The organism is Iodidimonas sp. MBR-22, from assembly GCF_029946565.1.
Classification (GTDB): domain Bacteria; phylum Pseudomonadota; class Alphaproteobacteria; order Sphingomonadales; family Rhodothalassiaceae; genus Iodidimonas; species Iodidimonas nitroreducens.
This window is the reverse complement of sequence record NZ_JARKVQ010000002.1, coordinates 229,360-281,363: the sequence shown is the minus strand read 5'-3', so window position 1 is coordinate 281,363 and position 52,004 is coordinate 229,360. Positions and strand designations below refer to the sequence as shown.

At 55.5% G+C, this 52,004-nt stretch carries 38 protein-coding genes (1 of these 38 running past the window's edge); 16 read left to right on the top strand and 22 right to left on the bottom strand.

Going from position 1 to position 52,004, the window contains the following annotated elements:
- Positions 1-254 precede the first annotated feature (254 nt).
- Both QK300_RS03045 and QK300_RS03040 read right to left on the bottom strand, forming a co-directional pair.
- Positions 255-2,567 (bottom strand): xanthine dehydrogenase family protein molybdopterin-binding subunit, encoded by a 2,313-nt coding sequence (locus QK300_RS03045; protein WP_281300029.1) that lies wholly within the window; start codon positions 2,565-2,567, stop codon positions 255-257.
- 46 nt (positions 2,568-2,613) lie between these two features.
- Entirely contained in the window at positions 2,614-3,405 is a 792-nt protein-coding gene (locus tag QK300_RS03040) for a class II aldolase/adducin family protein (RefSeq protein ID WP_281300030.1), read from the bottom strand.
- A gap of 193 nt (positions 3,406-3,598) precedes the next feature.
- Between QK300_RS03040 and moaA the strand changes: the two genes are divergently transcribed.
- Positions 3,599-4,675, top strand: coding sequence for a GTP 3',8-cyclase MoaA (gene moaA / locus QK300_RS03035; RefSeq protein WP_281300031.1), 1,077 nt, complete (start codon positions 3,599-3,601; stop codon positions 4,673-4,675).
- Positions 4,676-4,807: 132 nt separating this feature from the next.
- Positions 4,808-5,578, top strand: a complete 771-nt coding sequence (locus tag QK300_RS03030) for an NAD kinase (RefSeq protein ID WP_281300032.1) — start codon at positions 4,808-4,810, stop codon at positions 5,576-5,578.
- A 12-nt stretch (positions 5,579-5,590) separates the two neighbouring features.
- Here the strand turns inward: QK300_RS03030 and QK300_RS03025 are convergent, their stop codons facing one another.
- The 8 genes from QK300_RS03025 to QK300_RS02990 form a co-directional block, all read right to left on the bottom strand.
- Entirely contained in the window at positions 5,591-7,405 is a 1,815-nt protein-coding gene (locus tag QK300_RS03025) for a PAS domain-containing sensor histidine kinase (RefSeq protein WP_281300033.1), read from the bottom strand.
- Complete coding sequence (locus tag QK300_RS03020) at positions 7,398-8,510, bottom strand: DUF2336 domain-containing protein (protein WP_281300034.1); 1,113 nt, start codon at positions 8,508-8,510, stop codon at positions 7,398-7,400. The genes QK300_RS03025 and QK300_RS03020 overlap by 8 nt, the downstream gene beginning before the upstream one ends.
- Before the next feature lie 152 nt (positions 8,511-8,662).
- Positions 8,663-9,610 carry a flagellin gene (locus QK300_RS03015; RefSeq protein WP_281300035.1) on the bottom strand — a complete coding sequence of 316 codons (948 nt, stop codon included), beginning with the start codon at positions 9,608-9,610 and terminating at the stop codon, positions 8,663-8,665.
- A gap of 29 nt (positions 9,611-9,639) precedes the next feature.
- Positions 9,640-11,775: a flagellar hook-associated protein FlgK gene (gene flgK, locus QK300_RS03010; protein ID WP_281300036.1), complete on the bottom strand. Its 2,136-nt coding sequence runs from the start codon at positions 11,773-11,775 to the stop codon at positions 9,640-9,642.
- 238 nt (positions 11,776-12,013) lie between these two features.
- Entirely contained in the window at positions 12,014-13,144 is a 1,131-nt protein-coding gene (locus QK300_RS03005; RefSeq protein WP_281300037.1) for a hypothetical protein, read from the bottom strand.
- Between the two features lie 163 nt (positions 13,145-13,307).
- A complete protein-coding gene (locus QK300_RS03000; RefSeq protein WP_281300038.1) occupies positions 13,308-13,928 on the bottom strand; it encodes a methyltransferase domain-containing protein in 621 nt (206 codons plus the stop codon).
- Positions 13,929-14,013: 85 nt separating this feature from the next.
- Positions 14,014-16,755, bottom strand: a complete 2,742-nt coding sequence (locus QK300_RS02995) for a pitrilysin family protein (protein WP_281300039.1) — start codon at positions 16,753-16,755, stop codon at positions 14,014-14,016.
- Positions 16,756-16,881: 126 nt separating this feature from the next.
- Entirely contained in the window at positions 16,882-17,847 is a 966-nt protein-coding gene (locus tag QK300_RS02990; protein ID WP_281320809.1) for an agmatinase family protein, read from the bottom strand.
- Between the two features lie 67 nt (positions 17,848-17,914).
- Here QK300_RS02990 and hutI point away from each other — a divergent pair, with 67 nt between their 5' ends.
- The 10 genes from hutI (at position 17,915) to QK300_RS02940 (ending at position 31,123) form a co-directional block, all read left to right on the top strand.
- Positions 17,915-19,159 (top strand): imidazolonepropionase, encoded by a 1,245-nt coding sequence (gene hutI, locus QK300_RS02985; protein ID WP_281302262.1) that lies wholly within the window; start codon positions 17,915-17,917, stop codon positions 19,157-19,159.
- Positions 19,160-19,296: 137 nt separating this feature from the next.
- The gene (hutC, locus tag QK300_RS02980; protein ID WP_281300042.1) at positions 19,297-20,022 is read left to right on the top strand and encodes a histidine utilization repressor; all 726 of its coding nucleotides are present in this window, start codon (positions 19,297-19,299) and stop codon (positions 20,020-20,022) included.
- 127 nt (positions 20,023-20,149) lie between these two features.
- Positions 20,150-21,838 carry a urocanate hydratase gene (gene hutU, locus QK300_RS02975; protein ID WP_281300043.1) on the top strand — a complete coding sequence of 563 codons (1,689 nt, stop codon included), beginning with the start codon at positions 20,150-20,152 and terminating at the stop codon, positions 21,836-21,838.
- 4 nt (positions 21,839-21,842) lie between these two features.
- The gene (gene hutH / locus QK300_RS02970; protein WP_281300044.1) at positions 21,843-23,390 is read left to right on the top strand and encodes a histidine ammonia-lyase; all 1,548 of its coding nucleotides are present in this window, start codon (positions 21,843-21,845) and stop codon (positions 23,388-23,390) included.
- An 89-nt stretch (positions 23,391-23,479) separates the two neighbouring features.
- On the top strand, positions 23,480-23,950 hold the full coding sequence (locus QK300_RS02965) for a hypothetical protein (RefSeq protein ID WP_281300045.1): 471 nt from the start codon (positions 23,480-23,482) through the stop codon (positions 23,948-23,950).
- Entirely contained in the window at positions 23,940-24,890 is a 951-nt protein-coding gene (locus tag QK300_RS02960; protein WP_281300046.1) for a sterol desaturase family protein, read from the top strand. Before QK300_RS02965 ends, QK300_RS02960 begins: the two co-directional genes overlap by 11 nt.
- A 31-nt stretch (positions 24,891-24,921) precedes the next feature.
- The gene (gene uvrA, locus QK300_RS02955; protein ID WP_281300047.1) at positions 24,922-27,789 is read left to right on the top strand and encodes an excinuclease ABC subunit UvrA; all 2,868 of its coding nucleotides are present in this window, start codon (positions 24,922-24,924) and stop codon (positions 27,787-27,789) included.
- 120 nt (positions 27,790-27,909) lie between these two features.
- Positions 27,910-29,748: an alkaline phosphatase D family protein gene (locus tag QK300_RS02950; protein ID WP_281300048.1), complete on the top strand. Its 1,839-nt coding sequence runs from the start codon at positions 27,910-27,912 to the stop codon at positions 29,746-29,748.
- Positions 29,749-29,940: 192 nt separating this feature from the next.
- The gene (locus QK300_RS02945; RefSeq protein WP_281300049.1) at positions 29,941-30,210 is read left to right on the top strand and encodes a hypothetical protein; all 270 of its coding nucleotides are present in this window, start codon (positions 29,941-29,943) and stop codon (positions 30,208-30,210) included.
- A complete protein-coding gene (locus QK300_RS02940; RefSeq protein ID WP_281300050.1) occupies positions 30,203-31,123 on the top strand; it encodes a hypothetical protein in 921 nt (306 codons plus the stop codon). Before QK300_RS02945 ends, QK300_RS02940 begins: the two co-directional genes overlap by 8 nt.
- Before the next feature lie 304 nt (positions 31,124-31,427).
- On the opposite strand, the gene QK300_RS02935 is transcribed toward QK300_RS02940, so the two are convergent.
- The 8 genes from QK300_RS02935 to QK300_RS02900 all read right to left on the bottom strand — a co-directional run bounded on the left by QK300_RS02935 (position 31,428) and on the right by QK300_RS02900 (position 44,217).
- Positions 31,428-32,183 carry an RNA methyltransferase gene (locus QK300_RS02935; RefSeq protein WP_281300051.1) on the bottom strand — a complete coding sequence of 252 codons (756 nt, stop codon included), beginning with the start codon at positions 32,181-32,183 and terminating at the stop codon, positions 31,428-31,430.
- Positions 32,176-33,519: a cysteine--tRNA ligase gene (gene cysS / locus QK300_RS02930; protein WP_281300052.1), complete on the bottom strand. Its 1,344-nt coding sequence runs from the start codon at positions 33,517-33,519 to the stop codon at positions 32,176-32,178. The genes QK300_RS02935 and cysS overlap by 8 nt, the downstream gene beginning before the upstream one ends.
- Positions 33,516-34,856, bottom strand: a complete 1,341-nt coding sequence (gltX, locus tag QK300_RS02925) for a glutamate--tRNA ligase (RefSeq protein ID WP_281300053.1) — start codon at positions 34,854-34,856, stop codon at positions 33,516-33,518. Before gltX ends, cysS begins: the two co-directional genes overlap by 4 nt.
- On the bottom strand, positions 34,853-36,538 hold the full coding sequence (locus QK300_RS02920; protein WP_281300054.1) for an NAD+ synthase: 1,686 nt from the start codon (positions 36,536-36,538) through the stop codon (positions 34,853-34,855). Before QK300_RS02920 ends, gltX begins: the two co-directional genes overlap by 4 nt.
- Before the next feature lie 74 nt (positions 36,539-36,612).
- The gene (locus QK300_RS02915) at positions 36,613-38,001 is read right to left on the bottom strand and encodes a 3-deoxy-7-phosphoheptulonate synthase class II (RefSeq protein ID WP_281300055.1); all 1,389 of its coding nucleotides are present in this window, start codon (positions 37,999-38,001) and stop codon (positions 36,613-36,615) included.
- A gap of 131 nt (positions 38,002-38,132) precedes the next feature.
- Positions 38,133-39,506 (bottom strand): glutathione-disulfide reductase, encoded by a 1,374-nt coding sequence (gor, locus tag QK300_RS02910; RefSeq protein ID WP_281300056.1) that lies wholly within the window; start codon positions 39,504-39,506, stop codon positions 38,133-38,135.
- A gap of 59 nt (positions 39,507-39,565) precedes the next feature.
- The gene (betT, locus tag QK300_RS02905) at positions 39,566-41,539 is read right to left on the bottom strand and encodes a choline BCCT transporter BetT (protein WP_281300057.1); all 1,974 of its coding nucleotides are present in this window, start codon (positions 41,537-41,539) and stop codon (positions 39,566-39,568) included.
- Positions 41,540-41,718: 179 nt separating this feature from the next.
- Entirely contained in the window at positions 41,719-44,217 is a 2,499-nt protein-coding gene (locus QK300_RS02900) for an ATP-binding protein (protein WP_281300253.1), read from the bottom strand.
- Between the two features lie 226 nt (positions 44,218-44,443).
- Here QK300_RS02900 and QK300_RS02895 point away from each other — a divergent pair, with 226 nt between their 5' ends.
- Together QK300_RS02895 and QK300_RS02890 are read left to right on the top strand one after the other, a co-directional pair.
- Positions 44,444-45,142: an HAD-IA family hydrolase gene (locus QK300_RS02895; RefSeq protein WP_281300058.1), complete on the top strand. Its 699-nt coding sequence runs from the start codon at positions 44,444-44,446 to the stop codon at positions 45,140-45,142.
- Positions 45,139-46,536, top strand: a complete 1,398-nt coding sequence (locus tag QK300_RS02890) for an ATP-binding protein (protein WP_281300059.1) — start codon at positions 45,139-45,141, stop codon at positions 46,534-46,536. Before QK300_RS02895 ends, QK300_RS02890 begins: the two co-directional genes overlap by 4 nt.
- Here QK300_RS02890 and phoB read toward each other — a convergent pair.
- On the bottom strand, positions 46,488-47,201 hold the full coding sequence (phoB, locus tag QK300_RS02885; RefSeq protein WP_281300060.1) for a phosphate regulon transcriptional regulator PhoB: 714 nt from the start codon (positions 47,199-47,201) through the stop codon (positions 46,488-46,490). The genes QK300_RS02890 and phoB overlap by 49 nt on opposite strands.
- Positions 47,198-47,929, bottom strand: a complete 732-nt coding sequence (gene phoU, locus QK300_RS02880) for a phosphate signaling complex protein PhoU (RefSeq protein ID WP_281300061.1) — start codon at positions 47,927-47,929, stop codon at positions 47,198-47,200. Before phoU ends, phoB begins: the two co-directional genes overlap by 4 nt.
- A gap of 581 nt (positions 47,930-48,510) precedes the next feature.
- Between phoU and QK300_RS02875 the strand changes: the two genes are divergently transcribed.
- The gene (locus QK300_RS02875; protein WP_281300062.1) at positions 48,511-48,882 is read left to right on the top strand and encodes a hypothetical protein; all 372 of its coding nucleotides are present in this window, start codon (positions 48,511-48,513) and stop codon (positions 48,880-48,882) included.
- Between the two features lie 88 nt (positions 48,883-48,970).
- Here QK300_RS02875 and QK300_RS02870 read toward each other — a convergent pair whose 3' ends face one another.
- A complete protein-coding gene (locus tag QK300_RS02870; RefSeq protein ID WP_281300063.1) occupies positions 48,971-49,813 on the bottom strand; it encodes a class I SAM-dependent methyltransferase in 843 nt (280 codons plus the stop codon).
- A gap of 101 nt (positions 49,814-49,914) precedes the next feature.
- Positions 49,915-50,910, bottom strand: a complete 996-nt coding sequence (locus tag QK300_RS02865; RefSeq protein ID WP_281300064.1) for a polysaccharide deacetylase family protein — start codon at positions 50,908-50,910, stop codon at positions 49,915-49,917.
- A 169-nt stretch (positions 50,911-51,079) separates the two neighbouring features.
- Here QK300_RS02865 and QK300_RS02860 point away from each other — a divergent pair, with 169 nt between their 5' ends.
- Positions 51,080-52,004 carry the 5' portion of a TIGR03087 family PEP-CTERM/XrtA system glycosyltransferase gene (locus QK300_RS02860; RefSeq protein ID WP_281300065.1) on the top strand. Its footprint extends 275 nt past the window's final position, so the window shows 925 of its 1,200 coding nt (coding positions 1-925); it begins with the start codon at positions 51,080-51,082; its stop codon lies off the right edge, out of view.

The following is a 52,004-nucleotide window of genomic DNA, read 5'->3' as shown; positions in this document are numbered from 1 at the left end:
AAACTGCGCATAGCCCACCGGAAAACACGAACCAAATGGTGCTGCAATGGCAGTGAATTTAAACCGGACAGCAGTGGGCTTGACCCGGGGTGGCGAAAGAGGAGACGAGATGACGAAAATAAGGGGCCGGGGAGACGAATAAAAGGCGGGCCGGGGTGATGGAAATCGCGGGTCGAGGTGGCGAATAAAAGAGGAGTCGGGATGACACAAATCGCGAGCCGGGCTGACAATAAGAGCCCCGATGATCCAGAATATCAGGCGGCTTTGGCCTCGGCCTTATTGATTGCTGACCAAATGGCAAAAGGCGTGGCCGGCATATCCAAAGCCGTGACCCCTTTTGGAGCCAGCGCATCAAGGATGGCAATCATCACCGAGGGACAGGCCCCGATGGTTCCCGCCTCGCCACAGCCCTTCAGGCCCAAAGGATTGGTTTGGCATGGGATTTCATTATAGCTGAAATCGATCACCGGCATATCGCCTGCTTTGGGCATGGGATAATCCATGAAACTACCGCTCAAAAGCTGGGCATTTTCATCATAGATCACATCTTCACCCAAAGCCTGCCCGATCCCCTGCACAACCCCGCCATGGACCTGCCCGGCAACCAGCATAGGGTTTATAACGGTTCCGAAATCATCCACCACCGTATAGCGCTTGACCGCCACAACACCGGTTTGGGGATCGATTTCCACCTCGGCGATATGGCAGCCATTGGGAAATGTGGATGCGGATTTGGTATAGCGTGCCGACAGATCGAGCCCCCGCGCCAGGGCTTGGGGGAGATCGGCCTTGGCGGCTTCATCGGCCAGTTCAAAAACCCCCAAACGGCGATTGGTGCCTGAAAGCTCGAAAAATCCATCTTCAAAGCGGATGTCTTCGGGGCTTGCCTCATAAAGATGCGCCATCACCTGCCTGCCCCGCTCGATCACGCTATCACCCGCGGCGATGCAGGCATTGCCGATCATCTGCAACGAGCGCGAGCCCCCGGTGCCGCCCCCGGTGTTTTTGATCGCGCTATCCCCTTGCAGAATATCCACCTGATAGGGATCAATCCCCAAACGATCGGCAAAAACCTGGGCATAGGCGGTTTCATGGCCCTGCCCATTGGATTGGGTGCCCACGCTCACCGATACCCGGCCCGCCTTGGGATCAAAGCTGATATCGATCTCTTCCATCGGGTCGCCAAGGGTGCATTCCACATAATAGGCCATCCCCAGGCCCCGCAAAAGCCCACGTTCAGTGGCCTGCTGACGCCGTGTGGCAAAGCCCGCCCAATCGGCGCGCGCCATGGCATCGTGCATATTGCCGGTAAAATCGCCGCTATCGTAAATCGCCCCGGTCACATTTTTATAGGGCATCTGATCGGCGCGAACAAAATTGCGGCGGCGGATTTCATCTTGCGATAAGCCCAGATCCATCGCGCCCTGATGGATCAAGCGTTCCAACAGATAAGCCGCTTCCGGCCGACCGGCGCCCCGATAGGCATCCACCGGCGCGCTATTGGTATAAACCCCGGTCACCTGCTGATGAAAAGCCGGAATCCGATAAGGGCCGGGAGCCACCTGCAAAGGGGCAAGAGTGGCAATGGCCGGGCCGAAATTCGATAAACATGCCCCCATATTGGCAATCGTGCGGATGCGATAGCCCAAAATCCGGCCCTCTGGATCAAAAGCCATATCGGCGGTGCTTTTAAGATCGCGGCCATGGGTATCGGATAAAAAGGCTTCCGAGCGATCACAGGTCCATTTCACCGGCTTTCGCAGCAGGCGCGCCGCCTGCATCACCGGCAGATATTCCGAAAACATGAAGGCTTTCATGCCAAAGCCGCCGCCCACATCGGGGGTACACACCCGGATCCGATCGGCATCAATCCCCAAAAGATTGCAAAATCCATTGAGAATGCCCGCCACCCCTTGAGTGCCCAGATGCACCTCGAACCCTGATGCCTCATCATAGCGGGCATTGATCGCCCGAGGCTCCATGGAATTGGGGGCCACGCGATTATTGATGATCTTGACACTTGAAATATGGGCCGCCTGCTCAAAAGCCTGCTCCACAAGCGCCGGATCGCCGGTTTCCCATGTAAAACTGCGATTGCCGGGCGCATCTTCATAAAGCTGCGGGGCGGTTTCCAATAATGCCTGCTCACAATCGGCCACGGCATCGCGATCATCATAATCGGCAATGATCAGATCCACCGCTTCGCGCGCGGCGGCAAAGCTTGTGGCCACCACCATCGCCACCGGTTCACCGGCATAGCGCACCCGCCGGGAAACGAAAATCGGGCGATCTTTTTTCACCATGCCCGGCAGCTTGACATGACAGGGCACCGGTCCGATCCCGGCGGCGGTCATATCCTCATGGGTCAGCACCAGTTCCACACCGGGAAAGCTGCGCGCCGCCGCCACATCCAAAGTCACGAGATCGCCATGCGCCAAGGGCGCGCGCAAAAAGGCGGCATAAAGCTGGCCATCAAAGCTGAGATCATCGGTATAGCGCCCCGCGCCTTTGATAAAGCGCTGGTCTTCCACCCGCCGCATGGATTGACCGATCCCGAACTGCCGCATATCGCTTCCTTTCCGCCGTCTGAACTTTATAGATAGCTGTATTTCATCAATTTCGATAGCCGGGATCAAGGCGATCCGCTTTGCGCCGCAAAGCCGCCCAACTTAGGGCCGCCGGTTGGTCAAAGCCGGTCGCTGCCTGATGGAAAACACGCTGGCCCATGGCTTCGTCAAGCACGATGAGGGGCACCCCGCCCGATTGTGCGGCAATCTGCATCTCGCATGCCCTTTGCAGGAAAAACAGGCGCAGAAAGGCGGCCCCCACAGTTTCGCCGATGGTCAAAAGACCATGATTGCGCAGGATCATCAGATGGCGCGTGCCCATATCCGCAACCAGTCGCTCTTTTTCCCCGGCTTCCAGCGCCAAGCCCTCATAATCATGATAGCTGATATCCCCCCATTGGGTGAGGGCATCCTGGGTGAGGGGCAAAAGCCCGTCTCGCTGGCTTGCCACCGCCGTTCCCGCCACCGTATGCACATGCAAAACGCAGCGCGCATCATCACGGCTTTCATGAAGCGCAGAATGAATGACAAAGCCTGCGGGATTGATGGCATAGGGGCTATCGATCACCTTCTTACCCGCCAGATCGATCTTGACCAGTGATGAGGCCGTCACCTCCTCGAAAAACAGGCCAAGCGGATTGATCAGAAAATGATGCTCCGGCCCCGGCACCCGCATGGTCAGATGGGTGAAAATCAATTCATCCCACCCAAAATGAGCCACCAGCCGATAAGCGGCCGCCAGATCCTCACGCGCGGCCCATTCTTCCTTGCTCACCTGATCCCGCAGGCCTTCCGGCGATTTTGGGCCTTGATCCACCGCTTGCAATCGATCCGACATCTCATATCCTCTCATGCATTTCAGCCTTGTTTATAACATCGGCGCATTTCATCAAAAAATAAACCCCGCCAAAATAGCGATTTCATATCTGGCCGCCGATCTGGTAAAGAAGGCGATGATGGCTATATAGTCAGCCATAGCGTTCGCCTCGATCAATGTCTCAAACCAGCCTGCCATGGCGATAAGGCCGATCATGTCTGCATGTCATCCCATCCGCCCGCAAAGCCCCAGCAAAAGCCCCAACCAAAGCCAGAGCCAGTTGGTCGATCCTTTCGGGCGGCATGTCGATTATCTGCGGGTTTCCGTCACTGACCGATGCGATTTTCGCTGCGTGTATTGCATGGCGGAAACCATGACCTTTCTGCCCAAGCGTGAGGTGCTGTCGCTGGAAGAACTGGATCGCCTGTGCAGCGCCTTCATTGCCCGGGGGGTGCGAAAACTGCGCATCACCGGCGGCGAGCCGCTGGTGCGCAAGAATATCCTGTGGCTGTTTCAGCGCCTCGGCAGGCATCTGGAAGCCGGGGCCCTTGATGATCTGACGCTGACCACCAATGGCAGCCAGCTTGCGCATTATGCACCGCAGCTTTATGCCGCCGGGGTGCGGCGGGTGAATGTGTCCCTTGATACCCTTGATCGGGCAAAATTTGCGGCCATCACCCGGCGCGGGCGGCTCGAACAGGTTCTGGATGGGCTGGAGGCCGCCAAAAAAGCCGGGTTGCAGATCAAAATCAATGCCGTGGCCCTACGCGGCATCAATGATCAGGAATTTGATGAGATGATCCGCTTTTGCGGCATCCATGGTTTTGATCTCACCCTGATTGAAACCATGCCATTGGGGGAAATCGAAGAAGACCGCACGGATCGTTATCTGCCCCTCAGTGTGGTGCGCGCCGATCTGGAAAGCCGCTGGACTCTGACCGAAAGTGCCTATCGCACCGGTGGCCCGGCCCGCTACACGATCATCAAGGAAACCGGGCGCAAGCTTGGCTTCATCACCCCCCTCACCCATAATTTCTGCGAGGGCTGCAACCGCGTGCGGCTGACCTGTACCGGGCTTTTATATCTGTGTTTGGGTCAGGACGATAAAGCCGATCTGCGCCGCGTGCTGCGCGATAAAACCTATGCCAATGACCCTCGCGCCCTTGATGCCGCCCTTGATCTGGCCCTTGATGAAGCCATCAGCCGCAAACCCAAAGGCCATGATTTCGTGATCGAACGCAAGGGCGAAGGCCCTGCCCTATCTCGCCATATGAGTGTGACCGGGGGCTGAAGATGGGGCCAGAGCGCGCCCCGGTTCAACCGTGAATGCTTCGCCTTTAACCCCCTGCCAAAGCAGAAAGCTTGCCAGACCCTATCCGGCTCTGATTAGATGCCCTCCCGTCAGCAAGAGCACACAGGATTTATGGTCATTTCCCCCCGCATTGCCTTTATTGCCAGCAGCAGCCCCGAAGCGCAAAGCTCTGCTCAGGCTTTGGAAGCGCGCTATGGCAATTGTGGTCCCCAGGATGCCGATGTTATCGTGGCTTTGGGGGGCGATGGTTTCATGCTGCAAACCCTGCATAAAATGATCCACCATAATGTCCCGATCTTTGGGATGAACCGTGGCACGGTGGGCTTTTTGATGAATGAATTTTTCCTTGAAGACCTGCCTGATCGTTTATCCCAAGCCGATAGCGCCCATCTGCATCCCCTGCGGATGCGGGCTTTTGGGCCGGATGGGGATGTGCGGGAATATCTTGCCTTCAATGAAGTGGCGCTGTTGCGGGAAACCCGGCAGGCCGCCAAAATTCGCATCACCATTGATGGCAAAGTGCGGATGGAAGAATTGGTGTGCGATGGTATTCTTGTGGCAACGCCGGCTGGCAGCACCGCTTATAATTTATCGGCACATGGCCCTATTCTACCCATTGGCTCGGATATTCTGGCGCTCACCCCGATCAGTGCCTTTCGCCCCCGGCGCTGGCGAGGCGCGCTTTTAGAAGCGGATGCCCGCATTCTGTTTACCGTTCTCGAAAGCCGCAAAAGGCCGGTTTCGGCCACGGCTGATTTCCACGAAGTGCGCGATATCAAGGCGGTTGAGGTGGAAAAAGATCCCGCCATCAGCATCAAATTACTGTTTGACCCGGAACATAATCTGGCCGAACGCATGCTTTTGGAGCAATTCACCCCTTAAAAGCTTGCCTTTTCAGGGCTGTTCAGCATCGGCTAAGGGCAGGATAATCGTAAAGCGCGAGCCACTGCCTTCTTTGGATTGCAAGGTGATATCGCCCCCCATCAGGCGTGCCAGTTCACGGCTGATATGCAGGCCCAGCCCCGCGCCATCGCTTTTCCGGCTATAGATGGTTTCCGCAACCTGCTGGAATTTATCAAAAACCTTATCCTGCATCGAAGGCGCAATACCAATCCCGGTATCCCAGATGATGAGCATCGCCTTGCCATCCCGGCATTCCAGTTCAGCCCCGATCCGCCCCCCTTCGGGCGTGAATTTCAAAGCATTGGTCAAAAGATTGAGCAGGATCTGCGTGGTCCGCCGATCATCACAGGCAATGATCGCATCGTTTTCAAGGACGAGTTCGCTCAAATCGAGATGACGATCCTTCGCCCTGATCGCCACAAGGCTTGCGGCCTGTTCTAAAAGTTGTTTCAGGGACAGCGGTTCGATGTGAAGGCTCACCCCATCGCTATCGAGCACGGCCACATCAAGCACATCATTGATCAGGCTCAGCAAATGGCGGCCCGCGCCAACGATATCCTTGCTATAGGTGCGATATTTTGCATCCAAAGGTCCAAAAACTGCCATTTCCATACTTTCGGCAAAGCCGATGATGGCATTCAGAGGTGTGCGCAATTCATGGCTCATGGCCGCCAGAAATTCATTTTTCGCCCGCAAGGCGCTTTCGGCCTGCACCGATGCGATATCAAGCTCCAGATTTTTCCGGGTCAATTCTTCAAGGGTGGCCTCAAGATCGCGCTGCATCTCAAGGCTTTGCATAGATTTTTGATAAAGATCGGTAACATCCATCCCGGCGCCGCGATAACCCATGAAGGCCCCATCAAGGGAATCGAAAATCGGCACGGCAGAGAGACTGAAGCGCAATTTTCGGCCATCTGCGGCTTGAGCCTCCAATTCCAATCCGCGAAAAGGCGCCCGGCTTTCCAAGGCCCTTTCCAGATTTTCGACCAGATCATAGGCTGAAGCATCCTCATCATCCAATGATGCCAGTGCCGCCAATGGGCGGCCATAAAAGGCCGCAGAAGGATAGCCGATGGATGCTACAAAACGATCCGACAGCAAGGTCAGATGCCCATCGCGATCCGTTTCCCAAAACCAATCGGATGTGGCACGGGCGAAATCATTAAACCGCTGACGCGATAAAACCGCATCCCGCCGCAAGCTCAGATCCGCCGTTACATCGGTATAAACACCGCCAACTGCCTGCACATGGCCTGCATCATCGCAGAGCGGGAAATGACGCCCGCGCCAGCAGCGGCTTTTGCCATCAAGGCTCAGCCAATCCTCGGTCATCAGGGTTTCCCGGGCTGAAAGCACCCGATCCACCAAATCCAGATGGTCGGATGGCACGAAAGCGCCGCTTTTGATCATCCCCGGGCCGGGCTTCCGGCCATCACAGGCCGCCAGCAATTTCTGATAAGCCTCATTGACCAGCAAAACCAATCCTTCCGGGCTGAGAAGGTAAAAGGGCTGGCTTTCATCAATGATCAAACGTCCCTGCAAAGCCTTTAAGCTATCGTTTGCAGCGGCTGTGGGGGGGGCTTTTTCCCTTCGTTTTCCAGGCGTCTCATGCTCTTTTGAAGCGATTGTTGGGATATCGGTTTTAACGAGGCGAGCGGTCTGGGCTTTCCCCCGTGTTTTTGCTTGGGGCTTCGTCCGGGGCTGATGTGGGGATGGTGGCGCGGGCTCCTTGCGCATTTTCTGGGCCCAATGGGTCAGATCCTCATGATCATCATTGATCATCTGCTGTCTAACATCATCAGACATTTTGCAATTCCTCCAGCGCCATCTGATAGGCGCTGTCTCTTTGCCAATATTGCAATGCACCCCGGGCATTGGCCGCGCTCACCTGATCAAACAGCTCTAAAATGCGTTTCAAAACCCCCGGCCCACGGGCCCGCCCACCATCGCGCGCCTGACTGATCAAAAGATAGACAGAGGTAAACTGGCTGCGCTCCATGCCAATTGCCTTGGCCAGTACTGCAAGGCTTTCACCGCCCCGATCACTGAAAATCCGCCAGGCGGTTCTGAAATCGATGCCGCCCAATTCCGCAAGCCCGGCCACAAAAACCGCAATCCGGCGCTGGCGCAGGCTGCCCATCAGAAATTCAATCGTCAGATCCCCGGTTTCCGACAATCTGCGCACCAGCCTTTGGGCTTTGAGATAAGTGCCCTCCACCGATTGCTGCTGTGCCATCAGCCCGCGAGATGCCTGCCGCATGGCCTCATCGATCACGAGGGGATCAACGTCAAATTCGCTCAAAATCCGTTTGCGCAGGGAGGCGGCCACCCACCAATACATGCGATAGGCCAGTTCCGATGGCAGATCATCGCGATTGACCAAAGGTTCCTGAAAACGATCATTGCGCCGCGATTCGGCAACGAGATATTCCATCGCCCGCTGCGACAGGCTGGCATCCGCATTGCGCAACAAGGTTTCGATCACATCGCTATTGCCATATTCCACCAAAGCATTGGCAACGTCCTCGCTCAGCTCATCCCGCAGGGCAATGGCCAAACGATGCTCATCGGTGCGCATCCTGATGATCTCGACCAGATCTTCATCACGCAAAAGCCGGCTTTTTTCCAGAAGCGGGCGCGCCACCTCGATTTCATCATTGGATAAAAGGCGAACAATATCAGGAAGATCGATATCGGTGCGGGCAAAAAATTCCGCCAATTCCTGCCGCAGGCTTTTTTCAACGGTCCGGATCAGCTTTGCCAGAATATCTGACATCAGGGCGCGTTCATGCTCAGAGAGCCGTCCCTCTTCCGAGAGGAACAGATCTGTCATGTTTTCAAATAATTTGCGTCGCCCTTCGGCCGTTTTTTCACGTGCCAAAGTGACGAGATCATGAATACGATCGCCCATCAATCAAGCATCGTGTCAAAGCCCAAGCAAAGCCCTGCCACCAAAAGCCCCCTTCATATCAGCCCACATCAACCAATCTAGACTGATCGCAGGGGATTAAGGAAGACTTAATTACCAATTTAAATATGGATACACACTAAATTTTAGAAAAATTACAAGAAATTCAACAAGCTCAACCGGGACAGGCTGCCCAGCACCTGAAAAGAAGCGGCAAGAGCAGTTTGATCCTGATTGAGCCGGGTGATGGCTTCGGCCAGATCGACATCTTCGATATCCGAAACCAGTCCTTCGAGAAAAATCTGCGCCGTGGCATGCTGCTCATCAATGCTATCAAGGCGATTGCCCACAAGGGCATTGTTGATCTGAGCCGATTGCGCCTTTTGCACGGCACTTTCGATCTTTTCAAGTTCCGCGATGAGAAATTCGCGCTGATCGGGGATCGGCGGCAAAGCAAGTGGATCGCCATCTTTCAAGGTGCCATCAAGGGAACTGACCGCATTCAACTCAGCCAATCGCTTCATCGAGGCCATGATTTCATCGGCCACTTCGTCTGCCAGAATGCCGAATTCAACCTGCACACCCTCGGCGACGATGGCCTGTTTTTTCATCTGATCATTGCCAAAGGCATCGGCGGAGGTAGGCAGCATTTCCAGTTCGGCCAGATTGTTCACCGTGATCGGCGGTTGATCCGTGCGCGCCCCGGCAAACAGATATTGCCCATTCACCTGACTATTGAGCGCTGCGGTGATCAGCCCAAAGCTTTGTTCGAGAAAGGGCATGAAGCCGCTGGCATCATCCTGGCTGATGGCATCAAGCACAGTATCCTTGAGCCCGCGTGCCGAATCCACAATGGATGTAAGCTGAATATCAAAAACATCCACCGAAAGCTTGACGCTGCTGATGGTATCGCGAAAGCTGTTCACCCCATCGCGGGCTTGCCGGGCGCTGAGCGCCTCCTGAATTTGCGGCCCCAGACTTTGAAAATCATTGGCCTTTTTCCCGCTGGAAATCTGCTGCTGGGCAATGAACTGACGCTGCTGATTGCGCATCGTATTCTGCAGCAAAACCGTGGATTGGCCAAAACTCGAAATCCGTTCCATTGCTCTCTCCTAATCCGCCCTAAACCGCTTTAAACAGCATTGAGCAGCGCGTCATAAAGTTCCTGTACCGAAGACAAAATGCGTGCAGCGGCATTATATGAATTCTGGTAGATGATCAGATTTGAAAGCTCTTCATCGATATTCACGCCCGAAACCGATTGACGGCGCTGGTTCAATTCTGTTTCCAGATTGGCCGTATCTTCGGCGGCGGTGGCGGCGCGATCCGCCATCAGGCCAAAGGTGCCAAGCACCGCGCCATTAAAGCTTGTTAAGGTGCGTTTCTGGGCTGAAATCTCGCCGGCCTTGTCGGTTGAGATAATCGATGTTTCCAGCTTTTGAAAATCCAGAACCCCGCTTTGATCCCCCACCGCCAGCGCGACTTGACCGACTGCGGCCGACAAATCAAGGCGCGCGGTGGCCAGATTGCCCGCGTTGCCATCCAGCCCCCCCACAAGCTGCATATCTGTTGCGGCTTCGGCCCGAAAGCGGCTGCCAATGCCAAACATTTCAGCAATCGAAATCCCATTGCCCGATGCATCGGTTCCATCATTGCGCACCGATAGCACCAGCCCGCTTTGCCCCGGTGCCGGCTGGGTAACAAGGCGGCCATTGCCATCGAGGCTGAAGCTCATCACCCCACTGAGGCCGGTATTTAATTCATTGACCAGATCGCCATAGCTTGTGGTGCCAGTGGTATCGAGTTCAAAACTGCGGATTTCCTTGCCAAAGCGATCGGTGATCACAAATTCAGCGGTTTCCCCAGTCGGAAGTGGCGTGAAGGGATGGGCGTCCAAAGCATCCACACCGGTTTCAAACAGGCCGGGCGAGCGTGCTTCGATCAGATCGTTCATACCAAAAAAATGTGAAAAGGATCGCCCGCCCCGGTCGCTGTTAGGCGTCGTTGGATCTTCGGCGATGACAACGCCATTGCCGGGTGCCGTGGCTTCAAGGCTCATCACCCCATTGGTGAAGCTCAATGTGCCCGCCGTACCAAGGCCAGTTATCGGATCATTCACCGCTGCCGCCACATCACCGATGGTGGCAGCAGGATTGGCGCTAAAATCATAGGTCGTGGTCGCAACGACACGGTTTTGCGCATCCACAATGGCAAAGGTGGTCTCGCCCGTAAAATTATGGGGGTCCGTGCCACTGAAGGGCGTGGTTTTGCCGGTCAGGCTGTTGGGCGCGGGAATAGTGCTGTTTTGATTGTGGATGGCATTCATCTCGTCGGCAACACGCGCCCCCAATTCACCCAAAGAGACGGATAAATCCACAAGCTGCCCATCACGCATATCCATCAGCCCGCGCAAAGCGCCTGAGCGAATATCGCCATTGATCGGCCGCGTGGGGCCGGACAATTCCCCCAAACGCTGATCATAAAATTGCAAGGTGATCGGCGGAAAGGTGCTGGCCGCGCTCACCCCGCCGGGATTGGTATAATCAAGCTGGAAAAAACTGGCCCTGTTGACCAGTTGAGCCCCGGTGGTGGTGCTCACATCCACCGATCCATCACTGTTTTCAATGGTTCGGATATCGATATTTTCCGCGATCACATCCAAAGCAGATTGACGGACATTCTCCAGCCCGCCGGTTTGGCCGCCAAACGTCTTTTGCTGGGCAATCTGCTGATTAAGCTCATGCACCTGACGAATGGCATCATTGATGGCGCCCATCCGCGATTCAATCTCGATGCTGGCATCCTCGCGCAGGCTTTGGATCGTATCTGCAATTCGTGAAATTTCGCCGCTATAGCCTTGTAATTCTGACAGGAATTGCTGGCGCACCACGGTATCGGCAGGGGCCTGTGCCAGATCGCCCAAGGCCGCAAATACCGCGTTCATCCGCCCGGTGAGCGTATTCGCTGAATCCGGCCGCCCCAAAGAAGATTGCAGGCGATCATGAATGGTATTGATGGCTTCCGTCCGCCCGGTATCAGATCGCGCCCCCAAACTTGCGGTTTCCAAAAAGCGATTGACCACCCGCTCGATAGCCTCAACCTTCACCCCAACCGAGCGATCATTTTGAATATCAGCAGCAACGGTCACCCGTTCCCGCGCATAATTGGGGGTATTGACATTGGCGATATTGGTGCCGGTCACCCGCAGGGCTTCCTGGCTTGCAAACAAGCCGCTCAAGGATGACGAAACAATGGCCCCCAAAGACATCAGCCAACCCTCCGCACCAAAAGGGATGCAGCCAGAGTTAGGATATGAGCACGGCAAGTTCTGCCGAACCGGGCTTGCCGATCACCAGCAAGGCCCGATGGCCCTAAATCCCGGCCAAAGGCATCAATTCCAATGGTTTTTCTCTGCTCGATCATCGCTCACGACCTTTGCGACTGCATCATGACAGCCAAATAGAAGCAATGATCGTGCCAATTAAGGGCAGAGCGGGAATTGGCGGCTAAAGCGCCTTTTGATAAATGCGGTGGCGCTTATAGGGGGTGGCCCCCATGCGGGTAATCACCGCATTGATGGGGAAATTGTCTTCAAGTGTCCAGCCCAGTTCCACTTCTTCAAATTTCAATTCATCCAAAGCCATGGCAATGCGCACGCACATCGCAATCGCCAGCCCCCCATAGCGGCGCTTGCGCTGAATTTCCTTGCGGATACCCATCAGGGGCAATTTCGCGGTCACGCAGTGATTTCTTTTGATCCGCCACACCAGCTTCAACAGATTGATCGGCCCCAGCCGCCCATCAAAACCGGCGATGGCCTCATTCAGATTGGGCAGGCAAATGGCAATCCCCATGGGCACGCCATCCACCTCAGTGATCAGGGCAAGCCGGGGCTCCAAAATCATCCGAAATTCTTCAACGGCCTTGGCAAATTCCGCGTCGGTCCAGGGCACATAGCCCCAATTATCGCTCCAGGCATCATTGAACACACTGCGCACGATGGCCATTTCGTCATCAAGGCGGCTTTTATCGATCTGCCTGATCCGCACTTCGGGCAGATCCTTGATGATGTCATAGCCCTTTTGCGCCCGGGGGGCCAAATCATGGCACAGATAGCGCCAATTGATGATTTCTTTCACTTGGGAAAAGCCGCAAGCCTCGATCAAGCCCGCCTGATAGGGGCGGTGATAGGGGGTCAGCATCACGGATCGGGCATCAAAACCTTCGCTCATCACGCCGATTTCTTCATTGATACCAAGGCTATAAGGCCCCCGCATCTGCCGCATCCCGCGCGCCGCGCACCAATCCTCCGCCGCCTTCAAAAGCGCCTGGGCCACGGCCGGATCATCGACCGTATCGAAAAAACCGAAAAAGCCCGTTTCATCACCATAAACGCGCAAATGTTCATGATCGATCTGGGCCGAACAGCGCCCCACCATGCGGCCATCAGACCAGGCGGTGAACAAGGCCACGTCGGCATGATCGAAAAACGGGTTCTTGTCCGGCGATAAACGTTTTCGGACTTCCATCCGCAATGGGCTCACCCAGCCCGGATCGCCGCGATACAGTGCTTCTGGAAATTCTATGAAATCTTTCAGCGTCTTGCCGGGCTCAACGGTCCGAATGGTGATCGTCATCAGGCGTCGCCTCATCTGCAATCATCTGAAATGAAATGGTCAGCTGCGCTGCCATCGCGGGATGGCGCCACCCTGCACGAGCAGCGGGCACAGCGTCCAGACCCAATCTGTCAAGATCGGTCATAATCTTCAAAAAGGATAGATCTGCGGTAAGGTGAGGGGCTCAGAGCCGCGCAACACCGCAAAAATGATAGCCCAGAATGCGGGGGATACCAGCCAGATAGCCGCGATCGATCCAATCAAATTCAAAGCCCGCAGCACTCAAAAGCAGATCGGGCCGCCGGCTGAGATGGCAGCCCCCCGCAATATTTGGCCACAGCCAATGATCGAGCCGTTGCTGCCAGCGCGAAACCGCATCATCCGGCGCGCGGCCATGTTCGGCAAAATAAAGCCGCCCATCGGGCTTTAAAACCCGGCGCATTTCCCGAATGGCGCGGGCCGGATCGGGAATGGTGCATAAGCTGTAGGTGACCACAATACTATCAAGGCTGGCCGCATCGAAAGGCAGATTTTCGCCATCCAAGGCCATGATCTCGATAGGAAAGGATAGCCCTGCTGCGCGTTTCCTGGCCCGGCCGAGCATCGCCCCCGCAGGATCGACCCCGATCAGATGATCCACTTTCTGCGCATCGTAGAAGGGCAGATTATGACCGGTTCCCAAACCGATTTCCGCCACCCGGCCAAGAGCCTGCGGGATCAGCCTTTGTCTTTGCGCCTTGATCTGCGGGGCGCCACAGGCGCGTTCGATCAGATGCGGCAAAAGATATGTTGCATAAAAACCCATCGGCTTTTCTTTCTGATCCCATAACAAAAACCCCCGGCACCCTTGATAAGGAAACCGGGGGCCCATTTTTTCACCATCGCGCTGTTTAGTTCTGGCTGCCTTGGACGATCACCTCACCCAAATCAAGGGCACGGATTTCGTCCTCGATCTTAGCCCGATCCCCAATCACCATCCACACCAGTTGATCGGGGTGCAGAACCTGATTGGCGGCCTGCTCGATTGCCGCAAGATCAAGCTGTTCATAGCGCTGCTTGAGGCTTTCTTCATAATCGAGCGCCCGACCAAAGCGGGCATTGGCAAGCATCGCCCCCAAAACATCCCGCGCGGTTTCAAACTGACCGGGCAGGCTGCGCACATTATTGCGCACCGCCATCACCAGTTCATCTTCGGTTGCAGGCTTATCGCCGGTGATGGCTTTTAATTCCACCACCAGTTCCGCCATGGAAAGCGCCGTTTTATCGGTTTGCACCGGCGCATAAACAAAGAAAGGCCGCTGCCCACGGGCATCCTGCATGAAGGTATAGGCACCATAGGCCCAGCCTTTTTCTTCCCGCAGGTTCATATTCACCCGCGCCGTGAACTGGCCGCCCAGAATATCGTTCATCGTGGTGATGTCGATATTGTTCTCAGCCCCGGTGGGGGGTGCCAGATGGCCCGCAAGGATCAGAGATTGCGGCGAACCCGGGCGATCAACGATGATGATCTTGCCGGTTTTTGGCAAATCCACCTGATCAATGGCTTTTTCAGGTGCCTTGGCCCCTGTGGCTTTCCAATCGCCAAAGGCTTTTTCCAGAATGGGTTTGATTTCCGCCATGGTGCTATCCCCCACAACGAAAATTCTGGCATTATCGGGCCGCAGCCAGCTTTGATGATAGGCGATCAGATCATCACGGCTGATCGATGCCACCGATTGAAGCGTGCCAGACCCGGTGAAGGGAATACCATAGGCATGATCATCACCATAAAGGATCGGAGGCAATTGCCGCAAAGCGATGGACACCGGCTGGCTTTCTTCCTGCCGGATCCGGGCCAGCCTTTGCTGGCGCAAGCGTTCCAATTCGGTTGCAGAAAATGCCGGATTGCGCACCACATCGGCCAGAATATCGACCGAAGCCGCCAATTCCGTTTTGAGGGCATTGAGCGCCACGGTTGAAACATCGAGATTGGAGCCGGTATTTAATTGGGCACCCAATGATTCCAGTTCTTCAGCGATTTTGAGGGCCGAACGCTTTTTCGTGCCTTCATCAAGCATTTCAAGGGTCAGAGACGCACTGCCCAGCTTCAGGCCCCGATCCGCCGCAAAACCGGCATCAAACATCACCGATATATTGACGATAGGAACCGTGGCGCGATTGGCCAGAACCACTTCGATCCCATTGGAAAGGGTTGCGGTTTCGATGGCGGGGAAATCAAGCTCGGGGCTTTCATCCACACCCGGCAAACCTGCTGTGCGATCGATCCCATCGGCTGCAACGGTAAAATTGCCAAAGGGGATGACTTCAAGCTGATAATGATGACGCGACAGCCATTGGGCGGATTGCGTTTTGACATCATTGATCGAAGCCCCGGCAATGCGCTGAAGCCGGGTTTTGTAAAAGCCCGGATCGCCTGCATAAAGCGCGCCTTCGGCCAAAGTCACGGCCTTGCCGCCAAAACCGCCAACCTTTTCCAGGGCCCGCACATCTTCGCCGATGAGGCCGATCTGGGCCCGCTCCAATTCAGCCTTGGTCGGACCTTTGGCGAGAAAATCGGCAACCACCTGATCGATGCGGCTGCTCACTTCGGCAACAGATTCGCCATCTTTCACGTCCGCCTGAATGAAAAACAGGCTCGATAATTCAAAGGGGAACAAACCCACCTGAATATTGGTGGCAATCTGGCGATCATAGGCAAGATCGCGGTAAAGGCGCGAGGTTTTGCCGCCGCCCAGAATTTCCGCCGCCACATCGAGTACGGCAGCAGAATGCGTGGTCCGCCCCGGCACCGCCCACACCCGATAGACACGGGCCTGAGGCACACGATCTTCCATCACTTCGCGGATATTCGAGCTAAGTTCAGGGATCGCGGCCTTGCCCTGGCTCAAAGGCGGCCCGGCGGGAATATCGCCGAAATACCGGGTCACCAGATCGCGGGCCTGGGCTACATTGATATCGCCCGCCAAAACCAGCACGGAATTATTCGGGCCATAATAGGTTTTAAACCATTCCTTCACATCATCCAAAGAGGCCGCATCGAGATCTTCCATCGATCCGATGGTGGAATGATGATAGGGATGGCCAACCGGAAACACGCCTTTTTGCAAGGCTTCAAAGGCCCGCCCATAGGGCTGATTTTCACCCTGGCGCTTTTCATTTTGCACCACACCACGCTGATTATCGAGCTTTTCCTGTGTGACCGCGCCGAGCAGATGGCCCATGCGATCCGATTCCAGAAACAAAGCCCGCTCCAGCGCTGGCGTTGGCACCGTCTCGAAATAATTGGTGCGATCAAGCCATGTGGTGCCATTGATATCGGTCACCCCCACTTCTTGCAATGGCTCGAAGAATTCGCCGTCATAATTTTCAGAGCCATTGAACATCAGATGTTCGAACAAATGGGCAAAGCCGGTTTTTCCAACCGGTTCATTCTTTGAACCCACATGATACCAGACAGAAACCGCCACAACCGGCGCTTTTCTATCTTCATGCACAACGACCCGCAGGCCATTTTCAAGCGTAAAACTTTCATAAGGGATATCGACGGCTGGCATCTCAACAGCCAGCGCCGCCCCCCCAAAACAAAAAGACGCTGCGATCAGCGCCCGTTTCAAGAATCCAGGATATGTCATGAATGACCCCTCTTTTTGGCAGCCCCATTGGGTTTTTGCAGAGTTGCGAATAAAGTGATTTTTTTCTCTGCTAACGGAATGATGACTATATTTGGCTGATATAATCAACCCCCCTCATCGAATAATTTAACAATCCGTAACCATTTGATGCCGCAAGCCATAGCCCATGAGGATTTCCGCCATCCAGCGGGCTGCGACCAGGGCTGTGATGTCGCTCATATCAAGGGCGGGATCAAATTCGCACAGATCCACCATCGCCACTTTGGGATGCTGGGCAATCTGGCAGGCGGCAGCGAAAAAATCATGGGCCGATACCCCGCCCGGGCGGGCACCGGGGGCACCGGGGGCTTCATGGCGGGCGATCACATCGATATCGAAATCCACATAGATCACGTCCACCCGCTCTTGCAATCCGGCCAAAGCCGCATCGATAGAGGCCGCCAACCCCCGCTCCATCACCCGGGCCATGGGATACACAGCGATGCCTGCCTGCCGCGCCTTATCGGCCATGCGTTTGGTATTGGCGAAAGGCTGCAAGCCAATCTGAGCGATCTGGCTGCCGGGCAGCCCATCATCAAGCAAAGCCTGCACCGGATTGCCATTATTGAGGCCGCAATCGGTATCGCGCAGATCGAAATGGGCATCCAATGTCAACAGCCCCACCCGATCAAGACCCAAACCCCGGGCTTTTGCCAATCCCGCAAGGGCTGGCCGGGTGATGGCATTATTGCCGCCGAGCACGAGCGTCAGATCACGCTTATGCGCCAGATCGGCCAGCCTGTCGGCGATGGGTTGATAGGCCTCAGCCGGGCTCATCGCCTTCAGCATCAGATCGCCGCCATCCAATACCGATAGATGATCAAGGGAAAGATCGCGCTCCAGATCATAGGTGGATAGTCGCAAGAGCGCTTTGCGAACCACCGATGGGGCCAGATCGCAGCGCCCGGGGGTAAGGGATTTTTCCCCCAAAGGCAGCCCCAAAAGGGCGATGGAGGCATGAGGATCACCCCCCAATAAAGACGCCACAGACCGCCATGACCGGCATTCCGATTGATCCGACATCATCCCCTTATCCCCTTTCGATGCTTGCATCATCCGCCTGTTTCACCCAAGCTGTATAGATTATTATCGTGAAACAGAGAAGGTGCATCCCTTTCCGATGTGGGACAGGCTTTATCATCACTGTCATCTCGCCAGCATGGACCCGGCGCGCATCCGTGAAACAGGTGCCGAAGAGGCAGATGATTTTGCGATCATCCCCGATGCCGCCATTGCGATCGAGGGGGGCAGAATCCGTTGGCTCGGGCCGCGCAAAAATCTTCCCCAAAGTCCGGAAAAGCTGGCCCGCCAGATCATTGCCTGTGATGGGCGCTGGATCACCCCGGCGCTGATCGATTGCCACACCCATCTCATTTTTGGCGGCAACCGGGTCGCGGAATTCAATCTCAGGCTCAAGGGCATCCCCTATGCCGAAATTGCCAAACAAGGGGGTGGCATTGCCGCCACCGTGCGCGCCACCCGTTCGGCCTCCGAAGAATCGCTTCTGGCATCAGCGCTTCAAAGGCTCGATCTGATGCAGGCCGAAGGTTTGGGCACTATCGAGATCAAATCCGGCTATGGGCTTGATCGCGAAAACGAACTGAAAATGCTGCGGGTGATGGATCGCATCCAAAATGCCCGCACGATAAGGATCAGCCGCAGCTTTCTGGGTGCCCATGCCCTGCCGCCGGATCATGAAGGCGATCATGACAGCTATATCGATTGGCTGTGTGATGAAATGATCCCCCTGATCGCCGCCGCACACCTTGCCGATGCGGTGGATGGTTTTTGTGAAAGCATCGGCTTTTCCCCGGCGCAGATCGATCGCCTTTTTCGCTGTGCCCGCGCCCATGGTCTGGCGGTCAGGCTGCATGCCGAACAATTGAGCCATCAGGGCGGTGCCGCCCTTGCCGCCCGCCATGGGGCGCTTTCAGCCGATCATCTGGAATATCTCAAAGATGAGGATGCCAAAGCTTTGGCCGAGGCTGGCACGGTGGCGGTTTTGCTGCCCGGTGCCTTTTATACCCTGCGCGAAACCCGCCTGCCGCCGATTGCTGCACTAAAACGCCATGGCGTGCCGATGGCCATCGCATCGGATTGCAATCCCGGTTCCTCGCCGCTGCTGTCACCCCTGATCACCATGAATATGGCCACAACACTGTTTCAGCTCAGCCCCGCCGATGCCCTGGCCGGGATGACCCGACAGGCCGCCCGGGCCCTTGGCCTTCAGCATGAAACGGGGATGCTGCGCGAAGGCTTCAGCGCCGATCTGGCAATCTGGAGCATCAGCCACCCGGCGGAATTGAGTTATTGGATTGGCGCAAGCCCCCTTCATGCTATGGTGCTGCGGGGGGAAGCCATCTGATGGGTTTTTAAAGCCAATCAGATGGCAACGGGATCGGTTTGGCAAAACCATCAGGAAAAGAATGAGGGGGGCATGACAAAATCTTCAGCCTATCGATACCGGTTCATCCTGTGCCACCTGCCATCAGGAGTGGCCCCATGATTGCGAAAAAAGCCCTGTCATCCTCGCAACCGCTTTATAAAATGGTCAAAGCGCATGTGCTGTCGATGATCGAAGATGGCCGCCTGAAGGCCAATGATCGGGCCCCTTCGGAAAGCGAACTGGTGCGATCCCTTGGGGTTTCGCGGATGACCGCGAACCGGGCCTTGAAGGAATTGAGCGAAGCCGGATTTGTTACCCGTGTTCCCGGCCTTGGCACCTTTGTTGCCGAACGCCGGACCCATGGCACCCTGCTCACCATCCGCGATATTGCCGATGAACTCTCCGAAGGCGGCAATCAGCATCATGCCCGGGTGTTGCGCCAGATAAAAGAGCCCGCCAGCGAAGTGGTTGCCGCACGTTTTCGCATGGCCGTGGGCAGCCCCTTGTTTCATGCCGAAATCCTGCATCTGCAAAATGACCAGCCGATATTGCTGGAAGATCGCTATGTACAGCCGCAGATCGCCCCTGATTATCTGAGCCTCGATCTCGAAAAAATGACCTCTTATCGCTATCTGGTCGAAGTCGCCCCCTTGCAGGAAGTGGAGCATCGCATCAGTGCGATCCCCGCCAGCGATGATCTGCGCCTGCTTTTGGCCCTGGCCCCCGATGAGCCCTGCCTGCTGATCCGCCGCCGCACATGGACAGGGGGCATGGTGGCCTCCTGTGTCGATCTTATCCATGCCGGATCGCGCTATGATATCACCGGCCGCTTCAAGCCGTAATGGGCCCCTGAACCTTTCCATGATGCGCCGCTAAAGCATTTGTGATCCTGCCCCAATTTATAAAACTCTTGAAAATCTATACAGGTACAGACAGGATAGGCTGAACGCCCCTAAAGGAACATGCCCCATGCCTGCCTTTCAGCGCCTGTCGAACAGCAAAATCATTCGCGCCCCAAGGGGCACAACCTTATCGGCCAAAAGCTGGCAGACCGAAGCCCCCTTGCGCATGCTGATGAACAATCTCGATCCCGATGTGGCGGAACATCCCGAACAGCTTGTGGTTTATGGCGGCATCGGGCGGGCGGCCCGGAATTGGGACGCCTATGATCAGATTATTTCCGTGCTGAAACGGCTGGAGGATGATGAAACCCTGCTGGTGCAATCGGGAAAGCCGGTGGGGGTATTCAAAACCCATGCCGATGCCCCCCGGGTGCTGATCGCCAATTCCAATCTGGTGCCCCATTGGGCAACATGGGATCATTTCAATCACCTCGATCGATTGGGCCTGATGATGTATGGCCAGATGACCGCCGGATCATGGATTTATATCGGCAGTCAGGGAATCGTGCAGGGCACCTATGAAACCTTCATGGAACTGGCCCGCCAACATTATCACGGAAGCTGGGCCGGACGCTGGATTTTAACCGCCGGGCTTGGCGGGATGGGCGGTGCCCAGCCAATGGCTGCCACCATGGCGGGGGCAAGCTGCCTTGCCATAGAATGTCAGGCCGATCGCATCGAAAAACGTCTGCAAACCGGCTATCTGGATTGCCACAGCAATAGCCTTGATGACGCCCTCGAACTTCTGGGCAAAGCCAAAAAAACAGCCCGCCCCCTTTCAATCGGGCTTTTGGGCAATGCGGCGGATATCCTGCCCGCGCTCTTGCGCCGAAACATCAAGCCCGATGCGGTGACCGACCAGACATCGGCGCATGATCCCGCCAATGGCTATCTGCCGCAGGGATTGAGTGTCGATCAATGGATCAGGATGCGCGAAACCGATCCCAAAGCTTTGGCCAAAGCCGCCCGCACAAGCATCGCCAGCCATGTCAGATCGCTGCTCGCCTTTCATGATCAGGGCATCCCCACATTTGATTATGGCAATAATATCCGCCAGATCGCGCTGGAGGAAGGCGTTGATCGCGCCTTTGATTTTCCGGGTTTCGTGCCCGCTTATATCCGTCCGCTTTTCTGCCGGGGCATCGGGCCTTTTCGCTGGGTAGCGCTTTCGGGCGATGCAGACGATATCGCCCGCACCGATCAAAAGGTGAAGGACCTGATCCCCGATGATCCCCATCTCCATCGCTGGCTGGATATGGCGGCCGCGCGCATCGCCCCCCAAGGGCTGCCCGCCCGCATCTGCTGGGTGGGGCTTGGCCAGCGGCATCGTTTGGGCCTTGCCTTCAATGAAATGGTGCGCAATGGCGAATTAAAAGCCCCCGTGGTGATTGGCCGCGATCATCTCGATTCCGGCTCGGTGGCCAGCCCCAATCGCGAAACCGAAGCCATGCGCGATGGATCGGATGCGGTGTCTGATTGGCCCCTGCTCAATGCCCTTTTGAATACCGCTTCGGGCGCCACTTGGGTGTCGCTCCATCATGGTGGCGGCGTGGGCATGGGCTTTTCCCAACATGCGGGGATGGTGATCCTGTGTGATGGAACCCCGCAAGCCGACAAGCGATTGCAGCGTGTTTTGTGGAATGATCCAGCGAGCGGCGTAATGCGCCATGCCGATGCCGGCTATGAAACGGCGATCACCTGCGCCCGCGAACATCAGCTTGATCTGCCTTTTCTTGATCCCGGCCTGAAGGATTGAACCCATGCCTCCTCTCCCCCCCACCCCCCTTTCCATCACGCCCTTATCCATCATGCCGGGGCAGCTTCAGCATGATGATCTGCACGCCATCTGGTCTCGGCCCTGTGCGCCGGTGCTGGATGCCCAAAGCTGGGATGCCATCGACCAATCCGCCGCCGCCATTGGCCGCATCCTGCAATCGGGGAAAACCGTTTATGGGGTGAATACCGGCTTTGGATTGCTGGCCCAAAGCCGCATCAGCGCCGAAAAGCTGGGGGATTTGCAGCGCAATCTGGTGTTATCCCATTGCTGTGGAACCGGCCCGGCGCTGGATCATCACATCGTTCGGCTGGCGATGGTTATGAAAATGGCCGCCTTGGCACGCGGCTATTCCGGCGTGCGCCGCACCCTGATCGAGCGGCTTCTCGAACTGATCAAGGCCGATGCCATGCCGGTGATCCCGGCACAGGGATCGGTGGGGGCTTCGGGCGATCTGGCCCCTTTGGCGCATCTGGCGGCGGCCACCATGCTGGGGGTGGGTGAGATCAGCATCGGGGGCGAAATCCTGCCCGCCGCCAAAGCCTTGCATAAGCTTGGTCTTGTGCCAATCGAGCTTGGCCCCAAGGAAGGCATTGCCCTTTTGAATGGCACCCAGATTTCCACGGCCTTGGGGCTGGATGCGCTGTTTCGTGCCGAGCGGATTTTTGATGCCGCACTGATTGCTGGCGCACTGTCGCTGGATGCCCTGAAGGGCAGCACCACCCCCTTTGATCCGCGCATTCATGCCGTGCGTGGCCATCCGGGCCAGATCCGCGTTGCCGAAATCCTGCGTCGTCTTCTTGATGGCAGTGCCATCCATGCCTCGCATCAGGGGTGCGACAAGGTGCAGGACCCCTATTCCCTGCGCTGCCAGCCGCAGGTGATGGGGGCGTGCCTTGATGTGATCGATCGGGTGCGCGGGGGCCTTCTGATCGAGGCCAATGCGGTCACCGATAATCCCTTGATCTTCTGCGATCCTGATGAACAGGCCGACAGCTGCATTTCCGGCGGTAATTTTCACGCCGAGCCGGTGGCTTTCGCCGTTGATGCCCTGGCCAATGCCCTGTGCGAAATCGGCGCGATCAGCGAACGGCGCCTGGCTTTGCTGGTTGATCCGAAAATGAGCGGCCTGCCCGCTTTTCTGGTAACGGATAGCGGCCTTCATTCCGGCTTCATGATCGCGCAGGTGACCGCGGCGGCGCTGGTGGCGGAAAATCGCATGATGGCCCATCCCGCCAGCGTGGATTCGGTTCCCACATCGGCCAATCAGGAAGATCATGTTTCCATGGCTACCCATGGGGCACGGCGCACCATCGAGATCGCCAAAAATTGTGCCACCATCATCGGGATCGAGCTTCTGGCTGCAGCGCAGGGCGTTGATTGCCATCGGCCCTTGGCCACCTCCCCCACCCTTGCCGCCGTTCATCAAAAAATTCGGGCCAAAGTGCCCCATTATCAGATTGATCGCTATTTTGCCCCGGATATCGAAGCGGCGCGCCAAATGGTCTGCGATGGCGAGATCGGCCTGAGTTGAACGCCTTCAGCGACCCTGCCAGTATTGCGGCTTGCATCTGATGGGAAATCGTAAAAAACTGGGGTCCCGATCCCGATATAGACAGGCTTATGGAAAACCCGCTCATTGCCCTTGGTGCCCTTCTTGGCGTGCTCCTGCTGATTGCCCTCAATCGTTTCATGGGGGGATGGCAGCCCGCGCGCCTTAAATCCACCGCTGCGGCCATGGCCCGCTATCAGCAGGATTATTGGCATGACGAGATCATGGATGCGGTGGTTGATCAAAAGGGACGCACCGCCCTGATGGCCTTGCGCGGCCATGCCGTGGGGCTGGTGGTGGCGATGGGCGATGGCTTTGTCACCCGCAGGCTGCAGGGTCCGGCGCTTTTAAGCATCGACCCTTTGGCGGATGGGGACTGGGCCATCAGGCTGCGGGATTTTACCTTGAAGCGCGCCCTGATCCTATGGCCCGAAGATGCCGATCAAGCTGTCTGGCTCAACCGCCTGCACCATCTGGCCGCAACCCCCCAGAATCAATCACAGGGAGGCGCGCCCGGCGCGTTCAAAGCTCATGACGCTTGAAAATCCCGTCACCTATGCCATCCCGTTTTTCGTGATCCTGATCATCGCCGAAATGATCTTTGGCAAAATCACCGGCCGCACCCGCTATGAACCGAAAGACACCGCCACCAGCCTTGTGATGGGCCTTGGCAGCCAGATTTCAGGGCTGGTTTTTGGCGGTCTCGCCTTGGCTGTGGGCTTTTATATCTGGGAGCATGCCCGGCTTTTTGATATCGGCTTTACCTGGTGGGCCTTCATCGCCGCCTTTATCCTTGATGATCTTGCCTATTATGCCTTTCATCGGGCCAGCCATCGCATCCGCTGGTTCTGGGCGGCGCATGTGATCCATCACAGTAGCCAGCATTATAATCTGAGCACGGCGCTCCGCCAAACATGGACGGGGGTGCCCGCCCTCACCTTCATTTTCAGCCTGCCGCTTTTCCTCTTAGGCTTTCATCCCCTGATGATCGCCTTCATCTCCGGGATCAATCTGATCTATCAATTCTGGATTCATACCGAAGCCATCCACCGCATGCCGCGCTGGTTTGAGGCCATTTTCAACACGCCCAGCCATCATCGGGTGCACCATGCCACCAATCCGCGCTATCTGGATGCCAATTATGCCGGGGCGCTGATCATCTGGGATCGCCTGTTTGGCAGCTTTGTAGCAGAAGAAGATGATGAGCCCTGCCGCTATGGGATCGTGCGGCAATTGGGCACCTATAATCCCCTGAAGGTGGCCTTTCATGAATGGCTGGGGATTTTTCAGGATGTGAAAGGGGCGTCAAACCTGCGCCAGCGGCTTGGCTATCTTTTCGCTCCCCCGGGATGGAGCCCGGATGGCAGCCGCCAGACATCGGATCAGATCCGGGAAAGCTGGCAGCAAAAGCTGGCAAAGCCCACCAACGATGACCAAAGGCTTGACTTGGCCGCCCCCCTGCCCCACCTGCCTGTGGATTGATTTGACTCATGCCTCAGGCGATATTGATTTTATGCTGAAAATGCTGTCCGTTCGCGGTGCCCGTGAGCACAATCTGAAATCCGTGGATGTGGATATTCCCCGTGATCGCTTGACCGTGATCACCGGGCTATCGGGATCGGGCAAATCCAGCCTTGCCTTTGATACCATTTATGCCGAAGGCCAGCGCCGCTATGTGGAAAGCCTTTCGGCCTATGCCCGGCAATTTCTGGAATTAATGCAAAAGCCCGATGTCGATCATATCGAGGGCTTATCGCCAGCCATTTCCATCGAGCAGAAAACAACCTCGAAAAATCCGCGTTCCACTGTCGGCACCGTTACGGAAATATACGATTATATGCGGCTTTTATGGGCGCGGGTGGGCATCCCCTATTCCCCCACCACCGGCGAGCCGATTGCCGCTCAAACCATTTCCGAAATGGTGGATCGGGTGATGGCTCTGCCCGAAGGCACCCGGCTTTATCTTTTGGCGCCCATCGTGCGCGGCCGCAAAGGCGAATATAAAAAAGAATATAAAGATCTGCAAAAGCGGGGATTCCAGCGTCTGAAGGTGGATGGCAGCTTTTATGATATCGCCGATGCCCCCGTCCTTGATAAGAAATATAAGCATGATATCGATGTGGTGGTGGATCGCATCGTGGTGCGCGATGGCCTTGAAACCCGCCTGGCCGATAGCTTTGAAACCGCATTGGACCTCGCCGATGGTCTGGCTTTTGCTGAATATGCCTATCGCGATGGCGATGAACCGGAAGGCGGGCCAGAACGGATCACCTTTTCCGCCCGCTTTGCCTGCCCTGTTTCGGGCTTTACCATTGCCGAAATCGAGCCACGGCTGTTCAGCTTCAATAGCCCCCATGGGGCCTGCCCTGTGTGCGATGGGCTGGGATTGGAATTGCGCTTTGATCCCGAACTGATCGTGCCCGATCCCAGCCTCACCTTGGCCAATGGGGCCGTAGCACCCTGGGCGAAATCCACCGCGCCCTATTATAAACAAACGCTGGAAGCTCTGGCCCACCATGCCGGCTTTACCCTGCGCAGTCGCTGGGATCAGCTGACCGATGACCAAAAATCCCTGATCCTTTATGGCTCGGGCAGCGACAAGATCGCCATTGAATTTGCCGATGGCCGGCGGCGCTTTCAAACCAACAAACCCTTTGAAGGGGTTTTGAAAAATATCGAACGGCGCTGGCGGGAAACCGATAGCGCCTGGATGCGCGAAGAACTGAGCCGCTATCAATCGAGCGCTTTGTGCAAAAGCTGCATGGGCCACCGGCTGAAGCCCGAAGCTTTGGCGGTGAAGATTGCCGGGCATCATATCAGCGAGGTCACAGCCCTTGGCATCAATGCCGCTTATGATTGGTTTTCCGCCCTGCCCCAAAGCCTGAGCGCAAAGCACGCCACCATCGCCGAAAAGATTTTGAAAGAAATCATCGAACGGCTGGGCTTTTTGAAAAATGTGGGGCTGCAATATCTCACTTTGGCGCGGGCGTCGGGCACCTTATCGGGGGGTGAAAGCCAGCGGATCCGGCTGGCCTCGCAAATCGGCTCGGGGCTGACCGGTGTTTTATATGTGCTCGATGAACCCTCGATCGGCCTGCATCAGCGCGATAATAACCAATTGCTGCAAACCTTGCGCAATCTGCGTGATATGGGCAACACGGTGATCGTGGTGGAACATGACGAGGATGCCATCCTCAGCGCCGATCATGTGATCGATATGGGGCCGGGCGCGGGCGAGCATGGGGGATCGGTGGTAGCCAGCGGCACCCCGGCTCAGATCATGGCCGCCGAACACTCCCTTACCGGGGCTTATTTATCCGGTCGCAAAGCCATTCCGATCCCCAAAAAACGGCGCAAGGGCAATGGCAAATCCCTGATCATTAAGGGCGCGCGCGCGAATAATCTGAAATCTGTGGATGCGAGCCTGCCTCTTGGCACCCTGTGTTGCATCACCGGGGTTTCGGGCTCCGGCAAATCGACCCTGACCATCGAAACGCTTTATAAAGCGGTGGCCAAACATCTCAATCATGCCCGCCATCAGCCCGGTGCCCATGATAGCATCAAGGGCTTGCAGCATCTTGATAAAATCGTCGATATCGACCAAAGCCCCATTGGCCGCACGCCGCGCTCGAACCCCGCCACCTATACCGGCGCCTTTACCCCCATCCGCGAATGGTTTGCCGGGCTGCCGGAAGCCCAGATGCGGGGCTATAAGCCGGGGCGTTTTTCCTTCAATGTCAAGGGCGGGCGGTGCGAGGCTTGTCAGGGCGATGGGGTTTTGAAGATCGAGATGCATTTCCTGCCCGATGTGTATGTCACCTGCGATCAGTGCAAGGGCAAGCGCTATAATCGCGAAACGCTGGATATTCACTTTAAAGACAAATCCATTGCCGACGTGTTGGATATGACCGTTGAAATGGCGGCGGATTTTTTCAAGGCCGTACCCGCCATCCGCGATAAGATGCTGATGCTCGAACGGGTTGGCCTTGGCTATGTGCGGGTGGGGCAAGCCGCCACCACCCTTTCAGGCGGCGAGGCACAGCGGGTGAAGCTGGCCAAGGAATTATCGAAACGCGCCACCGGCAAAACCCTTTATATTCTGGACGAACCGACCACCGGCCTTCATTTCGAGGATGTCCGCAAATTGCTCGAAGTGTTGCAGGCGCTGGTGGATCAGGGCAATAGCGTGGTGGTGATCGAACATAATCTGGAAATCATCAAATCCGCTGATTGGCTGATCGATATGGGACCGGAAGGCGGCGATGGCGGCGGCATGCTGGTGGCAACAGGCACCCCCGAAGCCGTGGCAGAGGTAGAAGCCAGCCACACCGGCACCTATTTAAAGGCTCTGCTCAAAGCGGATCGATCGGCGGCTCAATAGTATATCTGTCATAAACGCATGAGAAATTCCCCACTAGCAAAGCGATGAATTCAGGCTTCTGAAACAGATCTTCTGCTGTAAGATCACGGCCTGACAGGATGATTTGAAGGGGAAAGCACCATGAGCGATTTCACCATTTCACGCCGCCATATGCTTGGCAGCATGGGCGCGGCCGCAGGCGCCATAGCCATCACGGCAGCGGGCGAAGCGCCTCAGCCCCGCTTTTTGCATGGGGTGGCGAGTGGTGATCCTTTGGCGGATCGGGTGATTTTATGGACCCGGATCACCCCCGCCGCCGGCAAAAGCGATCCGGTGACGCTGACATGGGACATCGCCACGGACGACAGCTTTTCCACCATCGTGACTTCGGGCGAAACACAAACCGATCAGGGCCGGGATTATTGTGTAAAGGTGGATGCCACCGGGCTCGAACCCGGCAGCCGATACAGCTTTCGCTTTCGCAGCGGGCAGACCACCAGCCCCATCGGCCATACCCGCACCCTGCCGCGTCAGGGCGTGGAAAAGCTGCGCTTTGCCATCGTCTCCTGCTCCAATTATCCCCAAGGTTATTTCAATGTTTATAAGGATGTAGCGGCACAAAAGGACATCGCCGCCGTGCTGCATCTGGGCGATTATTTCTATGAATATCCCGATGGCATCTATGCCGATCCCCGGGCTTTGGAGCTTGGCCGCCATGTGAAGCCGGTGGGGGAATTGATCAGCCTTGATGATTATCGCATGCGCCATGCCCTTTATAAAACCGATCCCGATCTGCAGGCCGTTCATGCCGCCCATCCGATGATCGCCATCTGGGATGATCATGAAATAGCCAATGATACATGGAAAGGCGGGGCAGAAAATCATAATCCCGATCAGGGGGAAGGTGATTTTTTCATACGCCGCGATGCCGCGATCAAGGCTTGGCGCGAATGGATGCCGGTGCGTGATCAGGCGGATGGCGATCCCCTGATCAGCTATCGGTCCTATGATTTTGGCGGCCTGGCCGATCTGATCCTGCTTGATACCCGCCTCATTGGCCGGGATGAGCAGCTTTCCTATGGCCGCGATCTGGTCTATCGCAGCGCCCCTTTCAATTTCACCGATCCAGAAAATCCGGTGATGATTTCGGACCCGGAACAAATAAACACCCTGCCCGAACAGGCCGTGAAGATGATCCCGCTGCCTTTTGACATGACCGGCGATGAGCCCAAACCCATCACCGATTATGCCGCGATCAAAGAACTCGATCCTAAAAACATGCCCGCAGGCTTCGCCTTTTTGCCCGATGCCGATGCCTTTCGCCGCCATGTTCTGGGCAATCCCGAAAGATCAATGCTGGGGAAAACGCAGGAAAATTGGCTGGCCGATCAATTGCAGGCCGCCAAAGCCCCATGGCAAATTCTGGGCCAGCAACTATTGATGGGTAAGCTCGTTGCGCCCGATTTGATGGATGTTGCCGATTTCACAAAACCGGCGGCAATCAGCGAGCAGCAGGCGCAGCAATTCACCGGTCTTGCCAAAATGGGCCTGCCGCTCAATCTGGATGCGTGGGATGGCTATCCCGCTGCACGTGAGCGGTTATTCGACGAAATCCGCAAAAACAGCAGCAATGCCATTGTGCTGGCGGGCGATAGCCATAATAGCTGGGCTTTTGATCTGGCCGATGAGGCGGGCCATCCCATTGCGGTGGAACTGGCGACCCCGGCTGTATCCTCGCCCGGCTTTGCGCAATATCTGCCTGTCCCGGTCGAGATCATGGAAGAGCGGTTTTTGAACCATAATCCTGAACTGATCGCTTTCGACGCGGGCAAACGCGGCTGGATCTCATTGGAATTGACCAAAACCGAGGCCAAAGCCCAATGGCATTATGTTTCAACCATACTCAGCCATGATTATGAAAGGATCGACGGCCAAGCCTTTCAGATCAATCCCGGCACGCCAAAATTAAACCCGCTCTGAGCGGCTGCGGGACTGTCGGAAAAGGACATCAGAGATATATTTTCCCGCGAATATGCTAAGATATTGCATAAAAAATAATTAATACGTGAAATTCACCATAGAATCTAAGCTGTCCATGGGCTAGCTTTATGGTCCGTATCTGTTGTGATTGGACCAACCATTCCTGAAATCATGCCATGGAAATGAATTAAGATGGATCTTTATAGGGACTTGCAGGAACTTCAGAAAAAGACAATCGAACAAAAGCAATTTCTGGCTACGGAAGAAGCGGCAAAAACATCATTGGTTTTGCCGTTTATACGCGCATTGGGTTATGACGTTTTCAATCCATCTGAAGTCATACCCGAATTTAATGCTGATGTGGGAATTAAAAAAGGGATACATTCTTTTGTCTTTGCTAAATTACTCACTGATCGGCGCGGCATAGCCTTGGAATGTAGTTTCGGGAGGCCGCATGGCTGAAGCTGAAGCTGAAGCTGACGTAACGCTAAGGTTAGAAATTACCGAAGGCCAAACTCCTGACGCAGAGAATGTCATCCGCGCGCTAACGGCCTACATCGAAATTCTTAAGACTGCCGGAGAGATTATCACGCCTGGAAGCCGCATGGAAGTTGGCTTGGCTGGCGTTGAGGATGGAAGTAACATATTCAAATTCGTTTTGCGGAAATGTGAAAATTTTGGCAAAACTCTTGTCGGCGGCATGTCGGAATATCCGCTAGTATCCCGAGTTACCATTACCCTAGGCGGCCTAATCGGTACATCGATGATAGGCATCGAACTTGAGAGCCTCTTATCCGATGACCCTCGATTGCCACCCGAGCAAATGGCGGTTTTTGAAGAGAACAATCGTCTGCTCAAAGAATCGAACGACCTCCGGAAACGGGAAATGGAGTTTTTCGGCATCTTGCAGGACGAACCTGCCTACAGTGCAATCGACATTATTCGTCCATATGGAGGTGGAACCGTTCACTCGATCCCAAGAACGGAATTTGCGGCACGTAGCGGATTATGGCTCAGCGACGTGGAAACCATATCTGATACAAATTCACAGACGATTACCGACACATGGATTGTGACCTTGATCAAGCCCACACTCGTGCCCGAACCTCGCCGCTGGCGCTTCGCCAAAGACGGACTTGAGTTTAGCGCCATGATGAAGGATCAGAGCTTTCTTGACGCCATCCACGACAAGACGCTGCCTGTTACGCTAGCAGAAGGAATTCAAATGAAGATCCAGGTGAAATATCGAGAGGAATACAATGACGAAGGCTGGATACCCGTCATCGGCTCGCATCGGGTCACGAAGGTCTTAGAGCCCTTACCGCCCAGAATGCCCATTCCGCTGTTTCCTGACGCCCGCCCTCCAAAGGAATAAAATGAGGCAAACAAATACCATGGAAGCGATGATCAGTGTCCATTCGACGGATAGACTCACAAAGCCTATATAGGACACGATAACAGCGACCACCACAACTAGTCCCTTCATCCGTAAGCGGACCGACGAAGGTCGATGATGGTTGTTTGACACGGCACGCTCCATCAGGCAACAATCGCATGATGACCACCATAAAGCAAGCTTGTGGGAACAGGAACCTTCCCCCAGTTTACCTCCGAACACAGAAACGAGTTCGGCAATATTTATCACATTTGATTAAAATATTTTCTTATCGATCATCCCCCTAGCCGCTCTCTGGCCCATCTCTTTCGGGCCAGGTGAGGGTTTTGAGGACGCCGCGCAGGGTTTGGATTTCCTGACTGGAAAATCCGGCATTTTGCATCAGGGTTTTGAGCGCCCGCATCTGGGTTGGCTTGCGCCCGGCGGAGCGGAAAAAGCCTCGGCTGGCGAGATCGCGTTCAAGCTGATCATAAAGCCCTTGATACTCGGCCTTGGGCGCGGGCAGCCGCTCCATTTCAGGCCGAGCGACATCAGCCTGCGGATTGACCGCATCATTCACCTGCGCCTGATACCATTCATAGGCCGTGAGGATCACCGCCTGCGCCAGATTGAGGCTTGAGAAATGAGGGTTCACCGGCACAGTCAGGATGCTATCGGCCAGCGCCACCTCTTCATTATCAAGGCCGGATCGTTCCGGGCCAAACATCAGGCCGCTTTGCCCTTGTGTGCTGCGGATGGCCGCCACCGCTTCAACCGGGGTCACCACCGGCTTGAGCATATCGCGCGGGCGCACGGTGGTGGCATAAACATGATGGAGATCGGCCACGGCCTGGGCCACATCATCATAAATCCGCGCCTCATCCAGCACTTGATCCGCCCCCGATGCGGCAGGGCCTGCCGCCGGATTGGGCCAGCCATCGCGCGGCGCCACAAGGCGCAGTTCGGTCAGCCCGAAATTGAGCATGGCCCGCGCCGCCTTGCCGATATTCTCGCCCAATTGCGGCCGCACAAGAATAACGATGGGGGCCCGATCAATCATGGCCGATCCGTTCCCAATCGGTGGTGCCATCGGGGCGATCGAGCAGGCGAATACCCGCCGCATCAAGCTGATCGCGCACCGCATCGGCCCGGGCGAAATCCCGCGCTTGGCGTGCCGCACGCCGCTCCACTATCAAGGCTTCCACCGCCTGTTGATCCAATCCGCCGGACCGTTCCGCCTTGAACCATGCTTCGGGTGCTTGCAACAACAGCCCCATGAACTGCGCCCCGGCCAGCAACTGATCGGCCGTTTCGGGCTTTGCCAAGGCTTCCAAGGCAGCAATGGCCTTAGGGCTGTTGAGATCATCTTCAAGGGCTGTGATCACCGTTTGCGGTGGGCTTTTGGCCGCCTCCACGCCCGCAATCAGCCGATACCAGCGATCCAGCCGCCGCCTGTTTTCGGCAATGCCATCTTTCGTGAAATCAAGGGGCTGGCGATAATGCGCCGACATCAAAGTCAGCCGGATCGCCTCACCCGGGAAATCCGCCAAAAGATCATGAACGGTATGAAAATTCCCCAGCGACTTCGACATCTTCTCGCCGCCCGCCAGCACATAGCCATTATGCACCCATGTGCGCACGAAAGGATGGCCATGGGCACATTCGCTTTGGGCCATTTCATTTTCATGATGGGGAAAGATCAGATCCTGCCCGCCGCCATGAAGATCGATTTCCGTGCCCAGATGGGCTTTGATCATCGCCGAACATTCCAGATGCCAGCCCGGACGCCCGCGCCCCCAGGGGCTATCCCATCCCGGCTGATCGGGGCTGCTCGGTTTCCATAAAATGAAATCGGCAGGGTCTTTTTTATAGGGTGCCACCTCCACCCGGGCGCCGGCCACCATCTCTTCGCGCGGGCGATGGCTAAGCTTGCCATAATCGGGCATGGCGGGCACATGAAACAACACATGGCCTTCGGCGGCATAGGCCACCTGCTTTTCGATCAAAGCTGTGATCATGGCGATCATCGGCTCGATATGATCGGTGGCCAAAGGCTCGATATCGGGCGGCAGGATATTGAGCTGCGCCATATCTTCGCGATAAATGCGCGCATAGTGATCGGTGATATCCGCAATATCCCGCCCGCTTTCCTGTGCCCGGGCGATGATCTTGTCATCGATATCGGTGATATTGCGGGCATAGGTTACATGCGCGGCCCCATAAAGATGGCCCAGCAGGCGATAAAGCAGATCGAAAACCACCGGCGGGCGGGCATTGCCGATATGCGCATGATCATAAACCGTGGGCCCGCACACATACATGCGCACATTGGCCGCATCAATGGGCTTGAAGGGCTCTTTTTGCCCGCTCATGCTATTGGTCAGAACAAGGCTCACGCACTCTCCCCCCGCAGTCGTTTTTTGGCGGACGAAGCTCCGATCATCGGCAGAAGGGCAGCCATTTCAGGGCCATGATCCTTGGCCGTGAGGGCAAGGCGCAGGGGCAGGAACAAAGCCTTGCCCTTGCGGCCCGTGCTGTTTTTCAAGGCGGTGGTCCAGCTTTTCCAGCTTTCATCATCAAGGGCGGGGGGCAAAAGCGCCGCCGCTTCAGCCAGAAAGCTGCGATCCTCGGCGTCGATCAAGGGGGATAAGGGGCCGCGCACCACCCGCACCCATTGGCGGATATCCTTCCAATGCACCAGATTGCCGCGCACGGCCTGCCAGAAATCTTCGCCCAAACCATCCAATTCGGGCCGCGTGGCTACCCGATCAAATGGCAATTGATGCAAAATCCGGGCATTGATCTGATCCAGTTCATCCTCATCGAAAATCGCCGAAGACCGGGAAAAGCGGCTGAAATCAAAACCGGCAATCAAAGGTTCGAGGCCGATGAAAGGCTCGATGGAATCGGCAGAGCCAAGGCGGGCAATGAAGCTGTTGATGGCATCGGCTTCCAGCCCCATTTCATCGCGCAGAGCCCGGATTGAGCCACTGCCCGCGCGCTTGGAAAATTTGCCCCCGCCCTTGGCTTTCAGCAGGGGATAATGGGCAAACAGGGGCGGCTTTTTCCCCAAAGCTTCAAAAATCTGGATCTGCTCACCGGAATTGGTGACATGATCTTCGCCCCGCACCACATGGCTGATGGCAAAATCGATATCATCCACCGTTGAGGGCAGCATATATAAAAAGCTGCCATCGGCGCGGATCAACACCGGATCAGACAGGCTGGCCGGATCGATCGATTGCGGCCCGCGAATGAGATCATGCCATTCCACACGTTTTGTCGTATCCAGCTTGAAACGCCAATGGGGAATCCGGCCTTCGGCCTCAAGGCGGACACGATCCGCATCGCCCAGCAAAAGTGCCGCCCGATCATAAACCGGCGGCAGGCCCCGGCCCAATTGCAGCCTGCGCTTCAGCCCCAATTCCTCAGGCGTTTCATAGCAGGGATAAAGCCGCCCCATATCCCGCAGCTTATCTGCGGCCGCCTGATATTGGCTCAATCGTTCGGATTGGCGGGCTTCATGGTCCCAATTCAACCCAAGCCAGCGCAAATCCTCGCGAATGGCATCGATATAAATCTGCTGGGATCGCTCGGCATCGGTATCATCGAAACGCAGCAGAAAATGGCCATTTTGCTGGCGCGCAAATAACCAATTAAGCAAAGCCGCCCGCACATTGCCAACATGCAAAAGCCCGGTGGGCGAAGGGGCAAAACGTACATTCACAGTCATTTGATGCGTGCCGATCTGAATCCGTTGGTGATGGGAAAGCGCCGATCACGGCCAAAGCTTTTCCGGGAAATCTTTACCCCCGGCGCCGCCTGTCGACGCTTATATTCTGCGATATAAAGCAATTGTTCGATCCGCGCCACCGTCTGTGGATCATGGCCACGGGCCACGATTTCAGACACCGGCATCGACCCTTCAACAAGGCACAGCAGAATATCATCGAGCTCATCATAAGGCGGCAGGCTGTCTTCATCTTTCTGATCAGCCCGCAATTCGGCGCTGGGGGGTTTGCTGACCACCCGATCGGGCATCACCGCACCATCGGGCCCCAGAACATGCGCGGGATATGTGCCATTCCGCCAGCGCGACAGGGCAAAAACCGTGGTTTTATAGATATCCTTCAAAACCGAATAGCCGCCGCACATATCGCCATAAAGGGTGGCATAGCCAACGCTGACTTCCGATTTATTGCCCGTGGTGAGGACCAGATCCCCAAATTTGTTCGACAGGGCCATCAGGATCATGCCCCGCAGCCGGGATTGAATATTTTCTTCCGTGCTATCGACCGCGCAGCCCTCGAAAAGATCGGCCATCATCTGATCAAAGGCCAAAACCCCCGGCACAATCGACACCTCATCAAGCCGCACCCCCAGCATTTTGGCGCAGGCTATGGCATCATCAAGGCTTTCCTGGCTGGTAAAACGTGAGGGCATCATCACCGTGCGCACCCGATCCGGGCCAAGGGCATCAACAGCAACAGCGGCGGTGAGGGCGGAATCGATCCCCCCCGAAAGCCCGATCAAAACGCCGGGAAAGCCGTTTTTTGCGATATAATCGCGCAGGCCCAAAACCATGGCCTGCCAGATGGCTTCCAGATCGCTGAAGGCCGGTTTCACCACGCCTTTTTGGGCCACCAGCGCGCCTTCACTGCCCTCGAAAACAAGCAGCTCTTCATCCGTTTGAAAACCGGCAAGCTGCACCATGATCTCGGCGTCTTTTTCGGCGCGGGGATTGAGCACAAAAGACGAGCCATCGAAAATAATCTCATCCTGCCCACCCATCTGATTGGCGAAAACCAGGGGCAATCCGGTCTCGAACACCCGTTCGCGGGCGACGCTGAGGCGTTCAGGCAGCTTATTGGATTCAAAGGGCGATGCGGTGGGCACCAGCAGAATTTCCGCCCCCTGATCGGCAAGGCTGCGGGCGGTATCGGCAAACCACATATCTTCGCAGATCATCACACCCAAGCAGTGCCCGCGCACCATCACCGGGGCCACCGCGCGGGCCGGGGTGAACAGGCGCTTTTCATCGAAAACACCATAATTGGGCAGGCAGCTTTTATAAACCCGATCCGTGATGCTGCCCCCATCCATGACGAGGGCGGCATTATAATGCCCGCCATCCGCATCAACCCAGGGCGCGCCAACAATCAGCGCCGGGCCGCCATCAGCGGTCTCCTTTGCCAGTTCTTCGGCCGCCTGCATCGCCATGCGCTGGAAAAAAGGCTTTAAGATCAAATCCTCGGTGGGATAACCCACAAGGCTCAATTCAGATGTCAGCACCAGATCGGCACCCATCCGTGCGGCACGGGCCCGGGCTTCGCGGATCAGATCCACATTCCCGGCGATATCCCCCACGGTGGGATTGCCCTGCACCAATGCGATTTTAAATAAAACAGCGGTCATGGCCGCCTTTTAGCCTTCCCCCGCAAAAGCCACAAGGGATCTGATCACTTATCGCCGCACATCTGGCCACATCTTCAGGCGCTTTTGGCAATCTGATCGCTTGCCAAAAGGGCTTTGCGCTCGTCTTTCAAAAGGGCCGCAATCTCAAACGCCATTTCAAGGCTTTGATCGGCATTAAGCCGGGGATCGCAATGAGTATGATAGCGGGATTTCAGCTTATCTTCGGTGATGGCCATGGCCCCGCCGGTGCATTCGGTCACATTCTGCCCGGTCAATTCCAGATGGATGCCCCCGGCATAGGTGCCTTCGGCCCGGTGAATGGCAAAAAAGCGCCGCACTTCCAGCATCAACTGATCAAAAGCACGGGTTTTAAGGCCCACCGAGCTTTTCACCGTATTGCCATGCATGGGATCACAGCTCCACACCACATGGCGGCCATCACGCTTCACCGCCCGCACCAAAGCCGGCAGATGCTTTTCGATCTTATCGGCCCCAAAGCGGCAGATCAGGGTCAGCCGCCCCGGCTCATCCATGGGATTGAGAAGCTCGATCAGCTTCAAAAGTTCAAGCGGCTGCATGCTGGGGCCAACCTTCACCGCGATGGGGTTATCGATGCCGCGCAGAAATTCCAGATGCGCCCCTTCAAGATCGCGGGTGCGATCCCCGCACCACAGCATATGGGCCGAGCTATCGACCCACGGCCCGCCCCCGTCTTCGGGGCGGGTGAGGGCCTGTTCAAAGCCCAAAAGCAGACATTCATGGCTGGTGAAAAATTCCGTGCCCCGCAATTCATGGGCCGTGCCTTCGCCCACCCCGCAGGCGCGCATGAAATCAAGGGATTGGCCAATGCGATCCGCCAGATCCTGAAACCGCGCCGCAGCCGGTGAATTGGCCACGAAATCCAGATTCCAGCGATGCACCTTATGCAGATCGGCATAGCCGCCATTGGCATAGGCCCGCAGCAGATTAAGGGTTGCCGCCGATTGATTATAAGCCTTGATCAGCCGTTCGGGATCGGGCTGCCGGGATTGGGGATCGAAACTGATGCCATTGACATTATCACCCCGATAGCTGGGCAGTTCCTGATCACCCTGCTTTTCCGTATCGCTGGACCGGGGTTTGCCAAATTGGCCAGCCATGCGGCCCACCTTCACCACCGGGCAGGCGGCGGCAAAGGTCAGCACCACCGCCATCTGCAACAGCACGCGAAAGGTATCGCGGATGGTATGGGGATGAAATTCCGCAAAGCTTTCAGCGCAATCGCCGCCCTGCAACAAAAAAGCCCGACCTTCGGCCACCCGGCCCAATTGCTGCTTCAAGGCCTGAACCTCGCCACCAAAAACTAGCGGCGGCACACGCGAAAGGCTCTTTTCAACGGCCAGAAGCTTATCCTGATCGGGATAAGTGGGCTGTTGCGCGGCCGGATAGGCTCTCCAGCTATCGGGGGTCCAACGCGCATTCATCTTTCAAAAACTCCAACAAAAACTGACATATCATTCTATGATTTCGGCGGGGCCGCACCATAATCATTTAAATCCGGCGGGTCCACCCAAACTGCACGCCGATCAAAAGCTTTCTGCTCCAAAAGGGGCGATCAGCCACGCCGATTGCGCATCAGCACCAGTTCTTCGGCGCTTGTGGGATGAATGGCCACGGTTTGATCGAGGACGGCTTTGGTGAGCCCCAATTTCATAGCTACCGCAAATCCTTGAATGATTTCAGGTGCATCCGGGCCGATCATATGAATGCCCACCACATGATCGGTTTTGCAATCAACGATAACCTTGGCATAGGCCCTGTCGGCTCGATGGGCTAAAGTATGTTTCATGGGTCGGAAATCGGATTCATAAACATCCACATCCCCCAGCTTATCAAGAGCCTGATCTTCGGTCATCCCCACCGAGGCGATGGGGGGATGGGAAAACACCGCCGAAGCCACATTATGATGATCGGGCGCTGTGGGTGTTTTGTTAAAGCGTGTGAGGGCAAAGGCATGGCCTTCCTTGATCGCCACCGGCGTCAGGGCGATCCGATCGGTCACATCCCCCACGGCCCAGATATTGTCGATATTGGTGCGCGAATAATCATCCACCCGCACCGCGCCATTGGTATCAAGCTGCACCCCCGCCCGATCAAGGCCCAGCCCTTCGGTATTGGGGCGGCGGCCAATGGCATACATCAGTTCATCGCTTTCCAGTTCATCGCCATTATCAAGGCTCAATAAAAGGCGGGATTCGCTGGTTTTGGGATCGGCTTTTCTGATCGCGGCCACATCGGTTTGGCACAGGATATTGATCCCTTTATCAATCAGGGACTGTTGCAGCCTTTTGCGGATATCCTCATCAAAGCCGCGCAGAATACGCTCGCGCCGATAGATCAGGGTGACATCAGAGCCAAGGCCATTGAAAATCCCGGCAAATTCAACCGCGATATAGCCGCCGCCAACGATCACGATCTTTTTCGGCAGGGTTTTGAGATGGAAAGCCTCGTTCGAGGTGATGGCAAGGTCCACCCCCGGGGTGCGAGGCAGGTTCACCGTGCCACCGGTGGCGATCAAAATGGTATCGGCGCTAACCACGCGATCCCCCATGCGGATATGATGGGCATCTTCGAGCACCGCGCGGCTTTGAAAAATTTCAACATTATGGCTGCGCAGGGTGTTTTTATAGGCTCCATTAAGCCGGTCGATCTCCGCATCCTTGGCGGCGATAAAGCGCTGCCAATCAAAGCCCGGCGTCATCTGATCCCAGCCATAGCCCACGGCATCTTCAAAATCTTCGTGATAATGGGCGGCATAGGTCATCAGCTTTTTGGGAACGCAACCGCGAATGACACAGGTGCCCCCCACCCGATATTCTTCGGCTATCGCCACTTTCGCCCCAAAAGACGCCGCCATGCGGCTGGCCCGCACACCCCCCGATCCGGCCCCGATAACGAAAAGATCATAATCATAATCCGATGAGGTCATAAAGCGTCCTTTGATCTTGTCCCTGAAGCCGTCGTCAGCCCATTCATGCCATGGGCAGGTCAGCTCACCATATGCAGATAATAACGATGACGATCATATTGGGTGATCACATCCGTGATCAATTGATCCTGCGAATAAGAGATCACATCATAGGGATCGCCCCCTTCGCTTTGATACACCTCGGCGCGATAAAAGCGATGCACTTTATCCGGCTTTGCTTTTAATTCCGACATCGCAAAGCCCGGCACCTCATAGCTGCGCAGATATATGGCATAATCAAAAGGATAGGAGCCATCCGCCCCATTCGTGGCGATCAGCCGCACGATATTTTTCTGTTCTTCCACCCGTGCTTCCATCCCCCGCGATTTAAGCTCTCGCATCACTTCGAGCAAGGCCGGACGGGCAATATCGGCAAGGAATTTTTCCGCCTGTTCGCGCTTGGGAAATTGCAGGATGCTGCGCAGGCGCTGCTTCCATGAAATTCCAAAGTTTTCCATCGGCAAAGATGATGCCACACGATGGCTGACCTTGCGCGCCCGCTCATCCCGCAGTGCCTGATAAAGCCCCCAGCAAATAGCCAGAATGACCAGAGTAAATGGCAAAGCGCTGATCAAAGAGGCTGCCTGCAAGGCCGCAAGACCCCCCGCCAAAAGCAGGATTGCCGCCACGACCCCTTCGGTGACAGCCCAGAAAACCCGCTGCCAGACCGGCGGTTCGCGATCCCCGCCAGAGGTGATGATATCAATCACCAAAGACCCGGAATCCGATGAGGTGATGAAAAAGGTGATGGCAAGCCCCGTGCCCAGAAATGAGGCAATAGCCGAAAGGGGAAGCGCTTCCAAAAACTGGAACAAAGCCACAGGCATATCATCCACAACGACCTGCCCCAGCGATACCACCCCTTCCATATCGAAAAGAATGGCCGAATTGCCAAAAACCGTCATCCACAAAAACGTAAAGCCCGAAGGCACCAGCAGCACAGAGACCACAAATTCGCGAATGGTGCGTCCGCGTGAAATGCGGGCGATGAACATGCCAACAAAGGGTGACCAGGCAATCCACCAGGCCCAGTAAAACAGGGTCCAATCGCTGATCCAATCATTGGGTTCATAAGCATAAAGCGAGAATGTGCGGCTCACGAAGCTGCTGAAATAGCCACCCAGATTCTGTACGAAGGCCTGAAGCAAAAACAGGGTTGGTCCGGCCAGAAGAACAAACAACAAAAGGCACACAGCCAGGATCAAATTGATCTCGCTCAGGCGCTTGATCCCTGAATCCAGGCCCGCCACCACCGAGAGTGTGGCCGCAGCGGTGATCGAAATGATCAACAGCATATGAACCAGATCATTATCCGGCAGGCCAAACAGATGATTGAGCCCGGCATTGACCTGCATCACCCCCACACCCAAAGATGTGGCCACCCCAAAAAGCGTGCTGACCACCGCCATAATATCAACGGCATGACCAATCGGCCCATAGATGCGTTCACCCAAAAGGGGGTAAAGGCTCGACCGGATCGTCAGCGGCAGGCCTTTGCGATAGCCGAAATAAGCCAGGGACAAGCCCACCACGGCATAGATCGCCCAAGCATGAAGCCCCCAATGGAAAAAGGTGATGCTCATCGCCTCGCGCGCGGCATCGGCGGTGCCCCCCTCGATGGTGGGCGGGGCAAAATAATGGGAAATCGGTTCGGCCACCCCGAAAAACATCAGCCCGATCCCCATGCCCGCCGAAAACAGCATGGCAATCCATGAGAGATAGGAAAAATCAGGGCGCGAGGCATCCGGCCCGAGGCGGACATCACCAAAGGAGCTCATCGCCAGACCGATGATGAACACAAGGAAAATCGCTACCGATAAAACATAAAGCCAGCCAAAACGGGCCACCACACCCGATTGCAGGCTCCCAAAAAGAGCACCGGTTTCACGGCTGAAAAAAGCCGCCGCAAGCACGGAAGAAAAAATCAGAAACGCCGAGATGAAAAAAACCGGTTTATTGACGGACTCAAAAAGTTTCCAGTTCCAGAAAGCCACGAAATCCCCTCTCGGATGCACTTGAAGATAGGCTTATGTACGCCATAAACCACGCTGGGCGCAAATCGGGCATGAATAAAGGCTTCAAACAGGGCTCTGTGTTCCTTGGAAAATGCCTGAAAAGCGGCACGCCTCGCCTCCCAATATTGGGATTGAGCGCGATCAGCCTTGGTGTTTGATCAACCGATGGCGGGTTCAACTTCGCCTTTTTCATTCGCACCCTGAGCCGCAAAGACTGCCCGCAACAGATCCAGCATGCCGAGCCGATCAATGGGCTTTGAGATATAATCATCCATGCCATTGGCCAGCAGGCGGGCGCGATCTTCTTCAAAAGCATCGGCGGTGATGGCGATTACCGGCAAAGGGGGGGTGCCTGCCAGCTTTTCCAAACGGCGAATTTCGGCAACGGCCTCCACCCCATTCATCACTGGCATATTGACATCCATCAAAACCAGATCAAAGGGCATGGCCTTCAATTTTTCCAGCGCGATGGCACCATTTTCTGCAAAATCAAGGGCATAGCCCTGACCGCGCAACATTTCGCGGATCACGATCTGATTGGTGGGATTATCTTCCGCGATCAAAATCCGCTTTTCACCGCCTTGGCCCGCCACCCCTTCAAACAAGCCCGTTTCCGATTGTTGTGAAGAACCGAGGGCATTTTGAGGGGCTTGCTCAACCGCATCAACGGGTTGATTGGCATCTAAAATGAGGGGGATGGCAAACCAAAAGCGTGTGCCCTCACCCGGTTCGCTTTCATAACCGATCTGGCCATCCATCAGATCCACCAGCTTTTTGCAGATCGATAAGCCAAGGCCGGTGCCACCATATTTGCGGGTGGCACCGCTTTCCAATTGGGTAAAAGGCTCAAACAAATCCTTGCCATGGCCTGCGGGAATCCCGATGCCATGATCCTTGACCGAAAAAACGATGGCCGACCGACCCAAAATCTCATCATCGGTTTCGGCGCGCAGATGGATCGCCCCGGTCGAGGAGAATTTGATGGCATTGGAGAGCAGATTCGACAGAATCTGTCGCACCCGGCCCCCGTCACACACGATCCGCGCCCTTTGCAAGGACGGGTCGATCTGGGCTTCCAATGCCAGCCCTTTTTCCTCAGCCTTGGGTCGCCATAAATCCTCAACACCTTGTATCAAACCCGACACTAGAACAGGATCTGCGCGTATATCCAGCCTGCCCGCCTCGATTTTCGACATATCCAGAATATCATTCAAAATGACCAGCAGCATTTCCGATGAGGTCATGATGGTTTCGATCAGGCGGATCTGTTCAGGAGATTGCGCCGTTCTTTGCAGGACCTGCGCCATCCCCATAATGCCATTCAGGGGCGTGCGCACTTCATGGCTCGTCATGGCCAGAATATTCGATTTGGTTTGATTGGCGCGCTCTAATTCCGTCTGCACGACCAAAAGGTCCCGGCTGCGATCCTCGGCTTCCTTCCGCGATTTCGACATCGCCCGGAGTAAAATGGTCAGCCCCAGAATGATCGTCAGCAGCATCAGCGCCCCGGAAAGGGCGATATTGCGCCAGATTGATTCTCTTTGCACTTGCAGTTCATTGATTTCCTGATCGCGCTTTAACAGGGCGATCTGCTGTTCCTTCCGCTCCAGATCCATCTGAGCTTCCAGAACCTTGCCAAGCTGCTGCACGTCCGAACTGCTGATCTCATCATGGAATTTACGGCTTTGCTTCAAATGGAAAAGGGCGGCTTCAAATTGTCCTTTTTCTTCGGATAGATCGGCCAAAAGCCCGTGCAGATCGCGCATCCGGCTGGGCTCTTCATTCTTTTGCGCCTGCGCCAATCCCTTTTCCGCTTCGGCTAAAGCCGCATCGATATTGCCGGTCTGAAGCTCGATCTGTGCCATGAAATACGCGATATTGCTCAGCAAACTGCCGATGCCCAAATCCTCGGCCATCGCCCGGCTTTCCACGAAAAAGGCCCGCGCCTGATCCCTTTCGCCAAGATAAAAAGAAGCCTCCGCCAAATTTTCCAAATGATAGACATCGATCAGAGGATTATCGAGACGCACGACAATCGGCTTCACATCCTCCAAAAGCACAAGGGCGCGTTCGGGATCACCATTTTCCAAATAGGCGTAGGCCATATTGATCATGATCCGGGCGCGCATGAAATCATCATCGGCTTCTTCAGCGCGGCTCAGGGCCATTTGATAATTGGAAAGGGCATTATCGATCTGACCGATTTCATGATAGATTCCCGCACCTGAGGCATGGGCATTCGCCATGCCCAGATTATCTTCAAGATCGCGAAAAACCGCCCAGGCGGTATAAAACTGGCTTAAAGCATTGGCCATATCGCCCAGATATTCACTGGCCCGGGCGCTGGCCATCAAAAGCTGCGCCTGCAAAGGCGATGGCCGCTCCAGATCGGATGCCATGAAAATTTCATGCGCCGTGCGGGCCGCCTTCAAGGCCTCTTCATTCATCCCAAGCCGGCTTTGCGCTAAAGATTGAACGACCAGCAATTGCACTGCATCCGCTGGTGGCAAGGCACCAAGTGGCTGCACATCCAAGGCATCCTGTACAATCTGCAAGGCTTTTTTCGGCTCTCGGTTTACCAGAGCCATGCCTTCGGCGATGACATCTTTCAGGTCCAGCCTGCTATCGACGATCTCATCCCCGCCATAGCTTGGCATTGGCCGCACGAGCGGTTCATCCGCGCTCTTGTTTTGGGCGTGGACTTGATGCATGCCCAATAAAAGACACGCCATCACGCAGAGCAGCACAAAGATGCTGCCCTGCATCATGGAGCGCCTAAAAAGCGACTGCTGAACTCGATCCATCCGTTTTATCTCTGGTAACAATCATGCAAGAATGAAACATCTGATAACAGACCAGTGTAAACAAAATGCAAATATTAAGATGAGTACAGTTTTTATGCCTAAAACATCCTTTCGGGTGGATAAGATTATTTTTGATCTTGATGGAACGCTGGTTGATAGCGCCCCTGATCTGTGTGCCGCCATGAACCATGTGCTCGCAACTTTAGATCGCCCCAGCCTCCCCTTGGCCGATGTTCGCTCTATGGTGGGTTTGGGGGCCCGCGCTTTGATCGAGCAGGGCCTGAAAGCGACCGGCGGCATCCCTGATGGATTTATGATCAACCAACCGCTCGATCTGTTCATCCGCCATTATCGGGCCAATATCGCCCGCCACAGCCAGCCTTATGCCGGTGCCCATGATGTTTTGCGCCTGTTAAAAGAGCGGGGCTTTGCTTTGGGTCTGTGTACCAACAAACCGCAGGATCTGGCCCTGTCCCTTCTCGATGCTTTATCGATGCGATCTTATTTTACCTCTATCACCGGCGGCGATGCCCTGCCCTTTGCCAAACCCCATCCCATGCATCTTGATCATGTGCGCCAAAGCCTGCCCGGGCGAGGGGCTGCCGTGATGATCGGCGACAGCATCACCGATGCCAAAGCCGCACGGGCGAGCCATATGGATGTCATCCTCGTTTCTTTTGGCTATAGTCCCGAACCGGTTGAAAGTCTTGGGGCGGATCTCATCATTTCTGATCTGGGAGCCTTGCCCGGCTTGATTGTAAAAGAGAACCACCGATGAAAAATGACAGACTGACCGAGCAAAGCCCGCTGATCCTGCCCGCCCAGCTTGCGATTTCATCGGGGCTTTTATTCCTTTATCTGCTGGGGCAGATCACCGGTATTGCGGCGCTCATCATCGGTCTTACGATGATCGGGCTTTTATATGGGATCGAGCGCAGCCATCGCCAATTGGTTCGCCGCTTGAGCGATACGGTCAAGCTGGCCCGGGCGCCCCGGCGCAATCTGGCGCCTTTGCGGGCCAAAATCGCCGAAGGGATCGATGCGCCGCTTTTATTGATCGATCCCGGCCGCAAGGTGCTCGATGCCAATCGCCCCGCCCGATCCCTGTTTGGCGAGCGATTGATCGGCCGTGAAATCAGCCTCCATATGCGCCATCCCGATATTCTCGATGCTTTGGCAAAAGTCATGAAAGGGGCGGCAACGATCCGTCTTGACGTGACCTTAACAACCCCGGTGGAACGCAATTTCACAGTCAGTGTTTCGCGGGTGGAAAATAGCCGCCCCCCCCAATCCAATCTGATCCATGATGAAGCCGAGCCTGACTATTATGTGGTCATCTCGATGCATGATACCACCCAGATGAAAGCCGCTGAACGGATGCGCGCCGACTTCGTGGCCAATGCCAGCCATGAGTTGCGCACGCCCCTGTCATCGCTGATCGGCTTTATCGAAACCATGCGCGGCCCGGCAAAGGATGATCTGGCGGCTCAGGAGCGTTTTCTGGGGATCATGCACGAAGAATCCCAAAGAATGGTTCGCCTGATCGATGATCTGTTGTCTTTATCGCGGATCGAATTGGATAAGCATGTGCAGCCGCAAACCAGCGCCGATTGCCTGCCGATCCTGAAAAATGTGGTGGATAGCCTCGAACCCGGCGCCACGAAACGATCCATGCGCTTGTTGATCAAGGCCAATGCCCCCTTGCCACCGGTGCGCGGCGATCGCGACCAGATCCATCAGATGCTGCAAAATCTCGTCTCGAATGCCATGAAATATGCCTATGAAGGAACCGACATCACCCTTCATGCCCAGAGGGTGGAGCGGATGCCCGAAGGCGGCAAAGCCGGTCTTGCTATCTCCATCAACGATCAGGGGGCAGGCATTGCCCCCGAACATATCCCCCGGCTGACCGAACGTTTTTATCGGGTGGATGCTGCCCGCTCGCGCAAGCTTGGCGGCACCGGCTTAGGGCTCGCCATCGTAAAGCATATCGTCACCCGCCATCGGGGCCATCTGCATATTGAAAGCACCTTAGGCGTGGGCACCAGCGTCACCGTTACCCTGCCTTTGGCCATTGCGGATGAAGGTGGCCCTCATCCTCATTCTCATCCTCATCCTCATTCTCAGGCCGAAGCTGATCCCGCCATGCTGCTTTCAGGATCCAAAGAATAGCCAGCCGACCGCACGGTGCGGATGATATCGGCACTTTCATTGATATTAAGGGCTTTGCGCAGGCGACGGATATGCACATCTACGGTGCGCAATTCCACATAAACATCATGCCCCCACACGGCATCAAGAAGCTGCTCGCGCGAGAAAACCCGTCCCGGATTTTCAAGGAAATGGCGCAGCATCCTGAATTCCGTGGGGCCAAGATGGATTTGCGTGCCATCCCGCACAACTTTGTGGGTAGTGCTATCAAGGGAAATGCCTGCATGGGTGAGGATCTTGCCCGACAAGCCCGGGCGCACCCGGCGCAAAACAGCATTGATGCGGGCAATCAGTTCACGCGGGCTGAAAGGCTTGGTGATATAATCATCGGCACCGATCTCAAGCCCGCGCACGCGATCCCCTTCTTCGGTGCGGGCAGTGAGCATGATGATCGGAATATTGGCGGTATCGCCATTGCGGCGCAATCGGCGGCAAATCTCAATCCCCGAAAGATTAGGCAGCATCCAATCGAGCAGGATCAGGTCCGGCGGCTGCTCCATCGCCATCATCAGGCCTTCTTCGCCATCCGCAGACAAAGCGATTTCAAAACCTTCGCGTTCCAGATTATAGCGCACCAATTCGGTGAGATTGATATCGTCTTCGACCAGAAGAATACGCGGTTTCATGATCCATTATCCGATTCTGTGTTGTCTGACGGATCGGCAAAAGCGGTTTCATCCCGCTTCACCCGATTATCTTTCATTGATCGACCCTCGATCATATAATAAGCGACTTCGGCGATATTCGTTGCCTGATCGCCCACACGCTCGATATTTTTGGCAATGAAAATAAGATGGGTGCATGCCGTGATCAATTCTGGCTTTTCCATCATATAGGTCAGCAATTCGCGAAACAGGCTATCATATAAAAGATCAATTCGCTCGTCGCGCGCCCACACATCGATGGCCAGGGCACTATCGCGCTGGATATAGGCATCCATCACATCGGAAATCATGCGCTGGGCCTGCTTTGCCATTTCGGGGATGATGCTAATCTGGCGCATGGGCAGAACATTCACCAGAACCGTGGTTCTTTTGGCGATATTCTTGGCATAATCACCAATTCGTTCCAAGGCGCCAGACAGCCTGATGGCTGCCACCAGTTCGCGCAGATCATCAGCCAAAGGCGCGCGGCGGGCGATGATTTCAATCGCCCTTTCTTCTGCCAGATGCTCCAGCCTGTCGATCCGCTCATCGTCTGCGATGGATTTTTGCGCCAGGATCAGATCCCGGGCCACCAAAGCGGTGACGGCATTATGAAGCTGGGCTTCGGCCAATCCCGCCATTTCGCTTAAGGTGGCGCGGAGCTGATCAAGCTCATCATCATAGGACTTGTTCGTATGAATATCACGCATCCGCTCACCTCCGCCCTGTTCCGGGATCGGCTCTCATGGCTCCCTTATTTAAGAAGAATGCGTTACAAAACTATGACGCTGCGGGTTTTAAATCTCCCTTGGTCCTGTAAAAAATACCCCGGAAAAACCAGGATCAGAATAATTCACCTAAAATTTTACGGTTTATAAACGAACTTGTGAGAATCCTGTTCTTGTCAGCTAACGACCTGACTGGCATTATTTAGAAACAATGCATCGGAACTGGTGCCTTGAACATACGTTTTGATGAATTGCTGGTGATCTCGAATTCTGATGAACCCAAGTTTCTGACGAGACATGAACTGTAAAACGGGTGGTGTGATAGCGATGACAAATAAGCAATCCGGGATCAAGCAGGCTTCCCTTCATGCCAATGGCTATGATCGGCGGGCTTCCTCGCGGCTCTCTGCCGGAGCTTCTGCCCTTTGTATCTTGGCCGCTAGCGCTGCTTTATGGTCGGCCATCCTTTCTCTTGGCTTTTGATTTCGATCAAAACCGGATAAGCTCCCTTTTGGGCAGATAACTGCCTCACAAGGTTTTCTCTTGCCTTTAGGGCATCTGATATGAGCACGATTCTGGGTTTCAACATCAGCCATGTTCATCTGATGGCTGGCGGTTTCATTCTTCTTTTCGGCCTTTTGCTTTTGGGCCTGATTTATCTGATGGTGATCGCGTCCCGATTGAAAGATCTGGAAGGTTCCCTGCAATCCGGGCACAAAACCCTGCTCAAAGAAGTGGGATTGAACAGCCCCACACGCGCCGCCATTGCCGCCGTGATGGCCACCGACAAAAACCGACGGCTGAATATGGAACAATTTCAAGCCGAAATATCCGCCCTGACCGAGCAATGGGACGAAATCGAATCCCTCGCCAATCAAGCCCATAACAGGCTGGCCGATCTGGTGGATGAAAGCGAAAAATCCGCCCGCCATTGATGGCCCCTCACCTATTGCCCGTACCGCGCCCCAGCCATAAGCCCCGGCTCCTCAATTGTTGGCATCCGCAGGCGGCTTAAGCCCTTGGTCACGCCTGTTTCTTTGCCACCAGAAAGGTGGATTGCGAACAGGTTCTGATCGGCCAATATAAAATGGGCGCAGCCTTCAACACAGCCAGCACCGATCCTTTCCAGCCCCCAAGGCCACGGGCCGCCGCCAGATCGGCGCGGCTATAGATTTGATCAAAACCCCGCCGCCGCAAAGCCTTGATCAATTGCCCCGGGGTAAACCAATTCACTGCAGGAAAGGTGGCATAATTTGCCCATTCCGGGCGATCATCAAGGGTCCGGCGCACGCAATAGCGCTTTATCGGCCCCGGATACCAGCTATAGAAGGGCAATCTGAATTCCTGCTGGCGAGGATTGATCTTGTTATTGGTGGAAAGCTGAATCAGCCCGCCGGGGCGCACGATTCGCGCAGCTTCATCAAGGCATGCCTGCCAATCTTCCACATGTTCAAGCAATTCGGGCAGCAAAGCGATATCCACCGAGCCAGAGGCCAATGGCAAAGCGGTCGCCGAACCCACTTCATAGCCGATATCAAGCCCCAAAGCCTTCGCCCTTGTCCGTCCGGCCTCGATCAGATCGCGCCCGATATCGATACAGATGGGCTTATGCCCCTTTTCCGCCCAAACCACCGAACAATCCCCTGTGCCCCCGCCAATATCGGCCACATCAAGGGCACGATCCGCATCCCCTTCCATCGCCCTGATCGCCAATAGGGAATCGCGCAAGCGGGAAAAATGCGCCTGTCGCCCCAAAGCCACATCATCGCGGGTATAATAATCGACAAATTCCGGGCGATTGGCGGTTTCATCCCCAAGATTTTCATCTGCGGGGGCGCTTATGGTTTGATCAACCGACTTTGGCATTGCTCGATCCCATGATGGCCTCAGCGGTCGCCCGCCACAGGCTGGCTATCCCATAAAACTTTGTGAAAATGGCATAGATCATTTTGTTTTGTCGATCCCGTTCAAAGGTCCGCCGCCCAAATTTTCCCGCGATCCTGCCATTGTTGATAAAGTGTCAGGGGGGTGGCAGCCCTGCCCCCCAATTCATTGAAGAAAAAATCGAAATAGCGGTCCATCTGATCGAGAAACCGATCCAGATCAGCGGGGCTGCGCACATAAGGCGTATGGCCGGGGACCAGGGATGGGCTGTGATAGGTATAAGAAAAAACATCAAACCCATCATCCCACATGGCTTTGGTGAGGCGGATATGATCATCGGCCCCCTGGCCCTCGGGGCTGAGCCTGATGCGTTCCAAAAGGCCCAGACGGGCAAAAATCCCCGGCAGATGAACAGAGCGCATCAATGGCCGATCAATCATTGGAAACAGGCTCGCGCCACGCTTCCGCAAAAGCCCGTAAAAGCCCGTGGAAAGCGGCAATTCCAGAATATCGCGGGCGGGCAGAAAAGGCCGCAAATGCGGCGTTTCATGGCGAAAATCAGGACCATGATCAAAGCTGAAATCGGTATAGGGCACGATGCTGGCATCGATCTGATAGCCCAGATCCTCAAGAATCGCCGCGCTATTGGGGCCAATGCCATAGCGGCCAGCTTTATAAAGGCGCGGGCGTTTATCAAAAACCCGTTCGATCAGCGCGGTCAGCTGGCGCAGTTTTTCATATTCCAAGGATTTCGGTAAATTACCGGGATAGCTGTTTTGGCGGTTCACCTCCTCGTCAAAAGGCGGCGAGACCCACGGATGCAAATGCGCGCCGATCACCGCCTGCCCCTCGTCCTGCCACGCTTTCAGCACCGCCACGGCTTCAGGATTATCGGCCACGGGATGATCGATCACATAGCTGGGCACCAGACCATAGCGGGCGAAAATATCCTGCGCCCGCTGCTGGGCGGGGATTGATGTCACGGCCCGCGCCCGGCGATCAAAAGGCGCATTCCAATCGAACTCTTCTTCCGTATCGATAATCACACAAAGCTGCGGCGCGCGCGCTTTTGTTGCCATGAAATGCCTCTTTGTCAGCATCGACGCATTGCGCCGAACCCCTGGGACGGTTAAATTCCATAATGAATTTGGAGAAATTCCCGCAATGCTGCAAGCTCTCCAGCCAAACTATTGCTTCCCAGCCCGTTTGCCCCGCTTAACCATCCTTTGCAATCTTTAGAATATGGCCATGAAATTATTATATCTGACCCACCGTATTCCTTATCCCCCCAATAAAGGGGATAAAATTTCCAGCTTCAACATCATGCGCTATTTCGCCAGCAGGCATGAACTGCATCTGGGCACCTTCATCGATCATCCCGATGATTGGCAATATACCGATAAATTGAAAGATTTTTGTGCCAGCAGTTGCATCCAAAAGCTGGATAAAAAAGCCGGTCTGATGGGGGCGGCCCGTGGGCTCCTGAAAAATGAAGCCTTATCGATTGCCTATTACAAAAATAAAGCCATGGATCATTGGGTGGACCACAGCATCAAAAGCATCAAGCCCGATGCCATTTTAATGTACAGCGGCTGCACGGGCCAATTTGTTTATGGAAAGGTGCCGCCTTCGATCCGAACCGTTTTCAATGCCGAGGATGTGGATTCCGAAAAATTCCGGTCCTATGCGCGGGATGCCGCCCTGCCCCGCAATCTGATCTACCGACGCGAGGCCGATAAGCTGCTGGCTTATGAACGGCGGATGGCCGCTGCCTTTGACAAAACCGTGTTCATTTCCGAAGCCGAAGCCAGTCTTTTCAAAAGCCTGGCCCCGGAAAGCGCCGAAAAGATCACCTTTCGCACCCAAGGGGTGAATGTGGATTATTTCGATCCCGCCATCGAACATCCCAATCCTTATCAACCCAAAGATCGGGTTCTGGTTTTTGTGGGGGCGATGGATTATCGGCCCAATATCATGGCGGTAACATGGTATGTGAATGAGGTGCTGCCCCATTTGCGCGACACATATCCCGATCTGCTTTTTGCCATTGTGGGCATGGCGCCCACTGATGCGGTTTTAAAGCTGGGGGAACAGCCCAATGTGCTGGTCACCGGCGGGGTGCCCGATATCAGGCCCTATGTGCAGCATGCCCTGGCCGCCTGCCTGCCGCTGA

Excerpts from the sequence above, each read along its gene's own strand:
- QK300_RS03045 (WP_281300029.1), bottom strand. The coding sequence starts at position 2,567 with ATGCGGCAGTTCGGGATCGGTCAATCCATGCGGCGGGTGGAAGACCAG.
- QK300_RS03040 (WP_281300030.1), bottom strand. The coding sequence starts at position 3,405 with ATGTCGGATCGATTGCAAGCGGTGGATCAAGGCCCAAAATCGCCGGAA.
- moaA (WP_281300031.1), top strand. The coding sequence starts at position 3,599 with ATGTCTGCATGTCATCCCATCCGCCCGCAAAGCCCCAGCAAAAGCCCC.
- QK300_RS03030 (WP_281300032.1), top strand. The coding sequence starts at position 4,808 with ATGGTCATTTCCCCCCGCATTGCCTTTATTGCCAGCAGCAGCCCCGAA.
- QK300_RS03025 (WP_281300033.1), bottom strand. The coding sequence starts at position 7,405 with ATGTCTGATGATGTTAGACAGCAGATGATCAATGATGATCATGAGGAT.
- QK300_RS03020 (WP_281300034.1), bottom strand. The coding sequence starts at position 8,510 with ATGGGCGATCGTATTCATGATCTCGTCACTTTGGCACGTGAAAAAACG.
- QK300_RS03015 (WP_281300035.1), bottom strand. The coding sequence starts at position 9,610 with ATGGAACGGATTTCGAGTTTTGGCCAATCCACGGTTTTGCTGCAGAAT.
- flgK (WP_281300036.1), bottom strand. The coding sequence starts at position 11,775 with ATGTCTTTGGGGGCCATTGTTTCGTCATCCTTGAGCGGCTTGTTTGCA.
- QK300_RS03005 (WP_281300037.1), bottom strand. The coding sequence starts at position 13,144 with ATGACGATCACCATTCGGACCGTTGAGCCCGGCAAGACGCTGAAAGAT.
- QK300_RS03000 (WP_281300038.1), bottom strand. The coding sequence starts at position 13,928 with ATGGGTTTTTATGCAACATATCTTTTGCCGCATCTGATCGAACGCGCC.
- QK300_RS02995 (WP_281300039.1), bottom strand. The coding sequence starts at position 16,755 with ATGACATATCCTGGATTCTTGAAACGGGCGCTGATCGCAGCGTCTTTT.
- QK300_RS02990 (WP_281320809.1), bottom strand. The coding sequence starts at position 17,847 with ATGCAAGCATCGAAAGGGGATAAGGGGATGATGTCGGATCAATCGGAA.
- hutI (WP_281302262.1), top strand. The coding sequence starts at position 17,915 with ATGTGGGACAGGCTTTATCATCACTGTCATCTCGCCAGCATGGACCCG.
- hutC (WP_281300042.1), top strand. The coding sequence starts at position 19,297 with ATGATTGCGAAAAAAGCCCTGTCATCCTCGCAACCGCTTTATAAAATG.
- hutU (WP_281300043.1), top strand. The coding sequence starts at position 20,150 with ATGCCTGCCTTTCAGCGCCTGTCGAACAGCAAAATCATTCGCGCCCCA.
- hutH (WP_281300044.1), top strand. The coding sequence starts at position 21,843 with ATGCCTCCTCTCCCCCCCACCCCCCTTTCCATCACGCCCTTATCCATC.
- QK300_RS02965 (WP_281300045.1), top strand. The coding sequence starts at position 23,480 with ATGGAAAACCCGCTCATTGCCCTTGGTGCCCTTCTTGGCGTGCTCCTG.
- QK300_RS02960 (WP_281300046.1), top strand. The coding sequence starts at position 23,940 with ATGACGCTTGAAAATCCCGTCACCTATGCCATCCCGTTTTTCGTGATC.
- uvrA (WP_281300047.1), top strand. The coding sequence starts at position 24,922 with ATGCTGAAAATGCTGTCCGTTCGCGGTGCCCGTGAGCACAATCTGAAA.
- QK300_RS02950 (WP_281300048.1), top strand. The coding sequence starts at position 27,910 with ATGAGCGATTTCACCATTTCACGCCGCCATATGCTTGGCAGCATGGGC.
- QK300_RS02945 (WP_281300049.1), top strand. The coding sequence starts at position 29,941 with ATGGATCTTTATAGGGACTTGCAGGAACTTCAGAAAAAGACAATCGAA.
- QK300_RS02940 (WP_281300050.1), top strand. The coding sequence starts at position 30,203 with ATGGCTGAAGCTGAAGCTGAAGCTGACGTAACGCTAAGGTTAGAAATT.
- QK300_RS02935 (WP_281300051.1), bottom strand. The coding sequence starts at position 32,183 with ATGATTGATCGGGCCCCCATCGTTATTCTTGTGCGGCCGCAATTGGGC.
- gltX (WP_281300053.1), bottom strand. The coding sequence starts at position 34,856 with ATGACTGTGAATGTACGTTTTGCCCCTTCGCCCACCGGGCTTTTGCAT.
- QK300_RS02920 (WP_281300054.1), bottom strand. The coding sequence starts at position 36,538 with ATGACCGCTGTTTTATTTAAAATCGCATTGGTGCAGGGCAATCCCACC.
- QK300_RS02915 (WP_281300055.1), bottom strand. The coding sequence starts at position 38,001 with ATGAATGCGCGTTGGACCCCCGATAGCTGGAGAGCCTATCCGGCCGCG.
- gor (WP_281300056.1), bottom strand. The coding sequence starts at position 39,506 with ATGACCTCATCGGATTATGATTATGATCTTTTCGTTATCGGGGCCGGA.
- QK300_RS02900 (WP_281300253.1), bottom strand. The coding sequence starts at position 44,217 with ATGCCAAGCTATGGCGGGGATGAGATCGTCGATAGCAGGCTGGACCTG.
- QK300_RS02895 (WP_281300058.1), top strand. The coding sequence starts at position 44,444 with ATGAGTACAGTTTTTATGCCTAAAACATCCTTTCGGGTGGATAAGATT.
- QK300_RS02890 (WP_281300059.1), top strand. The coding sequence starts at position 45,139 with ATGAAAAATGACAGACTGACCGAGCAAAGCCCGCTGATCCTGCCCGCC.
- phoB (WP_281300060.1), bottom strand. The coding sequence starts at position 47,201 with ATGAAACCGCGTATTCTTCTGGTCGAAGACGATATCAATCTCACCGAA.
- phoU (WP_281300061.1), bottom strand. The coding sequence starts at position 47,929 with ATGCGTGATATTCATACGAACAAGTCCTATGATGATGAGCTTGATCAG.
- QK300_RS02875 (WP_281300062.1), top strand. The coding sequence starts at position 48,511 with ATGAGCACGATTCTGGGTTTCAACATCAGCCATGTTCATCTGATGGCT.
- QK300_RS02870 (WP_281300063.1), bottom strand. The coding sequence starts at position 49,813 with ATGCCAAAGTCGGTTGATCAAACCATAAGCGCCCCCGCAGATGAAAAT.
- QK300_RS02865 (WP_281300064.1), bottom strand. The coding sequence starts at position 50,910 with ATGGCAACAAAAGCGCGCGCGCCGCAGCTTTGTGTGATTATCGATACG.